The 57,010-nt window shown below is 72.9% G+C and carries 50 protein-coding genes (2 of these 50 only partly in view); 31 read left to right on the top strand and 19 right to left on the bottom strand.

Features of this window, described 5'->3' with window-relative positions; all coding sequences use genetic code 11:
- The 4 genes from OG799_RS24280 to OG799_RS24265 form a co-directional block, all read left to right on the top strand.
- A protein-coding gene (locus OG799_RS24280) for a putative bifunctional diguanylate cyclase/phosphodiesterase (protein WP_406046387.1) crosses the window boundary here: on the top strand, positions 1–1,615 show its 3' portion. It extends 881 nt beyond the left edge of the window; 1,615 of the gene's 2,496 nt are visible here — the last part of the coding sequence; its start codon lies beyond the left edge, outside the window; the stop codon is at positions 1,613–1,615.
- 251 nt (positions 1,616–1,866) lie between these two features.
- The gene (locus OG799_RS24275; RefSeq protein WP_406037835.1) at positions 1,867–2,601 is read left to right on the top strand and encodes a hypothetical protein; all 735 of its coding nucleotides are present in this window, start codon (positions 1,867–1,869) and stop codon (positions 2,599–2,601) included.
- Between the two features lie 21 nt (positions 2,602–2,622).
- Positions 2,623–4,938, top strand: coding sequence for an N-6 DNA methylase (locus tag OG799_RS24270; RefSeq protein ID WP_406037833.1), 2,316 nt, complete (start codon positions 2,623–2,625; stop codon positions 4,936–4,938).
- Between the two features lie 159 nt (positions 4,939–5,097).
- Complete coding sequence (locus tag OG799_RS24265) at positions 5,098–7,134, top strand: thioredoxin domain-containing protein (protein WP_406037831.1); 2,037 nt, start codon at positions 5,098–5,100, stop codon at positions 7,132–7,134.
- A 12-nt stretch (positions 7,135–7,146) separates the two neighbouring features.
- On the opposite strand, the gene OG799_RS24260 is transcribed toward OG799_RS24265, so the two are convergent.
- Positions 7,147–7,743, bottom strand: coding sequence for a PadR family transcriptional regulator (locus OG799_RS24260; RefSeq protein WP_406037829.1), 597 nt, complete (start codon positions 7,741–7,743; stop codon positions 7,147–7,149).
- A gap of 67 nt (positions 7,744–7,810) precedes the next feature.
- On the opposite strand from OG799_RS24260, the gene OG799_RS24255 reads away from it, so the two are divergent.
- From OG799_RS24255 to purE, 3 genes are read left to right on the top strand one after another with little or no spacing between them, the layout of a single operon-like run.
- Positions 7,811–8,287, top strand: coding sequence for a hypothetical protein (locus OG799_RS24255; protein WP_406037827.1), 477 nt, complete (start codon positions 7,811–7,813; stop codon positions 8,285–8,287).
- A gap of 51 nt (positions 8,288–8,338) precedes the next feature.
- Positions 8,339–9,499, top strand: a complete 1,161-nt coding sequence (locus OG799_RS24250) for a 5-(carboxyamino)imidazole ribonucleotide synthase (protein WP_406037825.1) — start codon at positions 8,339–8,341, stop codon at positions 9,497–9,499.
- Entirely contained in the window at positions 9,496–9,987 is a 492-nt protein-coding gene (gene purE, locus OG799_RS24245; RefSeq protein ID WP_406037823.1) for a 5-(carboxyamino)imidazole ribonucleotide mutase, read from the top strand. The genes OG799_RS24250 and purE overlap by 4 nt, the downstream gene beginning before the upstream one ends.
- Before the next feature lie 370 nt (positions 9,988–10,357).
- Here purE and OG799_RS24240 read toward each other — a convergent pair whose 3' ends face one another.
- Positions 10,358–15,262 (bottom strand): SCO7613 C-terminal domain-containing membrane protein, encoded by a 4,905-nt coding sequence (locus tag OG799_RS24240; RefSeq protein WP_406037821.1) that lies wholly within the window; start codon positions 15,260–15,262, stop codon positions 10,358–10,360.
- Between the two features lie 158 nt (positions 15,263–15,420).
- Complete coding sequence (locus tag OG799_RS24235; RefSeq protein ID WP_406037819.1) at positions 15,421–16,848, bottom strand: UDP-glucose dehydrogenase family protein; 1,428 nt, start codon at positions 16,846–16,848, stop codon at positions 15,421–15,423.
- Between the two features lie 240 nt (positions 16,849–17,088).
- On the opposite strand from OG799_RS24235, the gene OG799_RS24230 reads away from it, so the two are divergent.
- The gene (locus OG799_RS24230) at positions 17,089–18,252 is read left to right on the top strand and encodes an acyl-CoA dehydrogenase family protein (protein ID WP_406037817.1); all 1,164 of its coding nucleotides are present in this window, start codon (positions 17,089–17,091) and stop codon (positions 18,250–18,252) included.
- A gap of 55 nt (positions 18,253–18,307) precedes the next feature.
- Here OG799_RS24230 and OG799_RS24225 read toward each other — a convergent pair whose 3' ends face one another.
- Positions 18,308–18,970: a hypothetical protein gene (locus tag OG799_RS24225; protein WP_406037815.1), complete on the bottom strand. Its 663-nt coding sequence runs from the start codon at positions 18,968–18,970 to the stop codon at positions 18,308–18,310.
- 23 nt (positions 18,971–18,993) lie between these two features.
- On the opposite strand from OG799_RS24225, the gene OG799_RS24220 reads away from it, so the two are divergent.
- Positions 18,994–19,512 (top strand): acyl-CoA thioesterase, encoded by a 519-nt coding sequence (locus tag OG799_RS24220; protein ID WP_406037813.1) that lies wholly within the window; start codon positions 18,994–18,996, stop codon positions 19,510–19,512.
- A 174-nt stretch (positions 19,513–19,686) separates the two neighbouring features.
- Positions 19,687–21,732 carry an acetoacetate--CoA ligase gene (locus OG799_RS24215; protein WP_406037811.1) on the top strand — a complete coding sequence of 682 codons (2,046 nt, stop codon included), beginning with the start codon at positions 19,687–19,689 and terminating at the stop codon, positions 21,730–21,732.
- 80 nt (positions 21,733–21,812) lie between these two features.
- On the opposite strand, the gene OG799_RS24210 is transcribed toward OG799_RS24215, so the two are convergent.
- Entirely contained in the window at positions 21,813–22,502 is a 690-nt protein-coding gene (locus OG799_RS24210) for a TIGR03089 family protein (RefSeq protein ID WP_406037810.1), read from the bottom strand.
- Between the two features lie 151 nt (positions 22,503–22,653).
- Between OG799_RS24210 and OG799_RS24205 the strand changes: the two genes are divergently transcribed.
- Together OG799_RS24205 and OG799_RS24200 are read left to right on the top strand one after the other, a co-directional pair.
- Positions 22,654–23,799 carry a glycosyltransferase family 4 protein gene (locus tag OG799_RS24205; protein ID WP_406037808.1) on the top strand — a complete coding sequence of 382 codons (1,146 nt, stop codon included), beginning with the start codon at positions 22,654–22,656 and terminating at the stop codon, positions 23,797–23,799.
- 63 nt (positions 23,800–23,862) lie between these two features.
- On the top strand, positions 23,863–24,954 hold the full coding sequence (locus tag OG799_RS24200) for a mannose-1-phosphate guanylyltransferase (RefSeq protein WP_406037806.1): 1,092 nt from the start codon (positions 23,863–23,865) through the stop codon (positions 24,952–24,954).
- A 45-nt stretch (positions 24,955–24,999) separates the two neighbouring features.
- On the opposite strand, the gene OG799_RS24195 is transcribed toward OG799_RS24200, so the two are convergent.
- On the bottom strand, positions 25,000–25,599 hold the full coding sequence (locus OG799_RS24195; RefSeq protein ID WP_406037804.1) for an NUDIX hydrolase: 600 nt from the start codon (positions 25,597–25,599) through the stop codon (positions 25,000–25,002).
- A 39-nt stretch (positions 25,600–25,638) separates the two neighbouring features.
- Between OG799_RS24195 and OG799_RS24190 the strand changes: the two genes are divergently transcribed.
- Both OG799_RS24190 and OG799_RS24185 read left to right on the top strand, forming a co-directional pair.
- On the top strand, positions 25,639–26,676 hold the full coding sequence (locus OG799_RS24190) for a hypothetical protein (protein ID WP_406037802.1): 1,038 nt from the start codon (positions 25,639–25,641) through the stop codon (positions 26,674–26,676).
- 273 nt (positions 26,677–26,949) lie between these two features.
- The gene (locus OG799_RS24185) at positions 26,950–27,954 is read left to right on the top strand and encodes an ArsR/SmtB family transcription factor (protein WP_406037800.1); all 1,005 of its coding nucleotides are present in this window, start codon (positions 26,950–26,952) and stop codon (positions 27,952–27,954) included.
- A 24-nt stretch (positions 27,955–27,978) separates the two neighbouring features.
- Here OG799_RS24185 and OG799_RS24180 read toward each other — a convergent pair whose 3' ends face one another.
- Complete coding sequence (locus tag OG799_RS24180) at positions 27,979–29,073, bottom strand: coenzyme F420-0:L-glutamate ligase (protein WP_406037798.1); 1,095 nt, start codon at positions 29,071–29,073, stop codon at positions 27,979–27,981.
- A complete protein-coding gene (gene cofD / locus OG799_RS24175; protein ID WP_406037796.1) occupies positions 29,070–30,032 on the bottom strand; it encodes a 2-phospho-L-lactate transferase in 963 nt (320 codons plus the stop codon). The genes OG799_RS24180 and cofD overlap by 4 nt, the downstream gene beginning before the upstream one ends.
- A 99-nt stretch (positions 30,033–30,131) precedes the next feature.
- Between cofD and OG799_RS24170 the strand changes: the two genes are divergently transcribed.
- The 6 genes from OG799_RS24170 to OG799_RS24145 all read left to right on the top strand — a co-directional run bounded on the left by OG799_RS24170 (position 30,132) and on the right by OG799_RS24145 (position 36,768).
- Positions 30,132–31,046 (top strand): hypothetical protein, encoded by a 915-nt coding sequence (locus OG799_RS24170; RefSeq protein ID WP_406037794.1) that lies wholly within the window; start codon positions 30,132–30,134, stop codon positions 31,044–31,046.
- Positions 31,047–31,184: 138 nt separating this feature from the next.
- Positions 31,185–33,713, top strand: coding sequence for a bifunctional FO biosynthesis protein CofGH (locus tag OG799_RS24165; protein WP_406037792.1), 2,529 nt, complete (start codon positions 31,185–31,187; stop codon positions 33,711–33,713).
- 170 nt (positions 33,714–33,883) lie between these two features.
- Positions 33,884–34,159 (top strand): hypothetical protein, encoded by a 276-nt coding sequence (locus tag OG799_RS24160; protein ID WP_406037790.1) that lies wholly within the window; start codon positions 33,884–33,886, stop codon positions 34,157–34,159.
- A 104-nt stretch (positions 34,160–34,263) separates the two neighbouring features.
- Positions 34,264–35,661: a DUF4331 domain-containing protein gene (locus OG799_RS24155; RefSeq protein ID WP_406037788.1), complete on the top strand. Its 1,398-nt coding sequence runs from the start codon at positions 34,264–34,266 to the stop codon at positions 35,659–35,661.
- Between the two features lie 10 nt (positions 35,662–35,671).
- On the top strand, positions 35,672–36,013 hold the full coding sequence (locus tag OG799_RS24150; RefSeq protein ID WP_406037786.1) for a phospholipase: 342 nt from the start codon (positions 35,672–35,674) through the stop codon (positions 36,011–36,013).
- Positions 36,014–36,507: 494 nt separating this feature from the next.
- The gene (locus OG799_RS24145) at positions 36,508–36,768 is read left to right on the top strand and encodes a WhiB family transcriptional regulator (protein WP_013284161.1); all 261 of its coding nucleotides are present in this window, start codon (positions 36,508–36,510) and stop codon (positions 36,766–36,768) included.
- 120 nt (positions 36,769–36,888) lie between these two features.
- Here the strand turns inward: OG799_RS24145 and OG799_RS24140 are convergent, their stop codons facing one another.
- On the bottom strand, positions 36,889–37,338 hold the full coding sequence (locus OG799_RS24140) for a metallopeptidase family protein (protein ID WP_088963879.1): 450 nt from the start codon (positions 37,336–37,338) through the stop codon (positions 36,889–36,891).
- 155 nt (positions 37,339–37,493) lie between these two features.
- Between OG799_RS24140 and OG799_RS24135 the strand changes: the two genes are divergently transcribed.
- The gene (locus OG799_RS24135) at positions 37,494–37,862 is read left to right on the top strand and encodes a DUF3499 domain-containing protein (protein WP_406037783.1); all 369 of its coding nucleotides are present in this window, start codon (positions 37,494–37,496) and stop codon (positions 37,860–37,862) included.
- A gap of 128 nt (positions 37,863–37,990) precedes the next feature.
- On the opposite strand, the gene OG799_RS24130 is transcribed toward OG799_RS24135, so the two are convergent.
- The 4 genes from OG799_RS24130 to OG799_RS24115 all read right to left on the bottom strand — a co-directional run bounded on the left by OG799_RS24130 (position 37,991) and on the right by OG799_RS24115 (position 42,175).
- Positions 37,991–39,367 (bottom strand): NAD(P)/FAD-dependent oxidoreductase, encoded by a 1,377-nt coding sequence (locus OG799_RS24130; RefSeq protein WP_406037781.1) that lies wholly within the window; start codon positions 39,365–39,367, stop codon positions 37,991–37,993.
- On the bottom strand, positions 39,367–40,182 hold the full coding sequence (locus OG799_RS24125; RefSeq protein ID WP_406037779.1) for a pyridoxamine 5'-phosphate oxidase family protein: 816 nt from the start codon (positions 40,180–40,182) through the stop codon (positions 39,367–39,369). Before OG799_RS24125 ends, OG799_RS24130 begins: the two co-directional genes overlap by 1 nt.
- On the bottom strand, positions 40,167–41,513 hold the full coding sequence (locus tag OG799_RS24120; protein ID WP_406037777.1) for an aspartate aminotransferase family protein: 1,347 nt from the start codon (positions 41,511–41,513) through the stop codon (positions 40,167–40,169). The genes OG799_RS24125 and OG799_RS24120 overlap by 16 nt, the downstream gene beginning before the upstream one ends.
- A 149-nt stretch (positions 41,514–41,662) precedes the next feature.
- Positions 41,663–42,175, bottom strand: a complete 513-nt coding sequence (locus tag OG799_RS24115) for an Lrp/AsnC family transcriptional regulator (RefSeq protein ID WP_406037775.1) — start codon at positions 42,173–42,175, stop codon at positions 41,663–41,665.
- Positions 42,176–42,383: 208 nt separating this feature from the next.
- Here OG799_RS24115 and OG799_RS24110 point away from each other — a divergent pair, with 208 nt between their 5' ends.
- The 8 genes from OG799_RS24110 (at position 42,384) to OG799_RS24075 (ending at position 50,492) form a co-directional block, all read left to right on the top strand.
- Positions 42,384–43,568 (top strand): spermidine/putrescine ABC transporter substrate-binding protein, encoded by a 1,185-nt coding sequence (locus OG799_RS24110; protein WP_406037773.1) that lies wholly within the window; start codon positions 42,384–42,386, stop codon positions 43,566–43,568.
- A gap of 5 nt (positions 43,569–43,573) precedes the next feature.
- Positions 43,574–44,728, top strand: a complete 1,155-nt coding sequence (locus OG799_RS24105; protein ID WP_406046386.1) for an ABC transporter ATP-binding protein — start codon at positions 43,574–43,576, stop codon at positions 44,726–44,728.
- On the top strand, positions 44,725–45,633 hold the full coding sequence (locus tag OG799_RS24100) for an ABC transporter permease (RefSeq protein WP_406037771.1): 909 nt from the start codon (positions 44,725–44,727) through the stop codon (positions 45,631–45,633). Before OG799_RS24105 ends, OG799_RS24100 begins: the two co-directional genes overlap by 4 nt.
- Positions 45,633–46,484 (top strand): ABC transporter permease, encoded by an 852-nt coding sequence (locus tag OG799_RS24095; RefSeq protein WP_406037769.1) that lies wholly within the window; start codon positions 45,633–45,635, stop codon positions 46,482–46,484. Before OG799_RS24100 ends, OG799_RS24095 begins: the two co-directional genes overlap by 1 nt.
- A complete protein-coding gene (locus OG799_RS24090) occupies positions 46,481–47,902 on the top strand; it encodes an NAD(P)/FAD-dependent oxidoreductase (protein ID WP_406037767.1) in 1,422 nt (473 codons plus the stop codon). Before OG799_RS24095 ends, OG799_RS24090 begins: the two co-directional genes overlap by 4 nt.
- On the top strand, positions 47,902–49,104 hold the full coding sequence (locus OG799_RS24085) for a saccharopine dehydrogenase family protein (protein ID WP_406037765.1): 1,203 nt from the start codon (positions 47,902–47,904) through the stop codon (positions 49,102–49,104). Before OG799_RS24090 ends, OG799_RS24085 begins: the two co-directional genes overlap by 1 nt.
- The gene (gene speB / locus OG799_RS24080; RefSeq protein ID WP_406037763.1) at positions 49,101–50,114 is read left to right on the top strand and encodes an agmatinase; all 1,014 of its coding nucleotides are present in this window, start codon (positions 49,101–49,103) and stop codon (positions 50,112–50,114) included. The genes OG799_RS24085 and speB overlap by 4 nt, the downstream gene beginning before the upstream one ends.
- A 66-nt stretch (positions 50,115–50,180) precedes the next feature.
- A complete protein-coding gene (locus tag OG799_RS24075) occupies positions 50,181–50,492 on the top strand; it encodes a helix-turn-helix domain-containing protein (protein WP_406037761.1) in 312 nt (103 codons plus the stop codon).
- Here the strand turns inward: OG799_RS24075 and OG799_RS24070 are convergent.
- The 4 genes from OG799_RS24070 to OG799_RS24055 are packed head-to-tail and all read right to left on the bottom strand — an operon-like array spanning position 50,462 to position 53,796.
- Positions 50,462–50,548, bottom strand: coding sequence for a hypothetical protein (locus OG799_RS24070; protein WP_406046385.1), 87 nt, complete (start codon positions 50,546–50,548; stop codon positions 50,462–50,464). The two genes, OG799_RS24075 and OG799_RS24070, sit on opposite strands and share 31 nt — an antisense overlap.
- A 27-nt stretch (positions 50,549–50,575) precedes the next feature.
- A complete protein-coding gene (locus OG799_RS24065) occupies positions 50,576–50,974 on the bottom strand; it encodes a DUF779 domain-containing protein (RefSeq protein WP_406037759.1) in 399 nt (132 codons plus the stop codon).
- Positions 50,974–52,479, bottom strand: a complete 1,506-nt coding sequence (gene adh / locus OG799_RS24060) for an aldehyde dehydrogenase (protein ID WP_406037757.1) — start codon at positions 52,477–52,479, stop codon at positions 50,974–50,976. Before adh ends, OG799_RS24065 begins: the two co-directional genes overlap by 1 nt.
- A 45-nt stretch (positions 52,480–52,524) precedes the next feature.
- Positions 52,525–53,796: a GAF domain-containing protein gene (locus tag OG799_RS24055; RefSeq protein WP_406037755.1), complete on the bottom strand. Its 1,272-nt coding sequence runs from the start codon at positions 53,794–53,796 to the stop codon at positions 52,525–52,527.
- Between the two features lie 134 nt (positions 53,797–53,930).
- Here OG799_RS24055 and OG799_RS24050 point away from each other — a divergent pair, with 134 nt between their 5' ends.
- Both OG799_RS24050 and OG799_RS24045 read left to right on the top strand, forming a co-directional pair.
- Positions 53,931–54,791 carry an SCO6745 family protein gene (locus tag OG799_RS24050; protein WP_406037753.1) on the top strand — a complete coding sequence of 287 codons (861 nt, stop codon included), beginning with the start codon at positions 53,931–53,933 and terminating at the stop codon, positions 54,789–54,791.
- Between the two features lie 91 nt (positions 54,792–54,882).
- The gene (locus tag OG799_RS24045; RefSeq protein WP_406037751.1) at positions 54,883–55,575 is read left to right on the top strand and encodes a hypothetical protein; all 693 of its coding nucleotides are present in this window, start codon (positions 54,883–54,885) and stop codon (positions 55,573–55,575) included.
- 200 nt (positions 55,576–55,775) lie between these two features.
- Here OG799_RS24045 and OG799_RS24040 read toward each other — a convergent pair whose 3' ends face one another.
- Both OG799_RS24040 and OG799_RS24035 read right to left on the bottom strand, forming a co-directional pair.
- Positions 55,776–56,771, bottom strand: coding sequence for a transporter (locus OG799_RS24040; RefSeq protein WP_406037749.1), 996 nt, complete (start codon positions 56,769–56,771; stop codon positions 55,776–55,778).
- On the bottom strand, positions 56,768–57,010 hold the 3' end of the coding sequence (locus tag OG799_RS24035) for an ABC transporter ATP-binding protein (protein ID WP_406037747.1). 648 nt of this gene lie beyond the right edge of the window; the window shows 243 of its 891 coding nt (coding positions 649–891); the start codon falls outside the window, past its right edge — the gene reads right to left on this strand; its stop codon occupies positions 56,768–56,770. The genes OG799_RS24040 and OG799_RS24035 overlap by 4 nt, the downstream gene beginning before the upstream one ends.

Below are 57,010 nucleotides of genomic sequence, written 5' to 3'. Positions count from 1 at the left end.
GTACCGGGCGGACCCCGGTGGCCAGCTGCGCGACCGGGAGATGGACCCGCCGGGGCGTGCCGAGCCGGCCGAGCACGAGTTGGTCCGACCGCTGACCGTGGGCAGCGTCGGGGTGGGGGAGCTGCGCGTCCACTTTGCCCGGTCGGCCCCGCCCAGCGCCCGCGAGCGGGACGCCGTCGCGGCCTTCGGCGACGCCCTGGCCGCCGCCCTGCACGACGCCGCCACGCACCGCGAGCTGCGGCTGGTCACCGCCCGCTCCTCGTACGAGGCGGTGCACGACCAGCTCACCGGGCTGGTCAACCGGGCCGCCATGCTCGACCAGGGCGACCAGGCGTTGCGCAAGCTCGCCCACGACCACCCGGTGGCGCTGCTGCTGCTCGACATCAACCAGTTCAAAGAGGTCAACGACACGCTCGGGCACGCGGCCGGCGATGAGCTGCTGCGGCTCACCGCCAACCGGCTGGCCGCCCTCGCCCGCCCCGGTGACCTGCTGGGCCGGCTCGGCGGGGACGAGTTCGCCCTGCTGCTCAGCGCCGTCCCGGTGGTCGGCGACCGCGCCGCGCCGATGGCGTACGCGTTGCGGCAGGCCCGGGAGATCGCCGAGCGGCTCGCCGCGCCGACGGAGGTGGCGGGCGTACGGATGTCCGTCGAGGTCTCGGTGGGTGTGGTGGTCGCCGACGCGGGCACCGCCGACCTCACCGAGCTGCTGCGCCGGGCCGACATCGCCATGTACCAGGCGAAGGAGGGCGGCGGCAACGTCGCCGTGTACGACAGCTCCCGGGACGCCGCCAGCACCGACCAGCTCGCGCTGCTCGCGGAGCTGCGGGAGGCCCTCGCTGCCGACGACCAGCTGGTGCTGGCGTTGCAGCCGGCGGTGGACCTGGCGACCGGCGCCCCGACCGGGGTGGAGGCACTGATCCGCTGGCGGCACCCGCGCCGCGGCTGGCTCGGTCCGTCCGACTTCATCCGCCCGGTGGAGAACAGCGAGCAGCTCGGCGCCTTCACCCGGTACGTGCTGGACAAGGCCCTCGCGGTCGCCGCCGACTGGGCCCGCGACGGGCTGGACGTGCCGATCTCGGTGAACCTGTCGGCGCGCAGCCTGCTCGACCCCCGGCTGCCCACGGAGATCGGCGAGGCGCTGCGCCGGCACCAGGTGCCGCCGCACCGGCTGGTCCTGGAGATCACCGAGACGGTGGTGATGAGCGAGCTGGAGGTCATCGACGAGGTGCTCGCCACGCTGCGCGCGATGGGCGTGCAGCTCGCCGTCGACGACTTCGGCACCGGCTTCTCGTCGCTGACCTTCCTCACCCGGATCGCCGTCGACGAGCTGAAGGTCGACCGTTCCTTCGTGATCCGGATGGCCGACTCGCCCGAGGCGGCGGCGATCGTCCGGACCACCGTGGGGCTCGCCCACGAGCTGGGGTTGCGGGTGGTCGCCGAGGGGGTGGAGACCGCCGAGCAGCGGACCGCCCTGGCGGAGCTCGGCTGCACCGCCGCGCAGGGCTACCACTTCTTCAAGCCGATGCCGGCGGACAAGATCGGCGCCGTGCTCGGGTCGCTGCGCGACGCCGCCCCCGGCAATGTCTTCCCGCTCCGCGCCGACGGCGCCTCCTGAGCGACGGTATAAACAAAAAACTTGTAGCCCACTACGAGGTTGACGAAGCGGACAGTCGGCGTCTAACGTGATGCATGCCTGAGTTCGTCGGGCGCGCAGGCCGAATGCCGCGTGGTCCGACGGATGTGTCTGCCAGCAGATAGAGCAATGCCCCGGGCGGCATGCTGAGCAGAGGCGGACCCGGGGCTTACGACGCTACGGTACCACGTGCTCCCGATCAGGCGACCCCTCGCGTCCAGGAGTGACTTCGCATGAGCAACGACCCGTCCCGGAACGAGCCCACCGAAAACAGCGATCCGGTCTGCGAGGGCGGGGATGACGCGGCTGGCCTGCCGGAATGGATGCGGCAGTCCTTCTCCGGCCCTCGGCTGGAGGAGTACGTGCGGGCCGCCCGGGGCTCTGCCTCGCTGGCAACCCGGTTGTACTGGTGGAACATCGAGGTGTCGCAGGCGTTCTACCTGCCGCTGAAGTGCTTGGAGGTGGCGGTCCGCAACGCCCTCCACGACAGACTGCTGGATCGGTATCAGCGAGCTGACTGGTGGCAGGTCGCTCCGCTCACGCCGAACAGCCTGCGGCTGGTGGCGGACGCCGCAGCGGAGTGTGGACGACGTGGTCGCAGACAGCCCAGCCCTGACGACGTCGTAGCCCGGCTGTCATTCGGCTTCTGGGTCGCGCTGGTCAGTTCCTTCTACACGCGTGCCCTCTGGGTTCCGGCACTGCACAAGGCCTTCCCCGGCTACTCGGGCCGTCGCGACGACCTGCACCGGAGCCTCAACACCATGCGGTTGCTCCGCAACCGCATCGGGCACCATGAGCCGATCCACCATCGGGATCTGGCCGCGGACCACGCCACCCTCTACCGTTTGCTGGGTTTTCTACGCCCGGAGCTCGCTACGGGAGTGCGCCTGCGGGACGGCGTTCCCGCCGTGCTGGCTCGCCGGCCCGGTCCGCCGGGAGCCGAGCGTCCCGGCAAGCTGTGCACCTGAGAGCGAGGGAGTGACCGAGATATGCCGGACGCGGGTGAAGTACTGGTCAGTAGGGCCGACATCGCCCGGCTGGCCGGAGTGCGGCGGCCGGCCGTGACGAACTGGGAGCGGCGATACCCCGACTTCCCGGTGCCGGTGAAGTCAGGCGATGGGGTCGACCACTTCCGGGCCGAGGACGTAGCCGGCTGGCTGGAGTCGAGGCGGATACCCCGAAGCGCCCGATGGCCGAGCGAGCCCGAGGGAGTCAGCTACGGCGAGCGCTTCCGCAGAAGTCTCACGACTGCGGACGATCCGTCAGCGGCCGAGACGGCCGCACCCCACCAGGCGATGCTCGGCGCCCAGTTGTACGACTTCTTCTGGGCGGCGGTCCTCGACGACGTGCTTCGGCCCGAGGAGTACCGGGACCTGCTGCTGACCTTGATTCATGCCGCGGCACGGCGTCCCGAGCACTGGTCTGACCTCAGGCGGGCCGTTCAGGCAGGGGATGACGTGTTCCTGCCGGCGCTGCAGTTCGTCCTCGGCGTGTCCGACGCGGGCCCGTTCACCGAACTCTTCGGCTCGGTCGTTCTCACCCCGCGCCACACGGAAGCGGTCAGGACCATCATCGGTCTGATCGATCGGGAGCCGGGCCCGGCCGGTGGAGCGCGAACACAACAGCTCCAGCACCTGTTCACCCGGGTGCTTGAGCGGTACGTGGAGCGTGCCGGCAAGCGCGCCGGAGAGCTGTTCACGCCCCCGTCGGTCACTCGACTGGCGACGAGAATGCTCGCTGCCACCGGCGTGGGAACATCTCTCTACGACCCGTACTGCCGCTCCGGCGAGTTCCTGTCCGCGCTCGCGGCTGAGTGCACCGAGGCCGGCGTGGCGCAGTCCATGCTGAGGGTCGAGGGAGTGGCGCAGCAGGCCGCGACTCGCCGGGTGGCCGAGCTGCAGCTCAGTCTGCACGGTGTCGAGGCGGACCTGCGGGGCGGTCTCGCGCTCGCCCACCACCAGTTCCTGGACCACCGCCACGACCTGGTCGTCTGTAACCCGCCCTTCAACGCCCGCCTTGCCGAACACCTGCTGACCGACCGGAACTGGGCTTACGGAGATCCGCCGCCGCACAATGGCAATTTGGCATGGTTGCAGCACGCTCTCGCGGCGCTCGACGGGCACGGCCGGGCAGCGGTGTTGTTGCCGAACAATGCCGCTACGTCGGCCCGTCCCGCGGAGCGAAAGATCCGGGCCGCGTTGGTGGAGGAGGGCGTGGTCGCCTGCCTCGTGGCGCTGCCCTCCAATCTGTTCGCGGGTACGGCCGTGCCCGTGACGCTTTGGCTGCTCGACAAGCAACGCCGCCATCCTGGTGAGGTCCTCTTCATCGACGCCACCTCGGCAGGGAGGATGGTGGCCCGATCGTCTCGGATATTGACCGACTACGACATATCAGAGCTGGTGGCCACCTTCGCTCGGTGGTGGCGTGCCGAGCCGGGCCAGCCGTTCGACGCGCAGTTGGCGCGCCGCGTCCCGGCTGCGGAGATACGAGAACAGAACTATTCTCTGAACCCTGCCTTCTACGTGGAGCAGCCGGCGACGCCGCGAGCTGATCTCCGCCCGGAGGATGTGGGGCCGCTCTCGGCTGAGTTGCATCGTCTGCGGCGTGTTGCGCAGGAGGCGGGCGATCAGGCGGCTGCGATGATTGCCGCCGCATACGGACAAAGCGCCCGATCAGCGCCCCGTACGCGTGACTCGCTGATCGGAGCGGTGCCGGCCGACTGGCAGCGGCTCACTCTCCGCCAGCTGGCTGAGATCCAGATCGGTCCTCAACTACCTCGGGACCCCTCGTCCGGCAGTGGTGTGCCGATCGTCAACCCGCGGGATCTGCGAGACGGGTGGATCGCAGGGGACGGCCTCGATGTTGCGACGGACGTCCAGAGTGGCCTGGTCCGCCGGTACGGCCTGATGCCCGGTGACATTCTCTGTGTACGGACGGGAGAACTGGGACGTCACGGCTTGGCGCGTGCGGAGCAACAGGGATGGCTTTTCAGCCCGGGACTGTTCCGGGTTCGTCCGGGGCGCGACGTCGTACCGGAGTTCCTCGCGCACTACCTCGGCCTGCCGCAGGTGCGGATGTGGATCAGGAGGCAGGGGTCCGGGACGGCGGTGCCGAACATCCAGGGCCGCGTACTCGGGGAGCTGCCGATCGTGCTACCCCCGATCGCGGTCCAGCAGCAGGTCGGCGTAGCGCTCGCAATCCTGCAGGACGAGGCCCGCCGCTACGACCAACTCGTCAGGACCGCCGGTCGGCTTCGGGAGACGCTCGTGCCTCTGCTGATGACCGGAACGTTGCTGGCACCCTGAAGCGACGACGTGAGATGCGGGCACCCCGTCGCGGGTAACGCCCCGCCCCGGGAGTTCCGGTGCGCCGGCCGATTGGCCGTGACGGCTGGCGGCCACCCTCCCGGGCCCGACCGGTCCGCTCGCGGCGCGCGGCCGGTGCGCGCTGGATATGGTCGTCGGGTGAACCGACTCGCGAACGCCACGTCGCCGTACCTGCTCCAGCACGCCGACAACCCGGTCGACTGGTGGCCCTGGTGCGACGAGGCGTTCGCCGAGGCGAGGCGGCGCGACGTGCCGGTGCTCGTCTCGGTCGGCTACGCCGCCTGCCACTGGTGCCATGTGATGGCGCACGAGTCGTTCGAGAACGAGGCCGTGGGTCGGCTGGTCAACGACGGCTTCGTCGCCATCAAGGTGGATCGGGAGGAGCGGCCGGACGTCGACGCCGTCTACATGACCGCCACCCAGGCGATGACCGGCCAGGGCGGCTGGCCGATGACGGTCTTCGCCACCCCGGACGGCACCCCGTTCTTCTGCGGGACCTACTTCCCGCGCGCGAACTTCATCCGGCTGCTGGACTCCGTGGGTACCGCCTGGCGGGACCAGCGGGAGGCCGTGCTCCGGCAGGGCGCCGCCGTGGTCGAGGCGATCGGCGGGGCCCAGGCCGTCGGCGGAACGACCGCGCCGCTCACCGCCGAACTGCTCGACGCCGCCGCCGCGCAGCTCGGCACGGAGTACGACCGGAGCAACGGCGGCTTCGGCGGGGCGCCCAAGTTCCCGCCGCACATGAACCTGCTCTTCCTGCTCCGCCACCACCAGCGCACCGGCTCCGCGCAGAGCCTGGAGATCGCCCGGCACACCTGCGAGGCGATGGCCCGCGGCGGCATCCACGACCAGCTCGCCGGCGGCTTCGCCCGCTACTCCGTGGACGCGCACTGGACCGTGCCGCACTTCGAGAAGATGCTCTACGACAACGCGCTGCTGCTGCGGGTCTACACCCAGCTCTGGCGGCTCACCGGCGATCGGCTGGCCCGGCGGGTGGCCCGGGACACCGCCCGGTTCCTCGCCGACGAGCTGCACAAGCCGGGGGAGGGTTTCGCCTCCGCGCTGGACGCGGACACCGAGGGCGTCGAGGGGCTCACCTACGCCTGGACGCCGGCCCAGCTCGTCGAGGCGCTGGGCGATGAGGACGGCCGCTGGGCGGCCGACCTGTTCGCGGTGACCGAGGAGGGGTCGTTCGAGCACGGGACGAGCGTGCTGCGGCTGGCCCGGGACGTCGACGACGCCGACCCTGCGGTGCGGGCGCGTTGGCAGGGCGTGGTCGGGCGGCTGCTGGCCGCCCGGGACACCCGCCCGCAGCCGGCCCGCGACGACAAGGTGGTGGCCGCGTGGAACGGCCTGGCGATCACCGCGATCGCCGAGTTCCTCCAGGTCGCCGCCGTCTTCGCAGCCCCCGACGACGAGGACGCGAACCTGATGGACGGCGTCGCCATCGTCGCGGACGGGGCGATGCGGGACACCGCCGAGCACCTGGCGACGGTGCACCTGGTGGACGGGCGGCTGCGCCGGGTCTCCCGGGACGGGGTGGTCGGGGAGCCGGCCGGCGTGCTGGAGGACTACGGCTGTGTGGCCGAGGCGTTCTGCGCCCTGCACCAGCTCACCGGCGAGGGTCGCTGGCTGGAGCTGGCCGGGCAGCTCCTCGACGTGGCGCTGGCCCGGTTCGCCGCGCCCGACGGCGGGTTCTTCGACACGGCCGACGACGCCGAGCGGCTGGTCACCCGGCCGGCCGACCCGACCGACAACGCCACCCCGTCCGGCCGGTCGGCGATCGTCGCGGCGCTGGTGACGTACGCGGCGTTGACCGGGGATGTGCGGTACCGGGAGGCCGCCGAGGTGGCCCTGTCGACTGTCGCGCCGATCGTCGGCCGGCACGCGCGGTTCACCGGGTACGCCGCCACCGCCGGCGAGGCGCTGCTCTCCGGGCCGTACGAGATCGCGGTGGTGACCGACCACCCGGCGGACGACCCGCTGGTCCGCGCGGCGCACCGGCACGCCCCGCCCGGGGCGGTCACGGTGGCGGGCCGGACCGACCAGCCCGGTGTGCCGCTGCTCGCCGGCCGGCCCGCGCTGGATGGCCGGACCACCGCGTACGTCTGCCGGGGTTTCGTCTGCGACCGGCCGGTGACCTCCGTCGACGACCTGGTCGCCCAGCTGGGCTGACCCGGCGGCCGGTCATCCGGTCGGGGTGTCCCCGTCGCCGGTCGGGGCGCGCAGCGCGGGCGGCAGGCCGTCGAACCAGTCGAGCACCGCCCGCTCGTACGCCAGACCGAAGCGCAGGGTGGCCACCGAGTACGGGTCGATCGCGTCCGCGTCGGCCGGCAGCGCCGCGGCGACCTGCTCGTAGCCGGCCAGCCGTTCGGCGTGCGCGGCCCGGTGTTGCGCCAGGAACGCCGCCATCCGGTCCGCCGGCAGGTGCCGGCCGAAGAGCATGGTGAGCAGCAGGGGGAACCGGATGGTCTCCTCGGCCGGCGGCCGCGCGGCCCACTCGGCGAAGGCGGCCCGGCCGGCCTCGGTGATCTCGTACGGCTGCCGGTCGCGGCGGCCGCGCTCGCCGGCCCGCACCAGTCCGGCGGCGGCCATCGTGCTCAGCTCCCGGTAGACCTGGCTCTGGGTGAGTGACCAGAACGCGCCGATCCGCTGCTCGGCAACCGTCACCAGGTCCCAGCCGGTCATCGGGCCGTCGTGCAGGAAGCCCAGCAGGGAGGCGGCGGTGGCGTTCAGCGGCCGGTCCGGCATCGGGGTGTGCTCCTTCGTGAACTCGCTTGACATCCCATTGTGTCAGGTCGCACGATGATCCCATCGACCTCCCACAGTGGGATGTCGCGGGGGAGGCGTCATGCATACCGTTCTCGTCCTCATCCACGCGGCCAGCGGCACCACGGGGCTGCTGCTCGCGCTGCCGATCCTGCTCGCCCCCAAGCGTCGCGGCCGGCACACCCTGCTCGGCCGGATCTACGCGGTGGTCGCCGTCGGGCTCAGCCTGAGCGCGCTGGGGCTCTTCGCCCTCGACCCCGCCCGGCTCTGGGGGCTGGCGATCCTCGGCGTGTTGGCCCTGGGCTGGCTGCTCGGTGGGCTCTGGTTCGCCCGCCGCCGTCCGCGCGGGATGGGCGGCCGGGGTTGGCGGATCTGGCACCTCAACCTGATGAGCAGCACGGTGATCGCCTTCGTGACCGGCTTCGCCGTACAGATGACCGACGGCAACCTGGTCGCCTGGCTGGCGCCCACGGTCCTCGGCTCCCTGCTGATCGCCCGGACGACCGCCCGCGAGGTGGCCCGCGCGCCGCGCCGGATCGTGGTGAACGCGGCGGGGTGATCCGGCCCTCCGGGCGGGGATCGGGGGTCGCCCCGATAGGCTGGCGGCGTTATGGACTCCCGGACCGGACTCCCCGTCGTGGGCATGGTGGGCGGCGGCCAGTTGGCCCGGATGACCCACCAGGCCGCCATCGCCCTCGGCCAGTCGCTGCGCGTGCTGGCGCTCGCCCCCGACGACGGCGCCGCGCTGGTCGCGGCCGACGTCCAGTACGGCGACCACACCGACCTGGCCGCGCTGCGCACCTTCGCCAAGGGCTGCGACGTGGTCACCTTCGACCACGAGCACGTGCCGACCGAGCACATCCGCGCCCTCGCCGACGAGGGGGTGAAGCTCTTCCCGCCGGCCGGCGCGCTGCTGCACGCACAGGACAAGCGGGTGATGCGGGAGCGCGTCGGTGAGCTGGGCGCGCCGAACCCGGCCTGGCGGCCGGTCGCCGAGCCGGCCGACCTGATCGGCTTCGGTGACGAGGTCGGCTGGCCGGTGGTGCTGAAGGCGGCCCGGGGTGGTTACGACGGACGCGGCGTCTGGTTGGTGGACGACGCGGCGCAGGCCGCCGAGCTGGGCTCGACCCTGTTGGCCGGGGGCAGCTCGCTGATCGTCGAGGAGCGGGTGGCGCTGCGTCGGGAGTTGGCGGTGCAGGTCGCGCGCTCCCCGTTCGGCCAGGTGGCCGCGTACCCGGTGGTGGAGACCGTGCAGCGGGACGGGATCTGCGTGGAGGTGCTGGCCCCCGCCCCGGACCTGCCGGAGGAGCTGGCGGTCGCCGCCCAGCAGCTCGCCATCGACCTGGCCACCGCGCTCGGCGTGGTGGGCCTGCTCGCGGTGGAGCTCTTCGAAACGCCCACCGGGCTGGTGGTCAACGAGCTGGCGATGCGTCCGCACAACTCGGGGCACTGGACCATCGAGGGTGCCCGGACCTCCCAGTTCGAGCAGCACCTGCGGGCGGTCCTCGACTACCCGATGGGGGACACTTCGCTGACCGCGCCGGTGGTCGTGATGGCCAACGTGCTCGGCGGCGAGCCGGGTGGGATCTCCATCGACGAACGGCTGCACCACCTGTTCGCCGCCGAACCGGGCGCCAAGGTGCACCTCTACGGCAAGCAGGTGCGCCCCGGCCGCAAGATCGGGCACGTCACGGTGCTCGGGAACGACCTGGACGACGTACGGGCGCGGGCCGCGCGGGCCGCCCGCTGGCTGCGCGAGGGGCACGAGTGAGCACCGTCGGGCTGATCATGGGCAGCGACTCCGACTGGCCGACCATGAAGGCCGCCGCCGAGGCGCTGGACGAGTTCGAGGTGCCGTACGAGGTCGCGGTGATCTCGGCGCACCGCACCCCGGTCAAGATGATCGAGTACGGCCGGGACGCCGCCGAGCGCGGCATCAAGGTGATCATCGCCGGCGCCGGCGGCGCCGCCGCGCTGCCCGGCATGGTCGCCTCGGTCACCCCGCTGCCGGTGATCGGCGTGCCGGTGCCGTTGAAGCACCTCGACGGGATGGACTCGCTCCTGTCCATCGTGCAGATGCCGGCCGGCGTGCCCGTGGCCACCGTGTCGATCGGCAACGCCCGCAACGCCGGGCTGCTCGCCGTGCGCATCCTGGCCGCCTCCGACCGGGCGCTGCTGAAGCGGATGGCCGCGTACCAGGCGGGCCTGGAGGAGTTGGTCGCCGAGAAGGATGCCGCGCTCCGCGCCTCCCTCGGCTGAGCCACTCTCCGTGCTGCCGGACATGAGTGACTCACCGTGATCGACGTGCTCCGCCCGGGGATGCTGCCCGCCGCCTTTGCTCTGCTTCACTCACCGCAACACAGGCCGTGAGCTGGAACCTTCTCGTCCGCCCACCCGACAGGCCCAGGCCGCGGCCGTAACCTTCCGTTGCTGTTGCATGGGCTGAAGCAGAGCAAAGGCCGATCCGACACCATCCTGCGTCCGCGGGCCCGGTGTCGGTCAGTGAGCGGTTCCGGTCAGCCTCGGTCGGCCCGTGCGCCCGGTCAGACCCGCCCCACTCTCGCCGGCACCGGCGGTCGGAGCTGCCTTACTCTGTCCGACCGCGACGAAGGCCCAATGACCCTCCGCTTCATCGCATGCCGCGCAACGCGGTCTGCAGGCGCTCCTGTGCGCGGCGGCGACGTTCATTGCTCGCCCCGAGCACCAGCAGCACGAAGCCGACCGGGATCAGCACCAGCCACGGCCCGAGGCTGAACAACGCGTGCACCGCGGCGATCGCGGTGACCGTGGCGCCCACGATCACCGGCGCCTGCTGCCGGCTGGTCGAGCCGAAGATCAGCACCGCCACCGCGCCGAGCAGCAGCAGCACCTGCCGGAGCATGCTGGACTCGGTGGCCAGCACGATGGCCAGGGTCGGCACGAACGCGGCCACCAGCGCCGGCCCGTACGCGATCCAGCTCGACAGGTCCGGTCGGTGGCGCAGCTCCAGTACCCCCACCACCAGGGCGAGCGCGGCGAACGGGAGCGTGTACGCCTCCGGCAGCGCCACGTCGGCCACCCGCATCAGGATCCACCAGGCGCTGATCTCGCAGGCCACCACCGCCCAGAACAGGATCTGCCGCTCCACCGGCCGGCGGCCCGGCCGGCTCGCGGCCACCCCGAGGACGGCGCCCCAGGCCGCCAGCAGCGCGGCGATGTGCCGGGGGGAGTCGAAGGCCAGGGCCAGCGCGATGAGGGCGGCCGCGTACCCGCTCCACTCCACGGTGGCCGCCTCCCGATACGCCTCCGGACGGCGCAGCCGGGGCAGGGTGGCGGCGAAGACCTGTAGAGCCGCCCCCACCGCCAGCACCCCGAACGCGGACCAGACGGCGGCCAGCCCGGCCACCAGGCCGAGGGTGAGCACGAACAGCTGCGCCATCAGCGAGGCGAAGAGCCAGCCGAGGATGCGGGCCCGCTGGGTGGTGCCGAAGAGCGCGGCGACCACGCCGACGCCGACCGCCCCGCCCAGCGTGAACAGGGTCAGCTCCCGGGTGGCGAGGCTGCCGGCCAGCCCGGCGCCCCCGGCGGCCAGCCCGATCGCGAAGACCAGCACCCGGGCCACCCGCAGCGACCGGGCCGGCTCGACCAGTGCCGGCGGCGGGGTCAGGGCCAGCCCCAGCATCGAGATGGTGAAGACCGCCAGCCCGGCGAGCGCGCTCTCCGGCCAGCCGTGCCCGAGCGCCACCGGGGTGATCAGCAGGGTCACCGCGGCGCCGGGCAGCACCACCGGCACGGCCCGGGAACGGCGGCCTCCGCTGAACCCGGTGGCGGCCAGCGCGGCGGTCACGGTGAGCAGCAGCGCGGTCAGCACATGCGTCGGGTCGACCGCGCCGGGCGGCGGGGTGAGCAGCTCCGGCGGCGGCCCCTGCCAGACCCGGGTGACCGATCGCATCGGCTCGACCAGGGCGAACACCAGCGGCGGCGCGAGCGTCACCAGCGCCAGCGCGGTGGGCAGCACCGCCGCGGCCAGCGCCCCGGCCGCCGGGCTGACCCGCCAGCGCAGCTCCGTCCCGTCGTCCGGCAACCGGCGCAGCGCCCCGTCCAGCAGCACCGACCAGCGGCGCACCGGGCGGGCCGAGCCGGTCGGCGGGGTGGTGGCCGCCCGGACCAGCTCGGCGAGCACACCGAGCAGCGCCGCCGCGGCCGCGTACACGCCGGAGGGCAGGCCGGTGAGGATCGCCGCCACCGCGCTGACGGTCGCGCCGCCGACCACGGCCACGCTCGCGTACGGCAAATATTGCGGAACCTGCCGGCGGACCACCGCCAACGCGGCCAGGCCGAGACTGGACGCGGCAACCGCGGCGGTGACCACCACCTGCGGGGAGCGCCCGAACTCGGCGGCCAGGGCCGCCACCGCGCCGGGGAACGCGAGCAGGGCGGCGCCCGCAGCCGCACCGCCCACCTGCACCAGGTGCGGCGGCATCCCGTCGGCCTCGATGTCCTCCACCAACGGCGGTGCGAGGCTCCGGGCCAGGCCGGCCACCACCACGCCGATCAGCGCGATGCTGCCCAGCGCCAGCGCGGTCGTCCACGGCCGCACCAGCCCGGCGCCGGCCGCGTGCAGGGCGACCACCCCGGCCACCGTGGCCCGCGACAGCGCCGCCCGCGGGTCGACCGCCGCGACCGCGGCCATGCCGAAGATCGTGGCGACCGCGGCGCCCACCAGCACCGGTGACCACCAGGGCAGGTCGAAGGCGGCCGGGGTGCCGATGGTGGCCAGCACGACGGCCGCCCCCGCCACGTCGTACTTCCACGGGGGCGGCAGCAGGATGCCGGCGGCGACGGCCAGCATCGCCAGCGCGATCGGCGCCTGCCAGGTCGCCCCACCGGTCGGCGCGGCCGGCCAGCCGGTCAGATCGCCCGCCCAGATCGGGCCCGGAGTGGCCAGTACACCGACCCCGCCGTGCAGCGCGATCCAGCCGGCGATCAGGCCGATCAGCGTGCCGCCGACCGCGATGCCGAGGATCGGCCCCCGCCGCCACTCCTCGGGCATCGCCCTCGCCGCCACCGCCACCACCAGCACCAGCGTGGCCGCCACCACGAGCTGCCCACCGGGCGCCAGCACCGCCGCGATCCGGGCCAGGGTGGCGATCAGCGCCACGGTCGTCGCCGCCGCGGCCAGGTCGGACCCGTCCAGCGAAAGGTCGGCGCGGCGGCCCCGGTCGATGGACGGGGCGAGGAAGAGCAGCACCGCGGCGACCAGCAGCAACGCGCCCACCCAGGCGTCGGCGCTGGTCGTGCCGGGCGCCCCGAACGCGGCCGCGGCGACCGCCAGCGCGCCGAGCCCGGTGCCCACGGCGTGCGGCAGGCTGAGGTGCCGCTGCGCCACCTGGCGGATCGCCGCGTAGCCGAGGGTGACGCAGACGCCGAGGAAGCTCGCCGCGAGCACCGGGACGGTGACCTCGCGCAGGCTCGTCGGGGTGGGGGTCGGGTCGGTGGGGACCGTGGCGGCGACGAACGCGGCCACCGCCCCCGGCAGCGCGAACGCCGCCCCGCCGGCGGCCCAGCCGGAGACCGTGTCCGCCGCGGCCGGGGCGATCCGGACCCGGGGCGCGAGCGAGACCAGCGCGCCGGCCAGGAAGAGGGTGGTCAGCGCGGCGGCGGTCAGCGCCGGGCGGGACAGCGCCGCCCCGGCGCCGAGGGCGCCCAGCCCGAACGCGGTGACGGCGTGCACCACGGCGGAACGCACGCTGCCCGCGGTGAGCCCCAGCACGCCGATGCCCACCGCGGTCAACAGCATCGGCCAGGGGGCGGCCGTCCAGCCCAGCCCGAGGGAGGCCGGTACGGCCAGCGCGGTCAGCGCCGCCCCGAGCACCGCGAACTCGCGCCGGATCTCCGGCGGCAGGGCTACCACGGCGGCGACGGTCAGCAGGAAGGCGCTCGCGGCGAGCTGCCAGCCGGTCGGGCCGACCGCCGCCGCCAGCGTGGCGTGCCAGCGGTCCAGGTCCGCCGCCCAGGCGGGCAGCGCCGCCCGGACCGGAGCCAGCCCGGCCCGCAGCGCGCCGCCGGCCACCACCAGGCCGCTGACCGTCAGCGCCACGGCCGAGGCGAGCTGCGGCCCCCGCCGAGCCGCCTCCGGTACGGCCCGCACGGCCAGGCCGGTGACCGTGATCACCGCCGCGATGAGCAGCAGCGACCGGCCGGGGAAGGCGACCGAGGCGACCCGCCCCAGCGCGCCGATCACCGCGAGGGTGACGATGCCGGCCCCCACGTCCGGCAGCGGCGCTCGACGCAGCACCAGCGTCCCGGCCAGTCCCACCAGCGCGGCGAGCAGCAGCACGGCGCCCGCGCCGGTGGCCACCGGGACCGTGTCGGCGCGCAGCAGCGCGGTGACCGCGTACGCCAGGGCGACCGCCACGGCCGCGCCGTGCAGCACCCAGGTCAGCTCACCCAGCCAGGGCACCGGCCGGGCCGGCCCGGCCGTCGGGGCGGCGGGCGTCTCCGCGCCGAGCACCTCGGCGGACTCCTCGGGGTCCGCCTCCGGGCGACCCTCGGTGGCCCGCGGGCGGGGCGGTGTCGTGGTCGGCGGGCTGGGCAGGTCGCGCCGGACGGGCCGCTCGACGATCACCGCCGAGCGGGCCAGCGCCAGGTCGACGAGGGCGACCGTGGCCAGCGCCAACGCCCAGCCGGCCGGCCCGGTGATCCGGTCGTACGCCAGCAGCGGCAGCACCGGTTGGGCGGCGAGCACGGTGGCGAAGCGGGGCGCGCGCAGCCCGGTCCCGCGGGCGTACCCGAAGGCAACCAGGGTGGTCACCAGGAAGATCGACCCGGCGAAGACCGCACCGGAGGAGCCGCCGCCGATCCGGTCGACCGCCCAGAGCGCGTACCCGGCCAGCGGCACCAGCAGCAGGCCGACCGCGGCGATCGTCTCGGCGGTCGAGGTGAGCCCGCGGCGGGCCAGCACCGGCGGGGCGAGCAGCATGAGCACCGTCGCGACCAGCAGCACGCCCAGCCGGGCCAGGGCGTCCATCGAGCTGGTGGCGACCGCGGCGAAGACCACCGCGGCCACGCCGAGCAGCAGCGCGCCGAGGCCGAGGGGGATGTTCTGCACCTCGCGGGAGGAGGCCTCCGGCGGGTGCTCCGGGTCGTCCACGTCGAGCCACTTCGCGGTGGACCGGGGCGGTGGCGGCGGGAGGTCGTCCGAACCGGGTGGCGGGGTGCCCTGCCGGGGCACCCCGGGCGGCGCGCCGGTGGTGGCCGTCGGCGGGCGCCGGCCGGGCCGGCGGCGCAGCACCCGGCGGGGGCGGCCGGCCTGCTTGACCCGTTCCTCACCGGCGTGCGCGAGGATGTCCCGCTGGAACAGGGCGGCCTGCATCTTGGCGGCGATCTGCCGCTGCTCGCGGGCGATCTCGGCGTCCCGCGCCTTCATCTCCGCGATCGAACGCTCGATCTCGGCCAGGTGCTCGGCCCACTGCGGCTGGTCGGCACCGCAGTGCGGACAGATGACGGCCGGCTTGATCTCCCGACCGCACGAGGCGCACCTGAAGGTCTGCACGACACCCCTCCGTCCGGCCGGCCCGCACTGTGGACCTCCACTGTCGCAGCATGCCCTGAGCGGACGCGGATTTCGACAGTTGCCGGCGGGTTCGGGGCAACAAAAAGAAGCGGCCGGCCGTGGAGCGGGTCCACGGCCGGCCGTACGTGTCGGAGGAGTCAGGGGCGGCCCATGCCGCGGTACTCCCAACCCGCCTGGGTCCACAGTGTGGAGTCGAGGCAGTTGCGCCCGTCGACCACCCGTCGGCCGTTGACCAGCTCGCCCAGGGCGACCGGGTCCGCGTTGCGGAACTCGGCCCACTCGGTGAGCACGCAGACCAGGTCGGCGCCGCTGACGGCGTCGGTCATGGTCTCCTCGTACGTCAGCTCGGGCACCGCCCGGCGGGCGTTCTCGGTGCCCTGCGGGTCGAAGACGTGCACGTCGGCCCCGGCCTTGCCGAGCAGCGCGGCGACGGCGAGCGCCGGGGCGTCCCGGACGTCGTCGGTGTTCGGCTTGAAGGTGGCGCCGAGCACGGCGATCCGGGTGCCGGAGAGGTCCGGCCCGGCCGGGCCGGAGCGGCGGCCGAGCAGCTCGGCGGCGAGCTGGACCACGCGGGTCCGGCGGCGCAGGTTGATCAGGTCGACCTCGTGCAGGAAGCGCAGCGCCTCGCCGGCGCCGAGCTCCTGGGCGCGGGCCTGGAAGGCCCGGATGTCCTTGGGCAGACAGGCACCGCCGAAGCCGAGACCGGCCTGGAGGAACCGGTTGCCGATCCGGGGGTCGTACCCGATGGAGCGGGCCAGCTGGGTGACGTCGCCGCCGGCGGCCTCGCAGACCTCGGCCATCGCGTTGATGAAGGAGATCTTGGTGGCGAGGAAGGCGTTCGCGGCGACCTTGACCAGCTCGGCGGTGGCGAAGTCGGTGACCACCAGGGGGACCTCGCGGTCCTCGGTGGCGGCGAGGTCGAAGACGCCCTTGTGGGCGGCGTAGAGCATGCCGTTGGCCCACTCGCTCTTGACGCCGACGACGATCCGGTTGGGGCGGAGCACGTCGTCGACGGCGAAGCCCTCCTGGAGGAACTCGGGGCTCCACGCCACCTCGACGCCGAGGTCGGCGGGGGTGTGCTTGCCGACCAGCTGCTCGACCCACTCGGCGGTGCCGACCGGGACGGTGGACTTGCCGACGATCAGCGCCTTGCGGGTCAGGTGCTGGGCCAGGCTGGTCACCGACGCCTCGACGTACGACAGGTCGGCGCCCATGCCGTCGGCGCGCTGCGGGGTGCCCACGCAGATGAAGTGCACGTCGCCGAACTCGGCGGTCTCCGCGATGTCGGTGCTGAACCGCAGCCGTCCGGCGGCCAGGTTGCGCCGCAGCAGCTCGTCCAGGCCCGGCTCGTGGATCGGCACCTCACCGGCGTTCAGCTTGGCGATCTTGTCGGCGTCGACGTCGTAGCCGAGCACCTCGTAGCCGAGCTCCGCGTAGCAGATGGCGTACGTCGCGCCGAGGTAGCCGGTGCCGAGGAAGGTCACCCGGGGTCGGGCCGCGCCGGAGGGCGGGGTCACCGCGGCGATGGCCGGTACCGGCTGGGTGTTCGGGTACGGGATCGTCACGCCTGTCTTCTCCGCTCGCACTGGCGGCGCTTCCTTGCGTCGCGTTCGGCTGCGGCGCCTGGCCGGGCACCGGTTGGGGGGACTTTCTGTGGTCGCCGGTCTGCGTCAACGCCTGTCAGGCACGAGCTTACGCGGCGGTAAGGAGCACCAGAACCCCGGTCGCTATCCTGCACTCTGCGCGGTCGGCGGTTCTCAGGCGCTACAGACTGGGCATGATAGCGGTGAAGGGGAGGGGCCAACATGGCCGCAGAGCAGTCGTTCGACGTCTACCGGTTGCCGGAGGAGCACGAGGCGATCCGGGAGGCGGTCCGTGAGGTCTGTGCGGCCAAGGTGGCCCCGCACGCGGCTGAGGCGGACGAGACCGGTGAGTTCCCCAAGGCGTCGTACGACGCCCTGCGGGCCGCCGACTTCCACGCCCCGCACATCCCCGTCGAGTACGGCGGCGCCGGCGCGGACGCGCTGGCCACGGCCATCGTGATCGAGGAGGTGGCCCGGGCCTGCGCCTCGTCCTCGCTGATCCCGGCGGTCAACAAGCTGGGCACGATGCCGCTGATCCTGGCCGGCTCGGAGGAGCTCAAGCGGAAGTACCTGACGCCGGTCGCGGCGGGCGACGCGATGTTCTCGTACTGCCTCTCGGAGCCGGAGGCGGGCAGTGACGCCGCCTCGATGACCACCCGCGCTGTGCGTGACGGTGATCACTGGGTGCTCAACGGCGTGAAGCGGTGGATCACCAACGCCGGCGTCTCCGAGTACTACACGGTCTTCGCTGTGACCGATCCCACAGCCCGCTCGCGCGGCATCTCCGCCTTCGTGGTGGAGAAGTCCGACGCCGGGGTCAGCTTCGGCGCGCCGGAGAAGAAGCTCGGCATCAAGGGCTCCCCGACCCGGGAGGTCTACCTCGACAACGTCCGGATCCCGGCGGACCGGATGATCGGCGCAGAGGGCACCGGCTTCGCCACCGCGATGCAGACCCTGGACCACACCCGGGTCACCATCGCCGCTCAGGCGGTCGGCATCGCGCAGGGCGCGCTGGACTACGCCAAGGGCTACGTCAGCGAGCGCAAGCAGTTCGGCAAGGCGGTGGCCGAGTTCCAGGGCATCCAGTTCATGCTCGCCGACATGGGCATGAAGCTGGAGGCGGCCCGGCAGCTCACCTACACCGCCGCCGGCAAGTCGGAGCGCGGCGACGCGGACCTGACCTACTTCGGCGCGGCGGCGAAGTGCTTCGCCTCGGACGCCGCCATGGAGATCACCACCGACGCGGTGCAGTTGCTCGGCGGTTACGGCTACACCCGCGACTACCCGGTCGAGCGGATGATGCGGGACGCCAAGATCACCCAGATCTACGAGGGCACCAACCAGGTCCAGCGCATCGTCATGGCCCGCCAGCTGCTCAAGGGCTGACCTGGCGGAAACCGTTGGGGCGGGCGGGCCGGGATCGCCGGCCCGCCCGCGACGGTCATCGGATCTCGGTGGTGCCCTGCGGTCGGGTGGTCGCGCGCGGGGGCGCGGACCACGGCGACTCGCCGGTGCTCCGGCGGGGCAGCGGTTCGGTGGGGGTCGGTTCGGGATAGCCGAGACTCAGCGGGGCGGTGTCCCGCGGAGCCTTCGCCCCGGACGGCGGCCAGTCGTTGGGCGAGAAGGTGTTCTCGATCGGCTTGTCGGCCGAGGTCAGCTCCGCCTCGGCCGTGGCCGGCGCCGGCCACGGCCGCCAGCGCTGCGCGCTGAACGCCGCCATCAGCAGCAGCACGCCGACCAGGAACAGCGTGCCGTTCTCCACCGGCTGGCGCAGCGGCAGCGGGTCCCCGAGCAGCTTCCAGCTGTCGGGGATCTGGTCACGGACGGTGAACGGCGCGATGAACATCCCGACATACGGGGTGATCAGCAGCAGCCCGGCGACGACCGCGCCGAGCGGCGAGAAGCGCAGGGTGCCGAGCAGGCCGAGCAGGATGCCGGCGACGCCGAGGTAGACGGCCGGCTCGATCAGGTTGGGCGTGCTGTACGTACCGATCTCCACCCAGCGGTGCACGGTACGTCCAGACCCGTCCTGACCGAGGGTGACGAGCACCCAGGTGACGGGCGCCACCACCAACCCGGCGAGGAAGCTCCAGAGATGTCGCATCCGCGCACCGTACCGTTTTCGGCATGACAGATCACCCCTCCATCGTGCCGGCGGGCAAGCCGACGTCGTACTCCCGGGTCACGCTCAGCCGAATCATGACCGCGGTCGATGTCAATCTGTACGGGACCGTGCACGGTGGGGTACTGATGAAGTTCGTCGACGACGTGGCCGGGGCGGCCGCGGCGCGGCACAGCGGCGGCACGGCGGTGACCGCCTCGATCGACGAGATCGTCTTCTCCGAGCCGGTCCGGGTGGGCGACCTGGTACACGCGCACGCCCAGGTGAACTGGACCGGCAACACCTCGATGGAGGTGGGGGTGCGGGTGGTCGCCGAGCGCTGGGACTCCGCCGAGGACGAGCCGGTCCGCGTCGCCACCGCGTACCTGGTCTTCGTGGGGGTGGACGTGGGCGGCGCGCCCCGGCCGGTCCGGCCGGTGCTGCCGGAGACCCCGGAGGACGAGCGCCGGTTCCGGGAGGCGGAGATCCGCCGGGCCCACCGGCTGGCCAGGCGCCGCGCCATCCAGGCGCACCGGGCCGGCTGAGCCGCGCGTGTCAACAGGGGCCCGTCCTGGCATCCCACACAGGGGGTGGGCGCGGGGTGTGGGGTGGGCACGCCCCACACCCGGCACCCGGTGCGGAGAATGGCGCTGCGAGGTAGGGCAAGATGGCGGCACGGCCCATGTCAGTGTCGTGCGGGCCGCAGGGAGGGTGGAGCAGTGGGTGACGTGCTGTGGACGCCGCCGGCCGACGTGCGCGAGCGGTCCCGGATCGGTGACTACCTGCGCTGGCTGGCCGAGCACCGGGGGCTGGAGTTCGCCGACTACGACGCGCTCTGGCAGTGGTCGGTCACCGACCTCGACGGGTTCTGGCGGTCGATCTGGGACTGGTTCGAGGTGGTCGCGCACACCCCGCCGACCGCCACGCTGACCGACCCCGCGATGCCCGGCGCCCGCTGGTTCCCCGGCGCGACGCTCAACTACGCCGAGAACGTGCTGCGGATGCCCGGCCGGGCCGACGGGGATCCGGTGGTGATCGCGCACGGGCAGACCCGGCCGCCGGTCACCCTGACCGCGGCCGAGCTGCGCGAGCAGGTCCGCCGGGTGGCGGCCGGGCTGCGCCGGCTCGGCGTCGGCCCCGGGGACCGGGTCGCGGCGTACGCGCCGAACATCCCCGAGACGTACGTGCTGCTGCTGGCCACCGCCAGCCTCGGCGCGATCTTCTCCTCCTGCGCGCCGGAGTTCGGCACCCGCAGCGTCACCGACCGGTGGCAGCAGATCGAGCCGAAGGTGCTGGTCGCCGTCGACGGCTACCGGTACGGCGAGAAGCCGGTGGACCGGCGCGGCGAGGTGGCCGCGATCCGGGCCGCCCTGCCGTCGCTTCAGCACACCGTCGGCATCGCCTACCTCGACCCGGCCGGCGCTGGCGGCCATAATTCGGCCTCCGCGCCGCTAGGCGGCGCTCCGGACCGAATGAAGGCCGCGCCGGAGGGGGCCCTCTCCTGGGCCGAGCTGGCCGCGCCGACCGACGAGCCGCTGGCCTTCACCCCGGTGCCGTTCGACCACCCGCTCTACGTGCTCTACTCCTCCGGCACCACCGGGCTGCCCAAGCCGATCGTGCACGGCCACGGGGGCATCCTGCTGGAGCACCTGAAGATGCTCGCCCTGCACCACGACCTGGGCCCGGCCGACCGGTTCTTCTGGTTCACCACCACCGGCTGGATGATGTGGAACTTCCTGGTCTCCGGGCCGGCGGTGGGCGCGACGATCGTGCTCTTCGACGGCAACCCGGGCCACCCGGACCTGGGCGCGCTGTGGCGGCTGGCGGCGGAGACCGGCACCACCTACTTCGGCACCTCGGCGCCGTTCCTGCTGGCCTGCCGCAAGTCCGGTGTGGTGCCGAAGGAGATCGCGGACCTCTCCGCGCTGCGTGGCGTCGGCTCGACCGGCGCGCCGCTGCCCGCCGAGGGCTTCACCTGGGTGTACGAGAACGTCGGCGACCGCCTTCAGCTCCAGTCGCTGTCCGGTGGCACGGACGTCTGCACCGGCTTCGTCGGTGGCGTGCCGCTGCTGCCGGTGCACGCCGGTGAGATCACCTGCCGGGCGCTGGGCGCGAAGGTGGAGGCCCGCTCGGCCGACGGCACCCCGGTCATCGGGGAGCTGGGCGAGCTGGTGATCACCGCGCCGATGCCGAGCATGCCGGTGGGCTTCTGGAACGACCCGGACGGCGTCCGCTACCGGGAGGCGTACTTCGAGGTCTATCCGGGCGTCTGGCGGCACGGGGACTGGATCACCATCAACGAGCGCGGCGGCTGCGTGATCACCGGCCGCTCCGACGCCACCCTGAACCGGGGCGGCGTCCGGCTGGGCACCGCCGAGTTCTACTCGGTGGTGGAGGGGCTGGACGAGGTCGTCGACTCGGTCGTGGTGCACCTGGAGGACGACCAGGGCGGCGCGGGGGAGCTGCTGCTCTTCGTGGTGCTCGCCGAGGGCCTGGAGCTCGACGACGAGCTGCGGAAAAAGATCTGCCGCGAGCTGCGGACCGCCCTGTCGCCCCGGCACATCCCCGACGAGATCCACCAGGTCCGCGCCGTGCCGCGCACCCTGTCGGCGAAGAAGCTGGAGGTACCGGTCAAGAAGATCCTCACCGGTACCCCCGTCGACAGCGCGGCGGCCAAGGGCGCCCTCGCCAACCCCGAGTCCCTCACCGCCTTCGCCGCCTTCGCCCAGCGCCGCGCCCACTCCGACGACCCCACTCGCGCCTAGGGCGGGCCCTGAGCTGGTAGGCGCGAGCATGTCCTCGCGGTGGCGTTGGACGGCCACACGGTCAGGCCGGGCAGCAAGCGTTAGGCGAGGGTGCGGGTGACCTTCTCGCTCGCCGTGCGGGAGTCGAGGCGGGCCAGGTCCAGGTTGCCGCAGAGGACGATGCTGGCGCCGGCCGTCAGCGGCGCGAGCAGCCAGTCGACCGGGTCCGGGTGGCGGGCCGCGTCGATCAGGACGCGGTCACCGGTGGCGATGCCCAGGTCCGCGGCGCGGGCCGCCGCACGGGCCAGCAGCTCCGCGTCCCCCTCGCCGCCCTTCGGGTACGGCGTGAAGTGGTCGCCGTGGCCGCGTACCTCCACGACGTAGTCGACGAAGCCCGGGGGCACCTCCCGCAGCGGGAGGGCGAACGGGGCGAGCGCGAGGGCGTACCGCTCGCCGGCCGACCAGGCGTCCGCCTCGGCGGCCCGGTCGGCGGCGGCGAAGAGCACGTCCACTGCGCCCGGCGCGTCCACCACGGTCAGCTTCGCCGACCAGCAGCCGAGCAGCACCGCGGCCGTCTGCCAGTGCGGCGGCAGCAGCACCCCGGCCGTGTCGCCGGGGGCGAGGGCGACCTCGTCGACGAGCAGATTGGCCGTCTTGGCCACCCAGTTCGCCAGCGTCGCGCCGGAGAGCTCGGTCCGCTCGCCGGTCGCGTCGTCGTACCAGGTCAGCACGGGACGGGTCGGGTCGGTCGCGATCGCGTCGGCGAAGACCCGGGCAATGTTGTCGGCCATCGGCGCGAACGATACGCGGTCCCCGCCCGTATTCGATGACGATGACAAGTCGGCGTACCGTCGGGTCGCAGTCAGCGTCGGGGCACCGCCCCGGCGTAGGCTTGCCGACAGTGTTGTTCACCACAGACCCGCCAGCCTGAGGAGTCGCCCCGTGACCGCCGGTCGCCCGCCCCGCGTGCTCATCGACGCCACGAGTGTCCCCGCCGACCGTGGCGGCGTCGGTAGATACGTCGATGGCCTGCTCGGCGCCCTCGGCAAGGTCTGCGGCTCCGGCGTGGACCTGGCCGTGGTGAGCCTCCGCACCGATCTGGAGCGCTACACACGGATGCTGCCCGGGGCGGAGGTCATCCCCGCACCGGCCGCCGTCGCGCACCGCCCCGCCCGGCTCGCCTGGGAGCAGACCGGCCTGCCGCTGCTCGCCCAGCAGGTGGGCGCGGAGGTGCTCCACTCGCCGTTCTACACCTGCCCGCTGCGGGCCGGCTGCCCGGTCACGGTCACCGTGCACGACGCGACCTTCTTCACCGAGCCGGAGCATTACGACAAGTCCCGCCGGACGTTCTTCCGCAGCGCGATCAAGACGTCCCTGCGCCGGGCCGACCGGGTGATCGTGCCGAGCAAGGCCACCCGGGACGAGCTGATCCGGCTGCTCGACGCCGACCCGACCCGGATCGACGTGGCGTACCACGGCGTCGACCAGGCCGCCTTCCACGCCCCGAGCGAGGAGGAGAAGGCCCGGGTCCGGGCCCGGCTGGGCCTGGGCAGCAGCAGCTACATCGCGTTCCTCGGGGCCAAGGAGCCGCGGAAGAACGTACCCAACCTGATTCGCGGCTGGGCCCGCGCGGTGGCCGACCGGACCGACCCGCCGGCCCTGGTCATCGCCGGCGGCCAGGGGCACGACGACGACATCGACCGCGCCGTGGCCGAGGTCCCGTCGCACCTGCGGCTGCTCCGCCCGGGCTACCTGCGCTACGCCGACCTGCCCGGTTTCCTCGGCGGCGCCCTGGTCGCCGCCTACCCGTCGTACGGCGAGGGTTTCGGCCTGCCGATCCTGGAGGCGATGGCCTGCGCCGCGCCGGTGCTGACCACGCCGCGGCTCTCCCTGCCCGAGGTTGGCGGCGACGCGGTGGCCTACACCAGCGAGGACCCGGCCCAGATCGCCACCGACCTGGCCGCCCTGCTGGACGACGAACACCGCCGGCTCTCCCTGGCCAAGGCCGGTTTCGACCGGGCCAAGGAGTTCACCTGGGAGTCCAGCGCCGAGGTGCACGTCGCGGCGTGGAGCCGGGCCCGTTCCTGAACGTCACCTGCCGGTACGGCCGGGCGTGCGTCCGTAGCATGGCGGTTCGGGCATGATGTGCTGATGTTTTACGCCGTCATCCCGGCGGGTGGCAGCGGCACGAGGTTGTGGCCGCTGTCCCGTGCCGGCCACCCCAAGTTCCTCCACCCGCTGACCGGCACCCCGGCCTCGCTGCTCCAGGCCACGGTGGACCGGCTCGCGCCGTTGACCACACCCGAGCGCACGTTGGTGGTCACCGGTGCCGCGCACGTCGCGGCGGTGGCTCGGCAACTGGCCGGCCTGCCAGAGGAGAACATCCTCGTCGAGCCCTCGCCGCGGGACTCCTGCGCGGCGATCGCGCTGGCCGCCGCGGTGATCGCTGCGCGCGACCCGGAGGCGGTGATGGGTTCGTTCGCCGCCGACCACCTGATCGGTGATCCGGCCCGCTGGGCGGAGACCGTGCGCCAGGCGATCGGCGGGGCCGAGCGGGGGCTGCTGATGACGGTGGGCATCACCCCGACCCGGCCGGAGACCGGCTACGGGTACCTGGAGACCGGCGACCCGACCGGCGACGGTCCACTGCGGCCGGTCGTCGAGTTCAAGGAGAAGCCGGCCGCCGAGGTGGCCGAGGGGTACGTCCGCTCGGGGCGGCACCTCTGGAACGCCAGCATGTTCGTCTGGCGGGTGGACGTCTTCCTGGCCGAGCTGGCCCGGCAGCAGCCGGCGCTGCACGCCGGGATCACCGCGATCGCGGCCGCCTGGGGAACCCCGGAGCAGGACGACATCCTCGGCACCGTCTGGCCGACCCTGCCGAAGATCTCCGTGGACTACGCGGTGATGGAGGGCGCGGCGACGGCCGGCCGGGTCGCCACCGTGCCCGGCGACTTCGGCTGGAACGACGTCGGCGACTTCCACACCCTCGGTGAGGTGCTGCCCGCCGACCCGGACGGCAACGTGGTCCTCGGCACCGACGGCAAGCCGGGCGTGCTGCTGCACGACAGCCGGGATCTGGTGGTGGTGCCGCAGTCGGGTCGGCTGGTGGCCGTCCTCGGCGTGCACGACCTGATCGTGGTGGACACCCCCGACGCGGTGCTGGTCTGCCCTCGCGACCGGGCCCAGGACGTCAAGAAGCTGGTTGACGAGCTGAAGGAACGCGGCGAGGAGGGCCTGGTCTGACCCGCGCCCGTCCGGGCCCGGCTGCCGTTCCGAGCGGCTGCCGGTTCAGCCGGCGGACCGGCGGGCCAGGGCGGCGAGGGCCGGCGCGACGAGCTGGACCGTCCCGTCGGCCAGCGGCTCGGGCAGCCGGTCCGGCGGGAACCAGCCCAGCGCCGCCGACTCCGCGCTGACCCGCTCGATGGCCCCGGCCGGGGCGAACACCGCGAACCGGACGTCATAGTGCAGCGAGCCGCCCTGGCAGCTCACCGGGTGGATGTCCACGTCGATCGGCACCGGGTCGACCGTCAGGCCGGCGATCCCGGACTCCTCGGTGGCCTCGCGCAGCGCCGCCCCGGCGAGGGTCCGGTCGCCGGGCTCGCAGTGCCCGCCGAGCTGCACCCACTTGCGGAACTTGCCGTGCAGGCAGAGCAGCACCCGCCCGCCGGTCGGGTCGAGCACCAGCGCGCTGGCGGTCACGTGCCCGGCGCGATGGCCTCGGCTCATCGCCGCGGGCCCCGCCGCCAGCAGGTCCAGCGTGCGGTCCCGGGCCCGGGCGGCCGCCGGACCGGTCGGCGTCCAGCCGGCCAGCACGGCGGCGGCGTCGGCGTGCAGGTCCGCGAAGACGTCGAGCTCGGGCGTCGGGGTGGTGGTCGAGGCGTCAGGCACCCCGACACTCTACGAGCGGGGCCTCCGTACCCTGACCCGGTGACCCTGCGACTCGTCGAGTTCGTCGTGGCCGGCAACGAGGCCAGTGACCTGCTGCCGGTCCGCTCGCCGGCGTTGCTGCGCGCGCACCGCGCGCGGCGCGGCTTCTGGACCGTCCTGGACGAAGGCCCGGTGGAACGCTGCCTGGCCCTGCTCCTCGAACGCGAGGACGGCGGGTGGGTGGCGCACCACGTCGCCGCCGACGCCGGCGCGGAGAGCGGCCGGACCGAGGACGGTGAGGCGATCGCCCACCACGACGGCTGGGTGTACGTCTTCGGCTCCCACTTCGGCTCCAAGGCCGGCCCGCTGCGGCCCCGACGGGCGTTCGTGGCCCGGTTCCGGGAGGATGACGCCGCGACCGGGACAGTTCCCGTGCACGTGGTGCGCAACCGGTTCCGGCTGCACCGTGCGCTCAACGACGCGCTCGCCGCCGCGCCGCTGACCCCGCTGCCGCCGGGCGACCGGGTCCGGCACCGGTTCATCGTGGAGACCCTCGCCCGGGGCACCGCCCGGGCGAAGAGCTGGGTGAGTCGGCTCGCCGAGGGCGACCTGCCGCTCAACGTCGAGGCGGCCGCCTTCACGCCGGCCGGCACGGTGCTGCTCGGGCTCCGGTTCCCGGTGACCGCCGAGGGCGAGCCGATCCTGGTCGAGCTGGCCGGGGTGGCCGGCATGTTCGCCACCGACCCGGTCTGGCCCCGGGCCGTCGGAGCGTACGCGCTGACCGGCGTGACCCCGCCGGGCGCGCTGGCCGGCTTCCGGGCGATCGCGCCCACCGCGGACGGCGGGTACGCGGCGGTGATCGGGTCGATCGACGCGCTGGGCAAGGGTTCGGTGCTGCTCGACGACCATCCGCAGGGTGGCACGGTGACCTCGCGGCACGTCCGCTTCCGGCTCGACGTCACGCCGGACGCGCGGGTGGCCGGGAAGGTGGTTGCCGACCTGGCGCCGTTCCACCATGTGGAGGGCCTGGCCGAGTTGGGGGGACGCTGCTGGTACGTCACCGACGAGGATCATCGGGTCGCGCTCTGGGCGGACTGACACCCCGGTCGAGCCCGGGGAGGCGACCGGGTGACACCTCTGCGGAGCGTGGGCCGCAGACCCTCGTGGTGCCGCCCGGTCGCCGGTTCCCCCGGACCCCGGTGCCCTGGCGCCGGCGACATCCCGACCCCTACCGGCAAGGGGAAGCATGCCCAACCGGGCCGCGCCCCGTCGAGGTTTTTCAGCTCACGCTTAAAGATGGAGATAAGTGCCGGCGGGTACAGTGCAGATGGTCGGCGGGCACTCCCTCTGCCCCGCCCCCGGGAGTGCTCCATGCTGAAGATTTTTTTCACGAGCGAGGACATTCTGCGGACCAGGGTGGCCCCCGCCGCGGATCCGGTCTGGGAACTGGTCCTCAGCCTGCACCTGTTGCAGGGCCGCAGCCGCGACCCGCTGATGGCCAACTGGCGGCGCAGCGTGGCCCGGACCCTGCGCACCGACAGCGCCGCCGACAGCCTCCGCCTGCTCTTCGCGCTGAACCCGCCCCGCGGCTACTTCCCCGACTTCCTCACCCCGTACGAGAGCCTGTCCGGCTTCGAGGCGGGACTGGAGGCGGTCCGGGGCACCCCGGCCGACCTGCTGCGGCGGGACCTGACCCTGCTGGCCGGGGAGACCGCGCTGCCCTCCTCGGCGTCCGCGCTGGCCCGCGGCGAGCCCGAGGTGCTGCGCCACCTCACCGACTCGATGGCCCGCTACCAGGAACTGGCCATCGCACCGTACTGGTCCCGGGTCCGGGCCGCCGTGGAGGCCGACCGGGCGCGGCGGGCCCGGGCCCTGCTCGACGGCGGCGTGGAGGGACTGCTCGCCAGCCTGCGCCCGAGTATGCGTTGGGAGGCGGGGATGCTCGAGGTGCTCGACTACCCGGACACCCGGGAGCTGTACCTCGATGGGCGGGGGCTGCTGCTGGTCCCGTCATTCTTCTGCGCCCGGACCCCGGTCGCGCTGCTCGACCCGACCCTGCCGCCGGTGCTGGTCTACCCGGTCGACCGGCTCGGCGGCCTCGCCCCGCAGCCCGGCCGGGGCGCCGGCCCGGCGCCGGGCGACGGAAACCGCCAGGCCCTGGCGGCCCTGCTCGGGCGCACCCGTGCCGCCGTGCTGGAGGCGACCGACGACGGCTGTACCACCGGCGAGGTCGCCCGCCGGCTGCACATCTCGCCGGCCGCGGCCAGCCAGCACACCGCCGTGCTGCGCAACGCCGGCCTGCTGGTCAGCCACCGGGACCGCAACACCGTGCTGCACACGCTGACCCCGCTCGGCCGCGCCATGCTCGACGCCTGACCCGTCGGGCGGGCGGTTCAGCGGTCAGATGGCCAGGGCGGCGCTGGCGGTGCTGCCGTCCGGCGGCGGCAGGAGCGCGGAGGAGATTCCCTCCGCGGCCAGCGCGGTCCGCAGCCGTTGCAGGTCGGCGCCGAAGCGCACCAGGTCCAGCTGGTCGACCGGCGTCGGCGGGGCGGCGAGGAGCAACCCGGTCGCTTCTGCCGGCCAGCCGGGCACCGTGGCGACCAGTCCGGCGCGTACCTCCTCGTCGGTGACGTGGGTGAAGACCGTGCCCGGCGCGACCACGTCGGCGACCGCGGCGACGGCCCGGTCGACCGCGGCGGGGTCGGCCGGCGCCGGCCCGGGCCCGTCGGCCAGGATGGCGGCCGCGCGCAGGCCGGCGACCCTGGCCTCGGCGGTACCCAGGGAGAAGAGGTCGAGCTCGGCGTCCCGGATCAGGGCTCGGGCGCCGTCGCCGTCGCCGTCGTCGGCCACGGCCGCGCCGAGGTAGCCGCGGACCACCGCGACCGGCACCTGGTCACACTTGCCCTTGATCAGCTCACCGGCGGCGGCCAACTCGTCGACCACGGCCATCTGGGTCAGTTGCAGCTCGTTGCCGTACGGGTCGATCTCGCCCCGGTGGTCGCGGATGGCCGGCATACCGGCCACGCCGAGCGCCACGTCGGTGAGCCCGTTGCGCCAGGGCCGGCCCATCGTGTCGCTGACGATCACCGCGACGTCGAGGTCGTGGCGCTCGCGCAGCGCGGCGCGCAGCGCCCGGGCCGAGGCGTCCGGGTCCTCCGGAAGCAGCACCAGCCGGGTCTTGTCGACGTTCGAGGCGTCGATCCCGGCGGAGGCCATCACGAAGCCGTGGTGGGTCTGCACGATCCGGGTCTCCCCCCGGGTGGCGACCACCCGGGCCGTCTCGGCGGCGAGCACCTCGTTCCGGGCGGCGAGCCGCTCCGGGCCGTCCGCCGGCACGTCGACCAGCCGGCCCTCCGCCTTCGACACGATCTTGCTGGTCACCACCAGTACGTCGCCGTCGCGCAGCCACGGCGCCGCGGTGGCGATCATCGCCGCCAGATCGTCGCCCTCGGTCACGTCGCCGATGCCCGGCACCGGCAGGATCTCCAGCCTCACACCAGCTCCAATGCGGCCCGGACCATCGCCATCGTCGCCGTCTCGTCGGTCATCCGCAGCGGCGCCGCCCGGACGGTCACCTCTGGCACGAGCGTGCCCTCGTCCTCCGGCGCGACCAGCCAGCCGTCGAGCAGCCCGCCTGCCGGCCGCCCGCCGTAGAGGCCGCCCACCCCGGCCGCGCTGCACTCCACGCCGAGCACATCCAGGCAGCGGTCGGCCATGCCGCGCACCGGAGCCCCGCCGATCACCGGCGACACGCCCACCACCGGCGCCGGCCCGTCGGTGACCGCTTCGCGCAGCCCCGGTACGGCCAGGATCGGCGCGATGCTCACCACCGGGTTGCTCGGCGCGATCAGCACCACGTCGGCGGAGCCGATCGCCTCCAGCACCCCCGGCGCCGGCTTCGCGGTCTCCGCGCCGACGAAGGCGAACCGGTGCGTCGGGATGTCCGCCCGGTACCGCACCCACCACTCCTGGAAGTGGATCGCCCGCTGCCCCTGGTCGCCGTCGCCGGCCGGCCCGCTCACGACCACATGGGTCTCCAGGCGGTCGTCGGTGGCCGGCAGCATGGTCAGGCCCGGCTCCCACCGGGTGGCCAGCGCCTGCGTCACCGCGGACAGCGGGTACCCGGCGTTGAGCATCGTCGTCCGCACCAGGTGCGTCGCGATGTCCTTGTCGCCGAGGCCGAACCAGCTCGGCTCGGCGCCGTACGCGGCCAGCTCCGACTTGACCGTCCAGCTCTCGCCGACCCGACCCCAGCCCCGCTCCGGGTCGGCGCCACCGCCCAGCGTGTACATCACGCTGTCCAGGTCGGGGCAGACCTTCAACCCGTGCAGCAGCAGGTCGTCGCCGACGTTGACCACGGCGGTCACCTCGGCCCCCACCTCCCGGGCGTACGCCCGGACGCCGAGCAGGAACCGGGCGCCGCCGATCCCGCCGGTCAGAACCACGATGCGCATGGCGTCCATCCTTGCGTACGCGCCGCCGTCGGTCGGCCGGTGGCCGGAGAGACTAGGCTCACGTCGGCAACTGTCCGTTTTCGTCCCCAGGGGGAGCTCGTGACCAGCCCCGCCGAGCCCGCGTCCACAGACGCGACGCAGGCCAGCCAGCTGACCAAGCCACTGCGCGAACTGGCCGCGCTCGTCCTGCTCGGCGCGAACGCCGTGCTGCTCTTCGTCGGCCTCTTCCGGCTGCTGGTGCCGGCGGACGGCTACAGCACCTTCGGCCTCCGGGCGGGGAGCGCCTTCTTCAGCTTCGTCGGTGTCGAGTCGACGGTGCTGCCGGTGCTGGCCGTGCTGCTCGCCACCCACGTCCGGCCGGTGCTGCCGAAGGCCAAGCTGATCACCCAGGTCGCGCTGGGGGAGTACGCGATCGGCGCGCTGTTCGGGGCGCTGACCTTCCTGATCTGGCTGGTCGGCCGGCTCGCCGAGGCGGAGGTGTTCGACGCCCTGCTCGGCCTGCTGACCCGGGCCGCCTGGCTGGCGATCTTCGCCGTCGCCGGGTACGTCGTCTTCACCGTCTGGCGCAACCTGTACTACACGCCGAAGCCGAAGCCGCAGCCCGGCGCCTACGGCCAGCCGCAGCCCGGTTGGCCGCAGCAGCAGGCCGGGCAGCCCGGCGGCTACCCGGTCCCCGGCCAGGGCGGATACCCGATGGCCGGCGGCTACCCGGCGCCGAACCAGCCCGGCGGCTACCCGGCGCCCCAACAGCCCGGCGGCTACCCGCCGCCCGGTCAGTACGGGCAGCCGAACCCGCCGGCGCCGCCGTTCGACTCCGCTCCGCCGTACGGCACCGCCCCGCAGTCGGCCCCGCCGGCCGGCGCCCCGTACTCGGCGCCGCCGTTCGGCCAGCCGCCGTCGGCCGACCCGACCCAGGCCATCCCGCGGCAGTCCGCCGAGTTCGGCCAGCCGACCCCGCAGGACGGCGACCACACCCAGCGCTTCCACCGGGACGACCCCAACCAGCCGCGCTGACCCACCGCCCGCACCCGGCGGCCCTCCCCACGCCACAGGGGCCACCGGGTGGCGGCGCGGCGGAGAGCGGGCGACGTCGGTGCGGTGGGGTCCAGGCGTGCGGGCGGGCCCGTCGGGCTCAGCGCATAGGCTGGGCGGATGGTTGATCGCACCGACTCCGCCCCGACCGCGGCGAGCGTGCAGCGGGCGCTGCGCCGGGCCGCGACCGGGCGGGCGCTGGACCTCGACGAGGCGAGCGCGCTGCTGACCGCCCGGGGTGTCGCGCTGGACGAGCTGCTCCGGGTCGCCGGCGACATCCGCGACGCCGGTCTGCGGGAGGCCGGCCGTCCCGGTGTGGTCACCTTCTCCAAGAAGGTCTTCATCCCGCTGACCCGGCTCTGCCGGGACCGCTGCCACTACTGCACCTTCGCGACGGTGCCGCACCGGCTGCCGGCCGCGTTCCTCGACCGGGACGAGGTGCTCGCGATCGCCCGCGAGGGCGCGGCGCAGGGCTGCAAGGAGGCGCTGTTCACCCTCGGCGACCGCCCGGAGGAGCGCTGGCCGGCGGCCCGGCAGTGGCTGGACGAGCGCGGCTACGACTCCACCCTGGACTACCTGCGGGCCTGCGCGGTGGCGGTGCTGGAGGAGACGGGGCTGCTGCCGCACCTGAACCCGGGTGTGCTGTCCTGGTCGGAGCTGCAGCGGCTCAAGCCGGTCGCGCCGAGCATGGGGATGATGCTGGAGACCACGGCGACCCGGCTCTGGTCGGAGCCGGGCGGCCCGCACTTCGGCTCGCCGGACAAGGAGCCGGCGGTCCGGCTCCGGGTGCTCGACGACGCCGGCCGGGTCGGGGTGCCGTTCACCACCGGCATCCTGATCGGCATCGGGGAGACCCTCGCCGAGCGGGTGGACGCGTTGTTCGCGATCCGCCGGGCGCAGCGGGAGTACGGCCACCTCCAGGAGGTGATCGTGCAGAACTTCCGCGCCAAGCCGGACACCGCGATGCGCGGCATGCCGGACGCCGAGCTGCACGACCTGGCCGCCACGGTGGCGGTGGCCCGGGTGCTGCTCGGCCCGCGGGCCCGGATCCAGGCCCCGCCGAACCTGATCGAGGGCGAGTACGACCTGCTGCTGCGTGCCGGCATCGACGACTGGGGCGGCGTGTCCCCGGTGACCCCGGACCACGTCAACCCGGAGCGGCCGTGGCCGCAGCTCGACGAGCTGGCCCGGCACACCGCCGCGGCGGGCTTCACCCTGCGGGAACGGCTCACCATCTACCCCGAGTACGTCCGGGCCGGCGACCCCTGGCTGGATCCGCGTCTGCTGCCGCACGTGACCGCCCTCGCCGACCCGGCCACCGGGCTCGCGGTCGAGGCGGCCCGCCCGCTGGGCCGACCCTGGCAGGAGCCGGAGGAGGTCTTCGGCGGGCGGACCGACCTGCACGTCACCATCGACACCGCCGGGCGCACCGACGACCGGCGCGGCGACTTCGACAGCGTCTACGGCGACTGGTCGGAGGTGGCCGGCAAGGCCGACGCCAGCCTGGCGGGCGCCGCCCCGGCCGCCACCGGCGCGGGCGACCACGACCTGCGTACCGGACTCCGGTTGGCCGCCGACGACCCGGCGGCGCTGCTGGAGCCGCGGCACGCGGACGCGGCGCTGGCGCTCTTCTCCGCCGACGGCCCGGCGCTGGACGAGCTCTGCCGGATCGCCGACGACGTGCGCCGGGACGTGGTCGGCGACGACGTGACCTACGTGGTCAACCGCAACATCAACTTCAGCAACGTCTGCTACGTCGGCTGCCGGTTCTGCGCCTTCGCCCAGCGGGAGAGCGACGCAGACGCGTTCCGGCTGTCGCTGGAGCAGGTCGCGGACCGGGCCGAACAGGCGTGGGCCGCCGGCGCCAGCGAGGTCTGCATCCAGGGCGGGATCGACCCGAAGCTGCCGGTCACCGGCTACGCCGACCTGGTCCGGGCGATCAAGGCCCGGGTGCCGGGGATGCACGTGCACGCCTTCTCCCCGATGGAGATCGTCACCGCCGCGGCGAAGGCCGGCGTGTCGGTGAAGGAGTGGCTGATCCAGCTCCGCGACGCCGGCCTGGACACCATCCCGGGCACCGCCGCCGAGATCCTCGACGACGAGGTGCGCTGGGTGCTCACCAAGGGCAAACTGCCGGCCGCCGCCTGGGTCGAGGCGGTCAGCACGGCCCACGAGCTGGGCATCCGGTCGAGCTCCACGATGATGTACGGCCACGTCGACCATCCCGCCCAGTGGCTGGCCCACTTCCGGGTGCTGGCCGGGGTGCAGGACCGCACCGGCGGTTTCACCGAGTTCGTGGCGCTGCCGTTCGTGCACACCAACGCGCCGATCTACCTGGCCGGCATCGCCCGGCCCGGCCCGACCTGGCGGGAGAACCGCGTCGTGCACGCGATGGCCCGGCTGCTGCTGCACGGCCGGATCGACAACATCCAGTGCTCCTGGGTGAAGCTGGGCGACTCCGGCACCGTGGCGATGCTCCGGGGCGGCTGCAACGACCTGGGCGGCACGCTGATGGAGGAGACCATCTCCCGGATGGCCGGCTCGGGCAACGGCTCGGCGCGTACCGAGGAGCAGTTGCGGGCGATCGCGGCGGCGGCGGGGCGACCGGCGCGCAAGCGGACGACCGCGTACGGTCACGCCCGCGGGTAGCGTCGAACCTTTCCCCGCCGCCGGCCGTACCACTGGCTGCCGGCGGCGGTCGCGGCGAGGACCGCCGCCGGCAGCCCCCACCGGGGGTGCCCGGCGGCGTCCGCCTCGGCGGCGCGTCCGGGGCTCCCGACCACCGCGGGCGCTGACGCGCCGGCCCGGAAAGGTTGCCCATGACCAGTGATCAGCGGAAGCGGCCCTGGCCGCGACTGACCCGCCGGCAGACGTTGACCGCCGCGGCGAGCGCCACCCTGGGCGCCGCCGCCCTCACCGTGCCGGGCCTGTCGGCCGCACAGAACACCCCGTCCGCGGGCCGCCGTGACGACCCGATCGTGGTCCATCTCCGCGACGCGGCCGCCGGGACCATGGACGTCTTCGTCGGCACGACCCGGATCGAGGTACGCGACCGCGCCCTGGCGGACCGGTTGCGGCGCGCCGCCCGACGCTGACCCGCCGCGCGCCGCCCGGCGGCGCCACCTCTCCCGGCGTGGGCTCTCGGCGCCGGTGATCCCGCTCGACCATCGCTTCCCAGACGCAAAGGTGTGGTCCCGCCATGTCCTCCCACCGTGAAGCCCCGGAGATAGCCAAGGATCCGGTCGCCGACAGCTCCGACCTGTACGCGTTCGTCAGTCCCGATCATCCGGACACGGTCACGTTGATCGCCAACTACGTGCCGTTGCAGCTCCCCTCGGGCGGTCCGAACTTCTTCGAGTTCGGCGACGACGTGCGGTACGAGATTCATATCGACAACGATGGCGACGGCTATCCCGATGTGACGTACCGGTTCGAATTCAGCACCGAGATCACGAATCCGAACAGTTTTCTTTACAACACCGGGCCGATCGAGTCGCTGGACAGCAAGAACTGGAACCGGCGGCAGTTCTACCGGCTGACCCGGGTGGCCGACGGCAAGGAACACGTCCTGGCGCACAAGCTGCCCTGCCCGCCGTGCAACGTCGGTCCGCTCTCCACCCCGAAGTACCACGACCTGGTCCGGCAGGCCACGTACCGCCTCTCCACCGGGGAGAAGGTCTTCGCCGGGCAGCGCGCGGACGGCTTCTTCGTCGACCTCGGCGCGATCTTCGACCTGGGTACGCTGCGGCCGTTCCAGCAGCTGCACGTGGCCGGGAAGAAGATCTTCAAGGCCGAGGGGGAGCCGGTCAACGCGCTGGACCGGATGAACGTGCACAGCATCGCCGTGCAGGTGCCGCTCAGCAAGGTCCGCCGCAAGGCCAGCCGGTACGGCTACGCCGACCCCGCCTCGACGATCGGGGTGTGGACGACCGCGTCGCGCCAGCAGGTGCGGGTGCTCGGCGACCAGGTCGCCGCGGACACCGCCGCTGGCCCCTTCACCCAGGTCTCCCGGCTCGGCAATCCGCTGTTCAACGAGGTCATCGTGCCGATGTCCAAGAAGGACCTGTGGAACACGCTGCCGCCCGCGGAGGACAAGCGGTTCGCCCGGTTCGTCGAGCAGCCGGAGCTGGCCGCTCTGCTGCCCGCGCTCTACCCGGGCGTCTTCGGGAATCTGGACGCGTTGAACAGGTCCAGGAAGCCGCGGGCGGACCTGCTGGCGATCCTGCTGACCGGCATCCCGGCCGGACTGATCGACGGCTTCACCAACGCGACCGGCGGCGTCCAGGCCGACATGCTGCGGCTGAACACGGCGATCAAACCGAACCGCAAACCGGACCGGTTCGGGGTGCTCGGCGGCGACCTGGCCGGCTTCCCGAACGGCCGCCGGGTCGGCGACGACGTGGTGAGCATCGCGCTGCGGGCCATCGCCGGGGTGACCGTGCCCCTGGTGGACAAGGCGTTCAAGCCGGACGCCGCGGCGGCGGCGGTGACGCCGGGCTTGAGCGCCGCCGACGTGACGGCCCCGTTCCTGGGTGACTTCCCGTTCCTGGGCACCCCGTACGACGGGTTCAACAACCCGCCGGCGTCGAAGTCCTGAGGAGCGGGTCGTGCCCGAGCACCACCACCATGCCGACGGGCCGACGGGCAGCGGCAGCGTCATGCTGAACCTCGGCGGGAATTCCGGCGCGTTGATCATCTACACCGGACGGGACCTGCACGGCCGGGAGATCGAGATCAGCCGGGACGGCGAGGAGCGGCGTACGCACTCGGCGGTGCGGGAGCGCCACGTCCGCGACGGGGTGTTCCACAGTGCCGTTTACCCGGATCTTGAGGCAGGCCTCTATACCGTCTGGTGGGACGATCGGACGCCGGCCGGAGCGATCTCCGTGGCCGGTGGGTCGATCGCCGAATTCGTCTGGCCGACCAGCTCTCCGCCGGGGCTCGGCTGATCCTCGGAGCCCCTGCGACCGCCGCGCCCCGTCCCACTTCGTGGACGGGGCGCTGTCGGCGTTTGCGGCTCGACGGGCGGTCGGGGCGGACTCGGGTTAACCTTTGCCCCACCACAATGCTGATCTTGGACACTGCCGCACCGGCCGCCCGGGTACGGCCCGCCGGAGCCTCCACCGGGGGTCTCCGGCGGTGTCGTCACGGGGTACGCCACGGCAGAAAAGCCGGGCAACTCGCCGGAGAGGGCGTTACTCGTCCGGGGTCTGAATCGATAGGGCAGGTTGCGAGGCTCGGGTGGCTCGGTCAGTCGCCCGGAACGTGTCGGGAGGGCGACTCCATTATCAAGTTCAGCTTGACGGCGCACGCATTACACGCGTGTAATTTGAATGGGGTTGTTCGCGCCGAACGCAACAAAATGTGACCGGACGGACAAGCACGCCTTTCGCGTGGGGGGTTGCAGCGGCGATGACGCCGGTGCGCGACAAGGAGGCATCTGATGGACGGCCAGCTTGAGGTGGCCGACCTGCTCGGAAACGCGCCGGAGTGGCAGGAGCGGGCGCTCTGCTCGCAGACCGACCCGGAGGCGTTCTTTCCCGAGAAGGGCGGCTCGACCCGCGAGGCGAAGCGCATCTGCTCGCGGTGCGAGGTGAAGACGGAGTGCCTCGAATACGCTCTCGGCCACGACGAGCGGTTCGGGATCTGGGGTGGGCTCTCCGAGCGGGAGCGGCGCAAGCTCAAGCGGCGGGTCGCCGCCTGAGACGGTGCCGGGCCGGGGCGGTGGGGGCCGCCCGGCTCGGGACGACAGCCCGGCCGGCGGGGGCCGGCCCGGGCGTTGGCCGTTGACGGCGGGCGTCGGGGACGCGACAGAGATCGGGCCTCAGGCCAGTTCGTCGGGGTCGACCCCGAGCAGGTTCGCCACCTGCTCGATGATCACGTCGTGCACCAGGTCGGCGAGGTCCTCGCGGTCCATCGCCCGGAACTCCAGCGGCCGCCGGTAGAGGACGATCCGCGGCGGCACCTCCTGCCGGCCCGGCCGGCCCGGCAGCAGCCGGGCGAGCGGCACCTCGCCGTCCTCCAGCACGTCGGAGTCGTAGACATTCAGGTCCGGCGGGACGTCCTCGACCGCGAACTCGACGCCGGCCAGCTCCTTGGCGAAGCGGCGTTCCAGCGTCTCCACCGTGTCCAGCACCAGGTCGTCGAAGACCTCCGCCTTGGTCCGCGCCAGCGGCACGGTGGCCGGCACCAGCCGCCCGCGCAGCCCTCGACCGTGGCGGTCGCGGTGGGTGCGCCGGCCGGAGCCGGGGCGGCGGTGTTCCGGGCTCGTCATGAGGAAGAGGGTAGCCCCCGCCCCCGGTCGGCCCGCCGCTGCGGCGCTGGTGCGGCGTGCCGGTGCGCCGATCGGACGGATTGTGATCACCGTGACGGGCGTGTCGCGTCGCGAAGCGGTGCGCCGGACCCGGTAATGGGGATACCCTGCCGCACGTGAGGTCACCACGGCGCTGCTCCCGTAACGGCTGCCCCCGGCAAGCGGTCGCCACATTGACCTATGTCTACAACGAGTCGACAGCCGTGGTGGGCCCGCTGGCGGCCTTCGCCGAGCCGCACACGTACGACCTCTGTGAGCCGCACGCCCGCAACCTGACCGCCCCGCGCGGCTGGGACGTCGTCCGGCACGAGGGCGAGTTCGAGCCGCCGCCGCCCACCACCGACGACCTGGTCGCCCTGGCCGAGGCCGTCCGCGAGGCCGCCCGCCCCGCACCCCCGCGCCCCCCCGACAACGACCACGACCTCCACCAGAATCCCCCCACGGGCCGCCGTGGCCACCTCCGCGTAATCCCCCCCACCCACTAACCCCAACCCGGGGTCCGCGGGTCGCCGCGTTGATCATGAAGTTATTGCCGGGACTGTCGGCGTGTCGCGGCAACAGTTTCATGATCAACCGAGGCCAGGCCGCGCTGGGCGGGCTGGGGGCAGGGCCGTCAGTGGCCGAGGAGGCGGGAGAAGGTGGCGGCGCGGCGGGACGGGCGGCCCGAGCGCAGCTCGGCTTCGTCGGCGGAGAACATCAGCTTCAGGCCGGCGTTGACCGCCAGCCAGCGTAGGGGTTCGGGCTCCCACCGCGGGGAGCGGTGATTGACCCAGGGGAGGGCCGTGAGGTCGCTCTGCTCGTTGCGGATCAGGTCGGCGAGGGTACGGCCGGCGAGATTGCTGGTGCCGACGCCGTCGCCGACGTAGCCGCCCGCCCAGGCCAGCCCGGACGCCCGGTCGAGGCCGACCGAGGCGGCCCAGTCCCGGGCCACGCCGAGCGGCCCGCCCCAGGTGTGCGTCATCGGCAGGTCCGGCCCGAGCACCGGGAAGAGTTCGCCGAGCACCCGGCGCAGCGCGGCGAACACCCGCGGCTCCCGGTCGTAGCCGGGGGCGGTGCGGGAGCCGAAGTGGTAGGGGGCGCCCCGCCCGCCGAAGGCCAATCGACCGTCGGCGGTGCGCTGGCCGTAGATGATGACGTGCCGGTAGTCGGAGAACGTCTCGCGCTCGGCCAGGCCGATCTGCGCCCACGTCGAGGCGGGCAGCGGCGCGGTGGCGACCATCAGCGAGTAGACCGGCGCGACGGTCCGCCGCTGCCCCGGCAGGGCCGGGGTGAAGCCCTCCGTCGCCCGGACCACCACCGGCGCCCGGACCACCCCGGCGGGCGTCACCGCCGCGCCGGCCCGGACCGCCGTCACCGGCGTCCGCTCGAAGATCCGCACCCCACGGCGTTCGACCGCCCGGGCCAACCCGCGGACCAGCCGGGCCGGATGCACGGCGGCGCAGTGCGGGGTGTACGTCCCGCCGAGCACCCCGTCGGCGGCGCACCGGGCGGTGGCCTGGTCGGCGTCGAGGAGCACCAGGTCCTCGTCGGACAGGCCGTACTCCCGGGACTCCTCGACCGCGGCCCGGGCCCGGCCGAGCTGGGCGGCGGAGCGCGCCAGGACCACCGTCCCGCCGGGCCGCCAGTCGCAGTCGATGGCCTCGGCGGCGACCACCCGGCCGACCTCGCGGACGGTCTCCTGCATGGCCCGCTGCATGGCCAGGGCCCGGTCCCGGCCGTGCCGCCGGGCCAGCGCGGGCAGCGACGTGGGGAAGAGGGCGGAGCACCAACCGCCGTTACGGCCGGAGGCGCCGTACCCGGCGATCTCCGACTCCAGCACGACGATCCGCACCGACGGGTCGGCCACGGCCAGGTAGTACGCCGTCCAGAGGCCGGTGTAGCCCGCACCGACGATCACCACGTCGGCGTCGGTGTCGCCGGGCAGCGCCGGACGCGGGCTCAGCGATTCGTCCACGCTGGACAGCCAGTACGAAAGCTCCTGGTAGCGCATCACCACTCCGGTGGGGGCAGGTCGTGGCGCAGCCGCGGGTCGGGCTGCGGAACACCGAGGGACTCGACCACCGGCACCACGCCGGCCCAGACCGGCCGCGCCAGGTCGTCGTCGGGGTCGTCCGGCGGCCCGGCGCTGACCTTCACCGAGCACTCGTCGAGCGGCAGCGCGAGCATCAGCGTGGCGGCCAGCTCCTTCGCCGACGGCGGCCGGATCTGCGCCCAGCGCCCGGGCAGCAGGTGGTCGGAGAGACGTTCCAGGGCGGCCAGTTTCTCCGCGCCGTCGAGCGTGACGAGGCGGCCGAGCGCCATCACGCACCGGTAGTTCATCGAGGAGGCGAAGGCGCTGCGGGCCAGCACCAGGCCGTCGAGCAGGGTGACGGTCAGGCAGGCCGGGGCGCCGGCGGCCAGGTGCCGGAAGAGCCGGCTGCCGGTGGAGCCGTGCACCAGCACCCGGTCCCCGTCGCGGGCGTACGCCACCGGCAGCGCGTACGGCTGGGTGCCGTCGGTGATGGCCAGGTGCCCGACCCGGCCGGCGTCGAGGACGGCGTGCAGGGTGGCCCGGTCGCGGACGGCGAGGTCGGGCAGGCGGCGTACCCGGGTCCGGTCGGTGCCACCGACGGCGCGCCCGCCGCCCGATGGGTCGGGAGCGGCGACGGCCGGGCGGGCGGGATCGCTGCTCGCGGCCCGGTCCCCGTCGCTGCCGGCGGGGGGCCCGGCGCCGACGTCGGCTGGCCCTACGCGGCGGGGCCGGTCCCCGGTGTCCCGGGAGCCGGCCCCGTCCGACCAGGGCCCGCCGGTCAGAGCCGGGCCCATGCCTCGGTCAGCACGGCGCGCAGGATCTGCTCGATCTCGTCGAACTGCTGCTGCTGGGCGATCAGCGGCGGGGCGAGCTGCACCACCGGGTCGCCCCGGTCGTCGGCGCGGCAGTAGAGGCCGGCCTGGAACAGCGCGCTGGACAGGAAGCCGCGCAGCAGCCGCTCCGACTCGGCCTCGTCGAAGGTCTCCTTGGTGGCCTTGTCCTTGACCAGCTCGATGCCGTAGAAGTAGCCGTCACCCCGGACGTCGCCGACGATCGGCAGGTCGTTGAGCTTCTCCAGGGTGGACCGGAAAGCGCCCTCGTTGGCCCGGACGTGACCGATCAGGTCCTCGCGGGCGAAGACCTCCAGGTTGGCCAGGGCCACCGCGCAGGAGACCGGGTGGCCGCCGAAGGTCACCCCGTGGGCGAACATGCCGGTCTCGGTGAGGAACGGCTCCATCAGCCGCTCGCTGGCGATCATCGCACCGAGCGGGGCGTACCCGGAGGTGATGCCCTTGGCGGTGGTGATGATGTCGGGCTGGTAGCCGTACCGGACGGCGCCGAAGTACTCACCCAGCCGGCCCCACGAGCAGATCACCTCGTCGGACACGAGCAGCACGTCGTACGCGTCGCAGATCTCGCGGACCCGCTCGAAGTAGCCGGGCGGCGGCGGGAAGCAGCCGCCGGAGTTCTGCACCGGCTCCAGGAAGACCGCGGCGACGGTGTCCGGCCCCTCCCGCTCGATGGCGCGGCCGATCTCCTCGGCGGCCCAGCGGCCGAACGCCTCGGGGGAGTCGCCGTGCTCGGGGGCGCGGTAGAAGTTGGTGTTCGGCACCTTGATGCCGCCGGGCACCAGCGGCTCGAAGTCGCTCTTGATGCCGGGCAGGCCGGTGATCGACAGCGCCCCCATCGAGGTGCCGTGGTACGCGATGTAGCGGCTGACCACCTTGTGCTTGTTCGGCTGGCCGGTGCGCTTGAAGTAGGCCCGGGCCAGCTTCCACGCCGCCTCGACGGCCTCGGAGCCGCCGGTGGTGAAGAAGACCCGGTTCAGGTCGCCCGGGGCGAGCGAGGCCACCTTCTCGGCCAGCTCGACGGCCTTCGGGTGGGCGTACGACCAGAGCGGGAAGTAGGCCAGCTCGCCGGCCTGCTTGGCGGCGGCCTCGGCCAGTTCGGTGCGGCCGTGGCCGGCGTTGACGACGAAGAGCCCGGCGAGTCCGTCCAGGTAGCGGCGGCCCCGGGAGTCCCAGACGTACGCGCCCTCGCCGCGCACGATGGTCGGCACCTCGCCGTCGGAGTAGCTGGCCATCCGGGTGAAGTGCATCCAGAGGTGGTCGGTGGCGTTGGCCATGTCAGCCCCATCGGGTCTCGGGCCGGTCAGGGGTGATCACCGGCCGCTCTGACCACGGTTATCGCACAACGGATGCTGATAACGCAAGTACTAGGGGCCTGACGCAACGGATTCAGCGATTGCTGTTAACCACAGCAACGGATTCCGTATCAGGCCGTGCCCCAGGTGTAGGTCTGCTTGCGAAGCTTGAGGTAGACGAACGCCTCGGTCGCCAGCACGCCCTCGACGGCGCGCAGCTTCTGCAGGATCTCCAGCAGGTGGGCGTCGTTGCGGCAGACCACCTCGACCAGCAGGTCGAACGAACCGGCCGTGATGACCACGTAGTCGATCTCCTCGAACCCGGCGAGCCGGTCGGCCACGGCCTCCAGGTCACCGTCGGTGCGCAGCCCGATCATCGCCTGCCGGGGGAAGCCGAGCTGGAGCGGGTCGGTCACCGCGACGATCTGCATGACGCCGGCGTCGAGCAGTCGCTGCACCCGCTGGCGGACCGCCGCCTCGGAGAGGCCGACCGCCTTGCCGATGGTCGCGTACGGGCGACGGCCGTCCTCCTGGAGCTGCTCGATGATCTGCTTGGCCACGTCGTCCAGCAGAGCGTGACTGGCACCCTCGCGCACGGTGACGCGGCGCGAGCCGTTGCCAGTCTCCAGGTGCCGGTTGTTCATCGCCGCTCCCCATGTCCGATTCCTTGGGGCTGAGCGTAGTGCCCCGCCGCAGTGTGGCGTAATTCGTCGCCCATTGCTATTCCCGCAACGGAATCCCTTGTAAGGAAGGTCACACCATGTCAGGATCAGTCGTCCATCGCCACTGACCCTCCCGCCGGCGCGCCACCCCCGTCCCGCCGCCGACGATGACCCCCCTAGGAGTCGTCACATGCGTAGTCCCCTCCGGCCCCTCACCCGGCGTGGTCTGCTCACCGGCACCCTCGGCTCGGCAGCACTGCTGGCCACCGCCGGCGCGCTGACCGGCTGCGGCACGAAGGGCGCCCAGCAGACCGAGGCCGGCTGCAAGAGCGATGACCTCTCCGCCACGGAGAAGAAGCTGGCCTTCTCGAACTGGCCGCAGTACATGGACGTCGACGAGAAGGACGAGTCGAAGCGCCCCACGCTCGACGCCTTCATCGCCAAGTCCGGCATCCAGGTGACCTACACCGAGGACGTCAACGACAACAACGAGTTCTTCGGCAAGGTGCAGAACCAGCTCGCCGGCTGCCAGGCCACCGGGCGGGACGTCATGGTCCTCACCGACTGGATGGCGGCCCGGATGATCCGGCTCGGCTGGATCCAGAAGCTGGACAAGGCCAAGATGCCCAATGTCGAGGCCAACCTGCTGCCCTCGCTGCGCAACCGCTCCTTCGACCCGGACAGCCAGCTCGCCATCCCGTGGCAGTCCGGCCTCGCCGGCCTGGCCTACAACGCCAAGGTGGCCAAGGAGATCCGCACCGTCGACGACCTGCTCACCCGCCCCGACCTCAAGGGCAAGGTGACCGCGCTGTCCGAGATGCGGGACACCATGGGCCTGCTGCTGCAGTCCAACGGTCACGACCCGGCGAACTTCACCACCGCGCAGTTCGACGACGCGCTGAACAAGCTCAAGAGGGCCGTGGACTCCAAGCAGATCCGGAAGTTCACCGGCAACGACTACGCCCCGGACCTGGCCAAGGGTGACATCGCCGCGTGCATCGGCTGGTCCGGCGACGTGATCCAGCTCGGCTTCGAGGACGAGAAGATCAAGTTCGTGGTGCCCGAGTCCGGCGTGATGCTCTGGTCGGACAACATGCTGGTGCCGAACAAGGCCAGCCACAAGGCCAACGCCGAAGAGTTGATGAACTACTACTACGACCCGGCGGTGGCCGCGAAGCTGGCCGCGTACGTGAACTACATCTGCCCGGTCAAGGGCGCGCAGGCCGAGATGGAGAAGATCGACCCCGACCTGGCCGCCAACCCGCTGATCTTCCCGGACGAGGCGATGCTGTCGAAGTCCAAGGTCTTCATGGCCTTGGACGAGAAACAGGAGAAGGACTACGAGGCCAAGTTCCAGCAGGTCATCGGGGCGTGAGAACGATGGGACACGAGGCACCGGCCGGCGACCTGCGGCTGGCCAACCTGACCAAGAAGTTCGGCATCTTCACCGCGGTCGACGACCTCAGCCTGACCATCCCGCAGGGCTCGTTCTTCGCCCTGCTCGGCGCGTCCGGCTGCGGCAAGACCACCACGCTGCGGATGATCGCCGGGCTCGAGGAGCCGACCAGCGGGCAGGTGCTGCTCGGCGACCGGGACATCGCCCGGCTGCGGCCGTACAAGCGACCGGTGAACACCGTGTTCCAGAACTACGCGCTCTTCCCGCACCTGGACATCAACGAGAACGTGGCCTTCGGGCTGCGCCGGCGGGGCATCCGCAAGGTCACCGACCAGGTCGACCGGATGCTCGCGCTGGTGCAGCTCGAGGGGTACGGCCAGCGCCGACCCGCCCAGCTCTCCGGTGGGCAGCAGCAGCGGGTCGCGCTGGCCCGCGCCCTGATCAACCACCCGCAGGTGCTGCTGCTGGACGAGCCGCTCGGCGCGCTCGACCTCAAGCTGCGCCGGCAGATGCAGATCGAGCTGAAGCGGATCCAGACCGAGGTCGGCATCACCTTCGTGCACGTCACCCACGACCAGGAGGAGGCCATGACCATGGCCGACACCGTCGCGGTGATGAACGCCGGGAGGATCGAGCAGCTCGGCGCCCCCGCCGAACTCTACGAGTTCCCGGCCACCGCGTTCGTGGCGAACTTCCTCGGCCAGTCCAACCTGCTCGCCGGCGAGGCCGGCGGGACGAGCGGCGCCGACGTGCTGGTCTCCGCGCACGGCGGGCGCTTTTCGGTGCCCGCCGCGCGGGCCCGCCTCGACCGGGGACCGGTCTTCCTCGGGGTACGTCCCGAGAAGCTGCACCTGGTCGGGACCGCCGCCGAGGTGCCGGCCGGCCACCAGTACGTCGGCGGCGTGGTGACCGACGCCTCCTACGTCGGGGTGAGCACCCAGTACCTGGTGAAGACCGCCTGGGGCAGCGAGCTGTCGGCGTTCGCGGCGAACAGCGGCCTCGGCGGGCAGGTGCCGGTCGGCACCCCGGTGGTGGCGTACTGGGATCCGCGGCACGCGTTCCTGCTCCCTCGGGAGCCGGGCGAGGACGACCGCACCACCCCGCTGCTCGACGAGCCGGCGGTGGGGTTGCTCTCATGACCGCCCTCGCGCACGTACCCACCTCGTCCGGGCCGGCGGCGCCGCCGCCGGCCCGGCGCGGGCGGTACCGGCTGCTGCCGTACCTGCTGCTGCTGCCGGGCGCGGCCTGGCTGCTGATCTTCTTCGCCCTGCCGCTGCTCCAGCTCGCCGCGGCCAGCCTCTACGACCCGAGCGGCTCGCTCTCCACCGGGTACGCGCTGACCTGGGCGTTCGGCAACTACCCGGAGGCGTTGCAGGCGTACTGGCCGCAGTTCGTCCGGTCGTTCGTCTACTCGGCGATCGCGCTGGTGCTGGCCCTGCTGATGGGCTACCCGCTGGCGTACGCCATCGCGCAGAAGGCCGGCCGGTGGAAGAACCTGCTGCTGGTCTGCGTGGTCGCGCCGATGTTCACCAGCTTCCTGGTCCGCACCCTGGCTTGGAAGACCATCCTGTCGGACAACGGCGCGCTGGTCGGGCTGCTGCGCGACGTGCACCTGCTCGGGCCGGACGGCCGGCTGCTGGCCACCCCGGTCGCGGTGGTGCTCGGCCTGACGTACAACTTCCTGCCGTTCCTGGTGCTGCCGCTGTACGCGAGCCTGGAGCGGCTGGACTACCGGCTGCTGGAGGCGGCGAGCGACCTGTACGCCAGCCCGCTCAAGTCGTTCCGGAAGATCACCCTGCCGCTGTCGATGCCCGGCCTGATCGCCGGCACGCTGCTCTTCTTCATCCCGGCCACCGGTGACTACATCAACGCCGAGCTGCTCGGCACCCCGAACGAATACATGATCGGCAACGTCATCGACTCGGCGTTCCTGGTCCGGCTCGACTACCCGCAGGGCGCGGCCCTGTCGTTCCTGCTGATGGCGGCGATCCTCGCGGTGGTCTTCGTCTACCTGCGCAAGGCCGGCACGGAGGAGGTGCTGTGATGAGCGCGAGGAGTGCAGCGAAGCGGAGCCCCGCAGTCGCGAATGAAGGCCTGCTCAGAATCTCCCGTTGGCTCGCCGACCGCTGGGTGATGGGGGTCGCCCTGCTGGTCCTGGGCTACCTGTCGCTGCCGATCTTCGTGGTGGCCGGGCTCTCCTTCAACCGCCCGTCCAGCCGGCTGTCGTACGACTTCAACGAGTTCACCCTGGACAACTGGACGCACCCCTGCGCCACCTCCGACATGTGCGACGCGGTGGTGCGCAGCGTGCAGATCGGCTTCATCGCCACCGTGGTCTCCACGGTGCTCGGCACGCTGATGGCCTTCGCCCTGGTCCGGCACAGGTTCAAGGGTCGTTCCGGGATCAACCTGCTGATCTTCCTGCCGATGGCGACCCCCGAACTGGTGATGGGCACCTCGCTGCTCGCCCTCTTCGTCGCCGCTGGGGTGCCGCAGGGCTTCTGGACCATCGTCATCGCGCACGTGATGTTCTGCGTGTCGTTCGTGGTGGTGACCGTGAAGGCGCGGCTGGCCGGCATGAACCGCCGGCTGGAGGAAGCCGCCATGGACCTGTACGCCAGCGAGTGGCAGACGTTCCGGCGGATCACCCTGCCGCTGGTGCTCCCCGGCATCGTGGCCGCCGCGCTGCTCGCCTTCTCGCTCAGCTTCGACGACTTCATCATCACGAACTTCAACGCCGGCACCACCGTCACCTTCCCGATGTACGTCTGGGGGGCCGCGCAGCGCGGCATCCCGCCGCAGGTGAACGTCATCGGCACGGCGATGTTCGTGATCGCGCTGCTGCTGGTCGGGCTCGGCTCGCTGCGCGGCAGGCGGGCGAAGCGCCGGTCATGAACCTCCCGCATACCGGCCGGGCGCTGGCCGACGCGGCGCCCGTGCCGTACTGGCTCGACCGCCCGGAACGCCCCGACCCGCTGCCGCCGCTCACCGGTACGCACACCGCCGACCTGCTGGTCGTCGGCGGCGGGTACGCCGGGCTGTGGACCGCCCTGCTCGCCAAGCAGGCCGACCCGGACCGCGACGTGCTCCTGGTCGACGCCGGGACCTGCGGCTGGGCGGCGTCCGGGCGCAACGGCGGGTTCTGCGCCGCCTCGCTCACCCACGGGCTGGCCAACGGCGTCGACCGCTTCCCCGGCGAGATCGGCGAGCTGGAACGGCTCGGCCGGGAGAACCTGGACGGCATCGCCGCCACGGTCGCCGAGCACGGCATCGACTGCGACTTCGAGCGCACCGGCGAGCTGGCGGTGGCCGTCGAGTCGTACCAGCTCGCCGGGCTCGCCGAGGATGCCGAGCTGGCCCGCCGGTACGGCCACGACGTCCGCCTGCTCGACCGCGACGAGGTCCGCGCCGAGGTGGACTCGCCGACGTACCTCGGTGGGCTGTGGGACCGGGACCGGGTGGCCATGCTCGACCCGGCGAAGCTGGCCTGGGGGCTGCGCCGGGCCTGTCTGGACCTCGGCGTGCGGATCCACGAGCACACCCGGGTCACCGGCCTGCGCCGCGACGGCGCGGCGCTGCGGCTCGGCACGGCCGGCGGCGCCGACGCCGCCCCGGGCAGCGTCCGGGCCCGGCAGGTCGCGCTCGCCACCAACGCGTTCCCGCCGCTGCTGCGCCGGCTGCGGGCCTGGCTGGTCCCGGTGTACGACTACGCGCTGATGACCGAGCCGCTGACACGTTCCCAGCGGGACGCCATCGGCTGGGGCAACCGGCAGGGGCTCGCGGACACCGGCAACCAGTTCCACTACTACCGGATCACCGCCGACGGCCGGATCCTCTTCGGCGGCTACGACGCGGTCTACCACTACGGCAACCGGATCGCGCCCGAGCTGGAACAGCGGACGGCCACCTTCGCCGCCCTCGCCGAACACTTCCACACCACCTTCCCGCAGCTCGACGGCCTCCGCTTCAGCCACCGCTGGGGCGGGGTCATCGACACCTGCACCCGGTTCTGCCCGTTCTTCGGCACCGCCTACGACGGGCGGCTGGCGTACACGGCCGGGTTCACCGGGCTCGGCGTCGGGGCGACCCGGTTCGGCGCCCGGGTGATGCTCGACCTGCTCGGCGGAGCGGAAACCCCGCTGACCCGGCTCGACCTCGTGCGCAGCAAACCGCTGCCGTTCCCGCCGGAGCCCCTCCGGGCCACCGGCATCAACCTCACCCGCTGGTCGCTCGCCCGCGCCGACGCGCGCGAGGGCCGACGCAACCTCTGGCTCCGTACGCTCGATCGTCTTGGTTTGGGGTTCGATTCCTGATGCGCATCCTGCTCGTCGGCGCCGGTGGCGTCGGCTCCGCCGCCGTCGCCATCGCCGCCCGCCGCTCCTTCTTCGAGACCGTGGTGGTCGCCGACTACGACCTGGGCCGCGCGTCCCGGGCGATCGCCGAGCTCGACGGCCGTTTCGTCGCCGCCCACGTCGACGCGTCGTCGGCGGACGCGGTCGCCGCGCTCTGCCGGGAGCACCGGATCACCCATGTGCTCAACGCGGTCGACCCGCGCTTCGTCATGCCGATCTTCGACGGCGCGTTCGCCGCCGGGGCCGACTACCTCGACATGGCGATGTCGCTGTCCCACCCGCACCCGTCCCGGCCCCACGCGGAGACCGGGGTGAAGCTCGGCGACGACCAGTTCGCGGTCGCCGAACAGTGGGCCGCCGCCGGGCGGCTCGCGCTCTGCGGCATCGGCATCGAGCCCGGCCTGTCCGACGTCTTCGCCCGGTACGCCGCCGACGAGCTGTTCAGCGAGATCGACGAGATCGGCGTCCGCGACGGCGCCAACCTCACCGTCGACGGGTACGACTTCGCGCCGTCCTTCTCCATCTGGACCACCATCGAGGAGTGCCTCAATCCGCCGGTGATCTGGGAGGCCGACCGCGGCTGGTACACGACGCCGCCGTTCAGCGAGCCCGAGGTCTTCGACTTCCCGGAGGGTATCGGCCCGGTCGAGTGCGTGAACGTGGAGCACGAGGAGGTGCTGCTCATCCCGCGCTGGGTGAAGGCGAAGCGGGTCACCTTCAAGTACGGCCTCGGTGACGAGTTCATCGAGGTGCTGAAGACCCTGCACAAGCTGGGCCTGGACTCGACCGCTCCGGTGCGGGTGGGCGACGCCTCGGTGTCGCCGCGCGACGTGGTGGCCGCCTGCCTGCCCGACCCCGCCACCCTCGGCGACCGGATGCACGGCAAGACCTGCGCCGGCACCTGGGTCCGCGGCCTTTCCAAGGCGGGCGAGCCCCGTGAGGTCTACCTCTATCACGTTGTCGACAACGACTGGTCGATGAAGGAGTACGGCCACCAGGCCGTGGTCTGGCAGACGGCCGTCAACCCGGTCGTCGCCCTGGAACTGCTCGCCACCGGCGTCTGGTCCGGCGCCGGGGTGCTCGGTCCGGAGGCGCTGCCGCCGGTGCCCTTCCTGGACCTGCTGACCGGCTACGGCTCGCCGTGGGGGATGGAGGAGCGGTGACCCGCTACGGCCCGATGTTCGGCCCCGACATCACCTTCCTCGGGGTGCCGCCCTGCACCATCGAGGAGCCGGTGACGTACGCGGACGCCGACGTCGTCATCGTCGGTGCGCCCTTCGACGGGGGCACCTCGCACCGGCCGGGCACCCGGTTCGGTCCGTCCGCCATCCGGCAGGCCTGCTACCTGCCGCACGACGGCTCCCGCCCGTCTCTGGCGTTGCGCGTCGACGCCCTGCAGGACCTCCGGGTGTACGACGCCGGTGACGTCGAGATGTTCTCCGGCGACATCGAGCGGTCCCTGTCGTCCCTGGAGGAGGCGGTGCATGCCGTCGCGGCGGCCGGTGCCATCCCGATCGTGCTCGGCGGCGACCACTCCATCGCCCTGCCCGACGCCACCGGGGTGGCCCGCCAGCACGGGCTCGGCCGGGTGTCGCTGGTGCACTTCGACGCGCACGCCGACACCGGGGACATCGAGTTCGGCTCGTTGCACGGGCACGGCCAGCCGATGCGCCGGCTCATCGAGTCCGGCGCGGTACGCGGCGACCGCTTCCTGCAGATCGGCCTGCGCGGCTACTGGCCCGGGCCGGAGACGCTGTCCTGGATGGCGGCGCAGCGGATGCGGTCGTACGAGATGACCGAGGTGGTCGCCCGGGGCCTCGACGAGTGCCTGTCGGAGGCCTTCGAGATCGCGGTGGACGAGTGCGAGGGCGTCTTCCTCTCCGTCGACGTGGACGTGGTCGACCCCGGCATGGCCCCCGGCACCGGCACCCCCGAACCGGGCGGCCTCACCTCCCGACAGCTGCTCGACGCGGTGCGCCGGGTCTGCTACGAGCTGCCGGTGGTCGGCGTGGACGTGGTCGAGGTCGCCCCGCCGTACGACCACGCCGACATCACCGCGTACCTCGGCAACCGGGTGGTCCTGGAGGCCCTGTCCGCGATCGCCCGCCGGCGCCGCGACGCCGCCACCGGCACCCCCTGGGACCCGAAGCAACCCCTCCTCGACGCCCGCTGACCCCGGTTCGTTGTTTCTTGTTTAGCTCGGGCTATAGTTGTTCCATGCGTGGGCGAAGGGGGAGTCGTGACCGAGTTCTACGACTGGGACGACGTGCGTCAGGAGCTTGGCGGTGACGACGCGGCCTACGAGCGAGAGCGGGCCCGCACGGAGGCGTGGGTGAGCGCCTTCCACCTCGGGGAGGAACGCAAGCGGCTGGGGCTCACGCAGCGGCAGGTCGCCGATCTCATGGGTGTCACACCCGGACGGGTCAGCCAGATCGAGAACGGTGACCTCGATGTCAACGAGGTGGCCACGCTGAGCCGCTACGCCAACGCCCTCGGTGCCCGGCTGCGGATCATCTTCGACTACGGCAACGACCTTCGCCAGATCGCCTGAACGGCGACGACGTCCTCGCGCTCCAGGTATGGGTAGGCGGCGAGGACGTCGTCGATACTGCGCCCGGCGGCGAGCTGACCGAGTCAGGAGGCGAGGTGGGAGCGGATGAGGAAGCGGACTCCTTCCGGCGCTTCCAGGGAGAAGCCGCTGCCTCGGCCGGGGACGACGTCGACCGTGAGCCTGGTGTGTTTCCAGAGCTCCCACTGGGACTTCGACATCCAGAACTCGACGGGTTCGGAGACGCCGTCCACGGCGAGCGACGCGAGGAGGACATCCGAGCCGCCGGTGCGGAACTCGCCGGCCGGGTAGCACATCGGGGCACTGCCGTCACAGCAGCCGCCGGACTGGTGGAACATCAGCGGCCCGTGCCGCCCCCGCAGCGACCGGATCAGGTCGGCCGCGGCGGGCGTGACCGTCACGGGCGGCGGCGCCGCGGCGCCCGGCGAACCGGGCGCCGCGGCACCGTCGGAGACGGCACCCATCAGAAGAAGCCGAGCTTCTTGGTGGAGTAGCTGACCAGCAGGTTCTTGGTCTGCTGGTAGTGCTCCAGCATCATCTTGTGGTTCTCCCGGCCGATCCCGGACTGCTTGTACCCGCCGAACGCGGCGTGCGCCGGGTAGGCGTGGTAGCAGTTCGTCCAGACCCGCCCGGCCTGGATCGACCGTCCGGCCCGGTACGCGGTGTTCATGTCCCGGGTCCAGACACCCGCCCCGAGGCCGTACAGGGTGTCGTTGGCGATCTTCACGGCGTCGTCGAGGTCGGCGAAGGAGGTTACCGAGACCACCGGGCCGAAGATCTCCTCCTGGAAGATCCGCATCGAGTTGTCGCCCTCAAAGATCGTCGGCTCGACGTAGTACCCGCCGGAGAGTTCGCCGCCGAGATCGGCGCGCGAGCCGCCGGTCAGCACGCGAGCGCCCTCCTGCCGGCCGACGTCCAGGTAGGACAGGATTTTCTCCAGTTGGTCGTTGGAGGCCTGTGCGCCGATCATCGTGTCGGTGTCCAGCGGGTGCCCCTGTTTGATCGCGCCGGTGCGAGAGACCGCCGCGGCCAGGAAGTCCGAGTAGTGGCCCTGTTGGATCAGCGCCCGGGACGGGCAGGTGCAGACCTCGCCCTGGTTGAGGGCGAACATGGTGAAGCCCTCGAGCGCCTTGTCCAAAAAGTCGTCGGAGGCAGCGCTGACGTCGTCGAAGAAGATGTTCGGGCTCTTGCCGCCCAGTTCCAGGGTGACGGGTTTGATGTTCTCGCTGGCGTACTGCATGATCAGCCGCCCGGTGGTGGTCTCGCCGGTGAACGCCACCTTCGCCACCCGGGGCGAGGACGCCAGCGGCTTGCCCGCCTCGACGCCGAAGCCGTTGACCACGTTGACCACGCCGGGCGGCAGCAGGTCGGCGATCAGCGACAGCAGGTGGTGGATGGAGGCCGGGGTCTGCTCGGCCGGCTTGAGCACCACCGCGTTGCCGGCGGCGAGCGCCGGGGCGAGCTTCCAGGTCGCCATCAGGATCGGGAAGTTCCACGGGATGATCTGCCCGACGACGCCGAGCGGCTCGTGGAAGTGATAGGCCACGGTGTCGTCGTCGATCTCGCCGAGGCTGCCCTCCTGGGCCCGGATCGCCCCGGCGAAGTAGCGGAAGTGGTCGATCGCCAGGGGGATGTCGGCGGCCAGCGTCTCCCGTACCGGCTTGCCGTTCTCCCAGGTCTCGGCGACGGCGAGGGATTCCAGATTGTCCTGCATCCGGTCGGCGATCTTGTTGAGGATGAGCGCCCGCTCGGCGACCGAGGTGCGTCCCCAGGCGTCGGCGGCGCCGTGCGCGGCGTCGAGAGCCTTCTCGACGTCCTCGGCGGTGCCGCGGGCCACCTCGCAGAAGGTCTGGCCGGTGACCGGGGTCGGGTTCTCGAAGTACTGGCCGCCGTGCGGCTTGACGTACTCGCCGCCGATGAAGTGGTCGTAGCGGGACTGCCAGTGGGTGGGGGCGTCGTAGCGCGCCATGGGTACCTCCGCCGTCCGTCTCGGGTGACGGCGGGGACGTTAGTTTCACCGACGTTGCAGCAACGTTGCGCGCGGCAGGTCGTACTCCAGGGAGAGTTGGTTGGCGCGTGCCACCGCGAGGGGCTGGCGCGGTGCGCCCGGCGGCAACGCCCGCGCCAGGGCCTGCCAGGCGGTGAGGTCGTCGGCCCCGGCGGGCGTCGCGGTCCAGGCTGCGAGCAGCGCCGGGTCCGCGGCGGCCAGCACGGCCGCGCGGAGCTGCCCGTCGATGAGCCGGCGCAGTCGCGTCACTCCCGGCGCGTCCGACCCGGGCAGCAACGGCCCGCCGTACGCCTGGAGCGCCCCCGCCGGATCACCGCGTTCCAGCAGCTCGGTGACGGTACGGAAGTCGGCGCGGACGGTCCCGCGCAGCCGGTACGGCCGGGAGTCGAGCAGCTCCGGGCCGAGCGCCCGACGCAGCCGGGACAGTTCGGCGCGCAGGGTGACCGGATGCAGCCGGTCGTCGCCGTACAGGTCGAGGCCGAGCTGTTCGCCGGTGCGCCCCTCGGGGTGGTCGAGGAGCAGCACCAGCAGTTCGCTGTGCCGGCGGCCGAGCCGGATCCGGCGACCGCCGACGCGCAGCTCCGCCTCGTCCCGGCCGAGCGCGCTGACGGTGACCACGTCCGGGTCCAGGGGCTGGGCGAGGAACGCCTCGGCGGCCCGGGCGGTGGCCCGGACCAGGGCGAGGCTCTGCGGGTTGGCCAGGTGGTCGCCGCCGGTGATGTCGACCGCGCCGAGCAGCCGCCCGGTGGCCGGGTCGTGGATGGGGGCGGCCGCGCAGGTCCAGCGCTGCACCGGCCGGACGAAGTGCTCGGTGGCGAAGATCTGCACGCTGTGGTCGACGGCGAGGGCGGTGCCGGGGGCGTTGGTGCCGGCGTGCGCCTCGTCCCAGCGGGCACCGGGGATGAAGTTCATCCGCTCGGCGTGCCGGAGCACCCCAGGATGTCCCTCCACCCAGAGCAGCCGCCCGTACGCGTCGCAGACCGCCATCAGGTGCGCGCCGTCCTGGGCGATGCCGCCGAGCAGGTCACGGAAGAGCGGCAGCACCCGGGCGAGGGGGTGGGCGGCGCAATAGGTCTCCAGCGCGTCGTCGCTGAGGTCGACCGGGGCGGTGGTCTCCGGGTCGAGCAGCGCGGAGCGTTCCCACGACCGCCGGACCACGTCGCGGACCCGGTCGGGTGTGGTGCCCGCGGTGAGGAACGCTTCGTGGGCGGCGCCGACCTGCGCGATCCGCTCGGCCGGATCGGCGCCGAATTCCAGGGCGAGCCACGGGTCAGCCATCGGTGACCTCCTCGCGCCCATGGTGACCCACCTCACCCCAGATCGCCAAGGACCGCTTATCTTTACATTGACAAGTTTCCCGTTCTCCCGCTAACTTGACGGTGACAAGATGACAACGCGTCGGGGAGGTCGGGATGGAACCACAGATGGTCCGGCAGTTGTGGCAGCTGATCGAGCCGGTGCACGCGCTGGTCTACTACGCGCCGGAACTCACCGAGGAGGCCGCGGCCCTCGGCCTGGCCACGGACGAGCGCTGGCCGGGCTACTTCGCCCTGCGCTCCGCCCCGCTCGGCGCGGCCGGCCCGGAGCTGGTCACCGCCAGCTACTACAGCTTCAGCCCCCGGATGATCGCCGAGTACGTGCCGGCAATCTGGTCCGTCGCCGACCCCGCGAAGGTGCTCGACGCCCGACTGTCCGGGGTGGACCGCGCGCTGCGCGCCCTGCTCGGCGACCGGGTCGACTCGCCCGAGCTGGCCGAGGCCGCCGTGCTGGCCCGGCGGGCCGCCCAGAACGCCGATCTGGCCGGCCGTCCGCTGGCCGCCGCCAACGCCGACCTGCCCTGGCCGGACGCCCCGCACCTGACGCTCTGGCAGGCCGCCACCATCCTCCGCGAGCACCGCGGCGACGGGCACCTGACCGCGTTGCGCACCGCCGGTCTCGACCCGACCGAGGCGCTGGTCTCCTTCGCCGCCGTCGGTGCCGCGCCGGTTTCGGTCTTCGCCAGCCGGCGCTGGACCGACGAGGAGTGGGCCGCCGCCCGCGACCGGCTCGCCACTCGTGGTCTGGTCGACGCCGACGGCGTGGCCACCGACGCCGGTCGGCGGCTCCGCGACGAGGTGGAACGGCGTACGGACGAGCTGGCAGCCGCGCCGTGGCGGGCGCTCGGCCCGGCGGTGGGCCGACTCGCCCAGCTCGTCGCCCCGGTGACCCAGACGGTGGTGGCGTCCGGGATGCTGCCGGCGCAGAGCACCCTCGGCATCCGTCGCCCGCAGTAACGGGCAACATTCCTGCCAGAACCGCTGAACCGTTCAGCGCTCCCAGTCCGTACCAGTCGGCGTCAATGGATCGCCGACGACGGGAGATGCGGTGAAGGTGCAGCGGAAGCACGTGCTGGCGGCCGGGGTGGCGGTGGTCGCCTCGGCGGTGGTGGCGGTCGGGACCGGATTCGGCTTCGCCGACACCACCCCCGCCCGGCCGAGCGTCTGCCAGGGTCCGGTGACCTTCTCGGCCGACGGCGGGGCACCGGCGGCGACCAGTGACCGGTTCCCGGTCGGCACCCGGTTGCGGGTGACCAACCTCGACAACGGCAAGGTCGTCACGGTCACGGTGACCGGCCCGTCGGGCAGTTGCGTGCTGCTCAACGCCGCCGCGATGGAGCTGGTCCGGGAGCCGGGGAAGAACGTGATCCGCCGTAACCAGGTGGAACGTCTGAACGGCGGCGCGGCGCAATCGACCCACCCCGGCCGCGGAGCCCAGCCGGGCGAGACTCGGCCGGGCGACGCCCAGCCCGCTGCGGGCTCCACGACACCGGCCGGGGGCAGCGCGTGCGGCGGGTCGATCACCTTCTCGGCGGAGGGCGGCGCGCCCGCCGCGACCAGCGGACAGTTCCCGGTCGGCACCCGGTTGCGGGTGACCAACCTCGACAACGGCAGGGTCGTCACGGTCACGGTGACCGGCCCGTCGGGCAGTTGCGTGCTGCTCAACGCCGCCGCGATGGAGTTGATCCGCGAGCCGGGCAAGAACGTGATCCGCCGCAACGTGGTGGAGCTGCTCCGCTGACCACGCCGTGGCGTGGTTGCCGCCTGGTGCCGGGAGGTCCCGGCCCGGGACGACCCCAGTGGCGGGACGGCGCGCCGCCGGCGTGACGGCACCCCGGCCTCGGCGAAACGGCGCGCTGGCCCGGCGGTCGGCGGAACACCATGGGTGCCACGGCAGTGCCGTGGCACCCATGGTGTTCCACCGAGGAGCGCCGACGGCCGTCAGGCGATGCGGCGGATGCGGCGGACGGCCAGGTAGAGCAGGAGCGCGGCGAGGGCGACGAAGATGCCGGTCTCGATGCCCTGGAACAGCCAGAACCGACCGGCCGGCTGGTACAGCTCCCAGTTGTAGGCCCCGGGTCCGAGGCCGAGGTCGGCGCCGCAGGCACCGCCTCCCGGTGCCGGAGCGCCCGGGCGCTGCGAGCACATGATCTGCGCATCGGCCGCCACCATCTTCCCGCCGGCGTCGCGGACACCGCTGGCAAGGATCCAGTCGCCATGGGTCATCCGCACCGATCCGGCCCCCTCCACCGGGAAGGTGAGCGTGCGGGCGGGCAGGTAGTGCGGTCTGGCCAGGAGCGCCACCGCCGCCCGGACGCCGATGAACCCGACGAGGGTGACGGTCATGGCGGACAGCATCCGCCGCCCGAGGGTGCCGGCGAAGATGCCCAACGCCACGGCGAAGAGGGTGTAGCCGATCGGGGCGACGCCCTGCAGGTCGAAGACGATGAAGCCGAGTCGGCCCTGGTTCGCGGCCTGCGTGAGCGGGTAGACCCACCACGACATGCCCAGCCCGTAGCAGACCGCGAAGATCACCGTCAGCGCGATGACCAGTCCGAACTTCACCAGTGCCCAGTGGGTCCGGCTGACGCCCTGGGTCCAGGCGAACCGGTGCGTGCCGTGCTCCACCTCGCGGGCGACCAGCGGGGCGCCCCAGAACAGCCCGACGAGCATCGGCAGGACGAGCAGCAGGACGGCCACGAAATTGAGGCTGCCGTACCGGTTCGTGAACCGGTGGAACGTCGCCTGGCAGCCCTCCAAGGTCGCCGGCGCCACGTCGGCGCGGGTCACCTGACGGACACAGTCGGCCAGCCCGAGGTCGGTGAACGTGTGCCGCATCGACAGGCCGATCGGAATCATCAGCGCGGCGAGCACCGCGAACCCGAGGAGGGTGAACAGAGCTTGTCTGCGGTGTTGCCGCCAGGCCAGCCAGATCATGCCGGCACCTCCCACTCGGTGTGACTGGTCGCCGTTCCGCCGTCGGCCAGATAGGCCAGGATGATGTCCTCCAGGCCGACGTCGCGGACCGTCCATGAGGGATCGACAATCGAGCCGTCCGTGCGGACCAGCAGCGTCGACTGTCGGTCGGTGTGGCTGGCGCGGACCACCGCGGCGACTCCGCTGGGCGGACCGCCGTCGTTCCGGGGCCCCACGAGTTGCCGGTGCCCGGCCACCAG

Source organism: Micromonospora sp. NBC_00898 (assembly GCF_045207895.1).
In the GTDB taxonomy this organism is placed as follows: Bacteria; Actinomycetota; Actinomycetes; order Mycobacteriales; family Micromonosporaceae; genus Micromonospora.
This window is presented reverse-complemented; position numbering and strand designations above follow the sequence as displayed.

Bases quoted from the DNA above. Each gene is read 5' to 3' on its own strand.
- OG799_RS24275 (WP_406037835.1), top strand. From the start codon at position 1,867: ATGAGCAACGACCCGTCCCGGAACGAGCCCACCGAAAACAGCGATCCG.
- OG799_RS24270 (WP_406037833.1), top strand. From the start codon at position 2,623: ATGCCGGACGCGGGTGAAGTACTGGTCAGTAGGGCCGACATCGCCCGG.
- OG799_RS24260 (WP_406037829.1), bottom strand. From the start codon at position 7,743: ATGTCAAGCGAGTTCACGAAGGAGCACACCCCGATGCCGGACCGGCCG.
- OG799_RS24255 (WP_406037827.1), top strand. From the start codon at position 7,811: ATGCATACCGTTCTCGTCCTCATCCACGCGGCCAGCGGCACCACGGGG.
- OG799_RS24250 (WP_406037825.1), top strand. From the start codon at position 8,339: ATGGACTCCCGGACCGGACTCCCCGTCGTGGGCATGGTGGGCGGCGGC.
- OG799_RS24230 (WP_406037817.1), top strand. From the start codon at position 17,089: ATGGCCGCAGAGCAGTCGTTCGACGTCTACCGGTTGCCGGAGGAGCAC.
- OG799_RS24225 (WP_406037815.1), bottom strand. From the start codon at position 18,970: ATGCGACATCTCTGGAGCTTCCTCGCCGGGTTGGTGGTGGCGCCCGTC.
- OG799_RS24220 (WP_406037813.1), top strand. From the start codon at position 18,994: ATGACAGATCACCCCTCCATCGTGCCGGCGGGCAAGCCGACGTCGTAC.
- OG799_RS24210 (WP_406037810.1), bottom strand. From the start codon at position 22,502: ATGGCCGACAACATTGCCCGGGTCTTCGCCGACGCGATCGCGACCGAC.
- OG799_RS24200 (WP_406037806.1), top strand. From the start codon at position 23,863: ATGTTTTACGCCGTCATCCCGGCGGGTGGCAGCGGCACGAGGTTGTGG.
- OG799_RS24185 (WP_406037800.1), top strand. From the start codon at position 26,950: ATGCTGAAGATTTTTTTCACGAGCGAGGACATTCTGCGGACCAGGGTG.
- cofD (WP_406037796.1), bottom strand. From the start codon at position 30,032: ATGCGCATCGTGGTTCTGACCGGCGGGATCGGCGGCGCCCGGTTCCTG.
- OG799_RS24165 (WP_406037792.1), top strand. From the start codon at position 31,185: ATGGTTGATCGCACCGACTCCGCCCCGACCGCGGCGAGCGTGCAGCGG.
- OG799_RS24160 (WP_406037790.1), top strand. From the start codon at position 33,884: ATGACCAGTGATCAGCGGAAGCGGCCCTGGCCGCGACTGACCCGCCGG.
- OG799_RS24155 (WP_406037788.1), top strand. From the start codon at position 34,264: ATGTCCTCCCACCGTGAAGCCCCGGAGATAGCCAAGGATCCGGTCGCC.
- OG799_RS24145 (WP_013284161.1), top strand. From the start codon at position 36,508: ATGGACGGCCAGCTTGAGGTGGCCGACCTGCTCGGAAACGCGCCGGAG.
- OG799_RS24140 (WP_088963879.1), bottom strand. From the start codon at position 37,338: ATGACGAGCCCGGAACACCGCCGCCCCGGCTCCGGCCGGCGCACCCAC.
- OG799_RS24130 (WP_406037781.1), bottom strand. From the start codon at position 39,367: ATGCGCTACCAGGAGCTTTCGTACTGGCTGTCCAGCGTGGACGAATCG.
- OG799_RS24125 (WP_406037779.1), bottom strand. From the start codon at position 40,182: ATGGGCCCGGCTCTGACCGGCGGGCCCTGGTCGGACGGGGCCGGCTCC.
- OG799_RS24120 (WP_406037777.1), bottom strand. From the start codon at position 41,513: ATGGCCAACGCCACCGACCACCTCTGGATGCACTTCACCCGGATGGCC.
- OG799_RS24115 (WP_406037775.1), bottom strand. From the start codon at position 42,175: ATGAACAACCGGCACCTGGAGACTGGCAACGGCTCGCGCCGCGTCACC.
- OG799_RS24110 (WP_406037773.1), top strand. From the start codon at position 42,384: ATGCGTAGTCCCCTCCGGCCCCTCACCCGGCGTGGTCTGCTCACCGGC.
- OG799_RS24105 (WP_406046386.1), top strand. From the start codon at position 43,574: ATGGGACACGAGGCACCGGCCGGCGACCTGCGGCTGGCCAACCTGACC.
- OG799_RS24100 (WP_406037771.1), top strand. From the start codon at position 44,725: ATGACCGCCCTCGCGCACGTACCCACCTCGTCCGGGCCGGCGGCGCCG.
- OG799_RS24095 (WP_406037769.1), top strand. From the start codon at position 45,633: ATGAGCGCGAGGAGTGCAGCGAAGCGGAGCCCCGCAGTCGCGAATGAA.
- OG799_RS24090 (WP_406037767.1), top strand. From the start codon at position 46,481: ATGAACCTCCCGCATACCGGCCGGGCGCTGGCCGACGCGGCGCCCGTG.
- OG799_RS24085 (WP_406037765.1), top strand. From the start codon at position 47,902: ATGCGCATCCTGCTCGTCGGCGCCGGTGGCGTCGGCTCCGCCGCCGTC.
- OG799_RS24065 (WP_406037759.1), bottom strand. From the start codon at position 50,974: ATGGGTGCCGTCTCCGACGGTGCCGCGGCGCCCGGTTCGCCGGGCGCC.
- adh (WP_406037757.1), bottom strand. From the start codon at position 52,479: ATGGCGCGCTACGACGCCCCCACCCACTGGCAGTCCCGCTACGACCAC.
- OG799_RS24055 (WP_406037755.1), bottom strand. From the start codon at position 53,796: ATGGCTGACCCGTGGCTCGCCCTGGAATTCGGCGCCGATCCGGCCGAG.
- OG799_RS24050 (WP_406037753.1), top strand. From the start codon at position 53,931: ATGGAACCACAGATGGTCCGGCAGTTGTGGCAGCTGATCGAGCCGGTG.
- OG799_RS24040 (WP_406037749.1), bottom strand. From the start codon at position 56,771: ATGATCTGGCTGGCCTGGCGGCAACACCGCAGACAAGCTCTGTTCACC.